Genomic DNA, 57671 nt, shown 5'->3' on the forward strand with positions numbered 1-57671 from the left:
CGCAAGAGAGGGAAAACAGAGTGTATCCGACAACAAACGCATAAGTCATTGAAAGTAAACACATTATTGTTCGCATGAAAAAAACAAGAAAAAAAAGATTTGTTTTTTCCGAATAAGATTCCCAATTTTGCAAACGTAGAAGTTTTGCTTAATTAATAAATGTATTAAAAGTTACTATGATTGAATCAAATCATGTCGTACTTTGGAACCGCTGTCTCGACGTAATTAAAGACAATGTTCCCGAGACGACATATAATACTTGGTTTGCCCCTATTGTTCCATTGAAATATGAGGACAAAACGTTGATCTTACAGATCCCGAGCCAGTTTTTCTATGAAATCCTGGAAGAGAGGTTCGTAGATCTTATACGTAAGACATTATATAAGGTCATTGGCGAAGGCACCAAGTTGATGTACAATGTCATGGTGGACAAAACTTCGATTCCGAATCAAACCGTGAATCTCGAAGCAAGCAATCGTTCTACGGCTGTTACTCCCAAAAGCATAATCGGAGGAAACAAAGCTCCCAGCTTCCTACAGGCTCCTGCCGTTCAGGATTTGGACCCGCATTTGAATCCCAATTATAATTTTGAGAACTTCATTGAAGGATACAGCAATAAACTTTCAAGAAGTGTGGCGGAAGCCGTAGCGCAAAAACCGGGAGGGACTGCTTTCAACCCGTTATTCCTTTATGGAGCATCCGGAGTAGGAAAGACGCACCTGGCAAACGCAATAGGTACGAAAATCAAAGAGATTTATCCTGAAAAAAGAGTATTGTACGTTTCGGCACATTTGTTCCAAGTGCAATATACGGATTCAGTACGTAATAACACGACCAACGACTTTATCAACTTTTACCAGACGATCGATGTATTAATCATTGATGATATTCAGGAATTTGCCGGAGTCACCAAGACGCAAAACAACTTCTTCCATATCTTCAATCATTTACACCAGAATGGCAAACAGCTCATATTAACTTCAGACCGCGCTCCTGTATTGTTGCAAGGTATCGAAGAACGTCTCTTGACCCGTTTCAAATGGGGAATGGTAGCCGAGCTTGAGAAGCCGACGGTAGAACTTCGCAAAAACATTCTACGCAACAAGATACACCGCGACGGGTTACAATTCCCACCGGAAGTGATCGATTATATTGCCGAAAATGTGAATGAAAGTGTACGCGATCTGGAAGGTATCGTCATTGCCATCATGGCTCGTTCCACTATTTTCAATAAGGAAATAGATATGGATTTGGCACAACACATTGTGCACGGCGTGGTTCATAACGAAACAAAAGCTGTTACCATCGATGATATTCTCAAAGTGGTATGCAAACATTTCGATCTGGAACCGTCTGCCATACATACAAAATCCAGAAAAAGGGAAGTCGTTCAAGCACGACAGATCGCCATGTATCTGGCTAAAAACCACACAGACTTTTCAACTTCTAAGATAGGTAAGTTTATCGGTAACAAAGACCATGCAACGGTACTTCACGCCTGCAAAACCGTAAAAGGACAATTGGAAGTGGACAAAAGCTTTCATGCAGAAGTAAAGGAAATAGAATCGTTACTGAAGAAGAGAAACTAAATAAGTATTAAGTATTACCGTAGCTATGCGAAACCGCATAATAAAGCTTATCTGCATGGATAATACTTAACACTTATTTAACACTTATTTCAAGAATCCTTGCTGGCTAAGTACTTTCAACAGATTTTCGGACATAAATTCGTTATCTTTTTTTGTATAACGCACGTCCGTAAAGACCTGAGCCAATGTTTCTTTTTTATTTTCTTCGATAAACTGCTTGTTTTCCGGCAATGATTCTTTGTAGGCATAGAGTTTATCTATTTCTTCCGGTGTATAGTCGTGATATTTTTCATCGTGCACGACAGCTTCCAAAGGCAAACGATCTACTTGTGCGGGAATACCATCCGGATAGCCTACCGTTATTGTGGTGAGAGGGAATACCAGTTCGGGGAGCTGGAGGGTGTCGATAATCATTTGTGGATTATAAGTGGTAGTTCCCAAATAACAAATGCCGAGTCCTACTTCTTCCGCCAGCGTACAAAAAGTCTGCGCAACAAGCAAAGTATCCATAGACGCATTCATAAAAGACATTAAATTATCGTAGCCCGGCACAGCTTTCCGCTGTTCACACCATTTGCTGAATCGACGGAAATCAGCACAAAAAGTCAATACGACCGGTGCATTTTTTACCATCGGCTGATTGAAATGAGCAGGCGAAAGTTTCTCCTTCATTTCCGCATCACGGGTCACAATCACACTATAAAGTTGCATCCCACCCATCGTAGAAGCACGGAAAGAGGTTTCAAGCAAATCATTTAACAAACTCGGATTTATATCTTTAGGTAGATATTTCCGGATAGTTCTTCTGTTCTTTACGGTTTCAAACATATCTTTTTTTTGCAAAGATATAAAAAGAAAAAAATATTCCACCACACTAGTTGATTAGAATAGTTTTCTTTTTGGAGAACTTTAACCTTTGAACAAAATCCAAATTTAACTGTTTATCAAATACTTAGCATAAACAAATGGTAAACTTGCAACCTGTTAATAAATTATTTCATTTTTATTTTGATAGATGAAAAAACATTCTTAGCTTTGCGCCTACATTTGTTAACGATAAGTAAACTTCTACACATTACTTATTAAAAACGAGATTTAACACAAATTGAGTCGTGGAAAAACAGATTTATTCTTACGAGGAAGCCTATGAAGAATCTTTACGATATTTTCAAGGCGACGAGCTTGCTGCAAGGGTTTGGGTAAACAAATACGCAGTAAAGGATTCTTTCGGTAATATCTATGAAAAATCCCCGGAAGACATGCATTGGAGAATTGCAAATGAAGTGGCACGCGTAGAATCGAAGTATCCGAATGCGTTGACAGCAAAAGAACTGTATGATTTACTAGATCACTTCAAGTACATCGTCCCCCAAGGTAGCCCGATGACAGGAATCGGTAACGACTACCAAGTCGCTTCACTATCCAACTGCTTCGTTATCGGAGTGGACGGCGCAGCCGACTCTTATGGCGCTATCATCAAAATCGACGAAGAACAGGTACAACTAATGAAAAGACGCGGTGGAGTAGGCCATGACTTATCACACATCCGCCCAAAAGGTTCTCCCGTTAAAAACTCGGCGTTGACTTCAACCGGTCTTGTTCCATTCATGGAACGCTATTCGAATTCCACTCGTGAAGTAGCTCAGGACGGCCGTCGCGGTGCATTGATGTTGAGCGTGTCTATCAAGCATCCGGATTCGGAAGCATTCATTGATGCCAAGATGACCGAAGGTAAAGTGACCGGAGCAAACGTTTCTGTCAAGTTGGACGACGCTTTCATGCAGGCTGCCGTAGACGAAAAGCCGTATGTACAACAATACCCTATCGACTCTGCCAAACCTACATTCACCAAGGAAGTCGATGCTTCTACATTGTGGAAGAAAATCGTTCACAATGCATGGAAATCGGCAGAACCGGGTGTTTTGTTCTGGGATACGATTATCCGTGAATCTGTGCCTGATTGCTACGCAGACCTGGGTTACAGAACGGTATCTACCAACCCATGCGGAGAAATTCCTCTATGTCCTTACGATTCCTGCCGCTTATTGGCTATCAATCTATATTCTTATGTGGTAAATCCGTTCAAACCGGATGCTTATTTTGATTTCGACCTGTTCCAAAAACACGTGGCTCTCGCTCAACGGATCATGGACGATATTATCGACCTCGAACTAGAGAAGATCGAACGTATCATGACCAAGATTGACGAAGATCCGGAAAACGAAGAAGTAAAACATGCGGAACGTGCACTTTGGGAGAAAATCTACAAGAAAAGCGGACAAGGTCGTCGCACCGGCGTAGGTATCACCGCAGAAGGTGATATGCTTGCTGCTTTAGGATTACGTTACGGAACGGAAGAAGCAACGGAATTCTCTGAAAAAGTACACAAGACAGTAGCTCTCGGCGCCTATCGTTCTTCAGTGGAAATGGCCAAAGAACGCGGAGCCTTCGAAATATATAATAGCGAACGTGAACAGAACAATCCGTTCATCCAACGCCTGGCAGCAGCCGACCCGAAACTGTATGAGGATATGAAAAAATACGGTCGCCGTAACATTGCCTGTCTGACGATTGCTCCAACCGGAACGACTAGTTTAATGACGCAGACCACTTCGGGTATCGAGCCTGTATTCCTGCCTGTTTACAAACGCAGAAGAAAGGTGAACCCGAACGATACGAATGTACATGTAGACTTTGTAGACGAAACAGGGGACGCATTTGAAGAATACATCGTATTCCATCATAAATTTGTTACTTGGATGGAAGCTAACGGATATGATCCGGCCAGACGTTACACCCAAGAAGAGATTGACGAACTGGTTGCCAAATCTCCTTATTACAAAGCGACTTCTAATGATGTCGACTGGTTGATGAAAGTAAAGATGCAGGGAAGAATCCAGAAATGGGTAGACCATTCTATCAGCGTAACCATCAATCTGCCGAACGATGTGGACGAGGATTTAGTAAACCGTCTGTATGTAGAAGCATGGAAATCCGGTTGTAAAGGTTGTACCGTATATCGTGACGGTTCACGCTCCGGAGTGCTGATTTCTACGAAATCGGATAAAGACAAGAAAGAAGGGCTTCCTCCTTGCAAACCACCTACGGTTGTAGAGGTACGTCCGAAAATACTGGAAGCAGACGTTGTCCGTTTTCAGAACAACAAGGAAAAATGGGTAGCTTTTGTCGGATTATTAGACGGACACCCTTATGAAATATTCACAGGTTTGCAAGATGATGACGAAGGTATCTTGCTGCCTAAGAGCGTAACTTGCGGACGTATCATCAAAAATGTAGATGAAGACGGCACCAAACGTTACGACTTCCAATTCGAGAACAAACGCGGATATAAGACGACCATTGAAGGATTGTCAGAGAAGTTCAACAAGGAATACTGGAACTATGCAAAATTGATTTCCGGCGTGCTTCGTTACCGGATGCCGATTGAACAGGTTATCAAACTGGTTGGCTCTCTACAATTGAACAGTGAAAGTATCAACACTTGGAAAAACGGTGTAGAACGTGCATTGAAGAAGTATATTCAGGATGGAACAGAAGCCAAAGGCAAGAAGTGCCCGAACTGTGGCAACGAGACATTGGTTTATCAGGAAGGCTGTCTGATTTGTACTACTTGCGGCGCTTCCAGATGTGGATAATAGTCCTACGTATGTTAATTAATATATAAACAAAAGATTAAAAGGAGTCCGGTGCGGCTCCTTTTATTTTTTATTCAAAAAAATGTCTTATACTTGCAGTGTCTTACATATACAATCAAAATCTAATATATATGATTCTATCATTTAATATTGAATACCGCACCAATTGGGGAGAAGAAGTAAGGATTTCCGGCTTATTCCCGGAATCAATCCCTTTACACACCACCGATGGTATCTATTGGACGGCAGAACTTGAACTTGAAGTCCCCCAAGAAGGGATGACCATCAATTATAGCTATCAGATAGAACAAAACGGAATAATTATCCGCAAGGAATGGGACAGTTTTCCGAGATCTATTTTCTTATCAGGCAGTTCCAGGAAGATATACAGAATCAATGATTGCTGGAAAAATATTCCGGAACAACTGTATCTTTATAGTTCTGCTTTTACAGAAGCCTTACTGGCACATCCTGAAAAAGAGAATATCCCGCAAAGTTATAAGAAGGGATTGGTTATCAAGGCCTACGCCCCACGTATCAACAAAGATTATTGCCTGGCAATTTGTGGCAACCAGAAATCATTAGGTCACTGGGACCCAGAGAAAGCGGTGCTGATGAGTGATACCAATTTTCCGGAATGGCAGATAGAGCTGGATGCCAGCAAACTAAAATATCCGCTGGAATATAAATTCATCCTCTACAACAAACAGGAAAAGAAAGCGGATTGCTGGGAGAAAAACCCTAACCGCTATTTGGCAGCCCCGGAACTGAAGACCAACGAAACACTCGTGATTTCCGACCGATATGTTTATTTCGATGTTCCCGCATGGAAAGGGGCAGGAATCGCTATACCCGTATTTTCTTTAAAATCAGAGAAAAGCTTCGGAGTAGGTGATTTTGGTGACTTGAAACGTATGGTCGACTGGGCAGTAAGCACTCGCCAGAAAATTATTCAGATTTTACCGGTCAACGACACCACCATGACACATGCATGGACGGACTCTTATCCTTATAACAGTATTTCTATTTATGCTTTCCATCCGATGTATGCGGATATCAGGCAAATGGGAACTCTGAAAGATAAAGAAGCGGCATCAAAATTCAGCAAGAAGCAAAAAGAGCTGAACAGCCTCCCTGCTATTGACTACGAAGCGGTCAACCAAACTAAATGGGAGTTTTTCAACTTACTGTTCCGTCAGGAAGGAGAAAAGGTATTGGCTTCCAAAGGTTTCAAAGATTTCTTTGAAACGAACAAGGAATGGCTGCAACCTTATGCAGTCTTTAGTTATCTGCGCGATGCCTACAAAACGCCCAATTTCCGCAAATGGCCACGACACTCTGTTTACCAAGCGGAAGATATAGAAAAAATGTGCCAACCGGGAACGGCAGACTATCCTCACATCTCGTTGTACTATTATATCCAGTATCATCTGCACCTGCAATTGCTGTCTGCGACTGAATATGCCCGCCAACACGGGGTCGTGTTAAAGGGGGATATTCCGATTGGCATCAGCCGCAACAGCGTGGAAGCCTGGACAGAACCTCATTACTTCAACCTCGACGGACAAGCGGGTGCTCCGCCCGACGATTTCTCGATCAACGGGCAAAATTGGGGATTCCCCACGTACAACTGGGATGTCATGGAAAAAGACGGATACCGCTGGTGGATGAAGCGTTTTCAGAAAATGGCGGAATACTTCGATGCTTACCGGATCGATCATATCCTCGGTTTCTTCCGTATTTGGGAAATACCAATGCACGCTGTACACGGATTGTTAGGTCAGTTTGATCCTTCTTTGCCGATGAGCCGGGAAGAAATCGAAAGTTATGGTCTAACGTTCCGCGATGAATATCTGCTACCATTCATTCATGAGTCTTTCCTCGGACAGTTATTCGGACCGCATACCAATTTAGTCAAACAGGATTTCCTTGAACCGGTTGATGCCTCCGGACTTTATCGAATGAAACCGGGATTCGAAACACAACGGGAGGTAGAACAGTTCTTTGCCGGTAGAAATGATGAAGATAGTGTGTGGATTCGGGAAGGGCTTTATTCATTAATCAGTAACGTCTTATTTGTTGCGGATAAGAAAGAGGAAGGTAAATACCATCCGCGCATCGGTGTACAACGGGATTTCGTATTTCGGTCGCTGAACGAAGAAGAGAAATATGCGTTTAACAAACTATACGATCAATATTATTATCATCGGCACAATGAATTCTGGTATCAACAGGCCATGAAAAAGTTACCTCAACTGACACAATCAACCCGCATGTTAGTTTGTGGAGAAGATTTGGGGATGATTCCCGCTTGTGTGTCGTCAGTGATGAATGATCTCCGTATTCTTAGTCTGGAAATTCAGCGAATGCCTAAAAATCCGATGTATGAATTCGGGCATTTAAATGAGTATCCGTATCGGTCTGTCTGCACAATCTCCACTCACGATATGTCTACGTTGCGTGGCTGGTGGGAAGAAGATTATCAACAGACACAACGTTACTATAATGCAACGTTAGGACATTATGGAGTCGCACCGACAACTGCCACCCCGGAGTTGTGCGAGGAAATCGTACGCAATCATCTCAACAGTAATTCCATTCTCTGTATCTTGTCTTTCCAAGACTGGTTATCGATAGACGAGAAATGGAGAAACCCGAATGTGGCGGAAGAACGAATTAACGTTCCGTCCAATCCGCGAAACTACTGGAGATACCGGATGCATCTCACTCTGGAACAGTTGATGAAAGCAAAAACACTTAATGATAAGATTGGTGAACTGATTAAATACACAGGAAGAGATCCGAATAAATAGAATAAAAGATACAAGTAACTTTCAAAAAGGATATTTTCCGGACACTACCGACGCGGATAACACTAGATTAAAAACTCAAGAAATCTACGTGATCCGCGTCATTCGTTTTTCAAGGATATATTGCTAACAGAGATAAAATAAGGAGTTTCAAAACATAGTCAACTGTTTTTTCGCAATAATATCATTACTATATATCATACTTTTTCGCTTTTCGCATCATTCGTTTATTTTTTCAATGTTCCTCTTTTTATTCCGATTTATAAAGTATCTTTGCGCCGAAAAAGAGAAATTAAAAGAGATAATGGAAGGCAACCAAAGCAGACGTATTGATTTCGTGGACTTAACCAAAGGAGTCTGCATCATCCTTGTGGTAATAGCACACGTTGGAGGAGCCTTCGAACAACTGGATACGAATTCTATGTTATCCTGTTTCCGCATGCCTCTTTACTTCTTTATCTCAGGAGTGTTTTTCAAATCATATGAAGGCCTGTTCGGATTCATCCTGCGAAAAATAAACAAATTGATTATTCCTTTCCTTTTCTTCTATCTAAGTGCGTTTCTAATGAAATACATTGTTTGGAAGATTGCTCCGGGAGTGTTTCAACTGCCTGTGTCATGGAATGAGCTTCTGGTAGTGTTTCATGGACATGACCTTATCAAGTTCAATCCGCCAATCTGGTTTCTACTTGCATTATTCAATTGCAACATCCTGTTTTATCTAATTCACTTTCTACGCGAAAAGCATCTGCTTGTCATGTTCGCTGTGACAATCCTGATTGGTTGCGTAGGATTTTATCTCGGAAAGTTACAGATAGAGTTGCCTCTGTATATAGACGTTTCCATGACTGCACTACCCTTCTATGTGGCCGGTTTCTGGATCCGACGGTATAATTTCTTTCTATATCCCAGCCATCGTTTCGACAAACTGATACCGTTTTTTGTTGCATTGGCACTGGTGGTAATGTACTTCACCGCTACTACATTGGGTATGCGTACTAACAATTATGCGGGAAATATTTTTCAAGTATATATCGCAGCATTTGCAGGAATATTTATGATTATGTTACTTTGCAAAAAAGTGAAGAAAATAAAGGTTGTTTCTTACTTGGGACGATATTCAATCATCACCTTGAGTATGCATGGACCGATACTTCATTTTTTAGGTCCATTAGTCAGCCGTTATATTCACAATAGTTGGGCACAGGCAAGCACACTTCTGCTTATAACATTAAGCATCTGCCTTTTGCTCACCCCTATCTTTCTTAAAGTGATTCCACAAATGGTTGCACAGAAAGACCTGTTAAAAGTCAAATAAGATCATACTAAAAAGACAGTATATGAAGATAAACAGTAGCTATATTCTTTTGAAGGAAATTCGTTGTTACGCCTATCATGGAGTCGCACCGCAAGAAAATCTGATCGGGAATGAATATATCATTGACCTGAAACTGAAAGTAGATATCAGCAAAGCTGCCCGGACAGATGAGGTTACCGACACTGTTAACTATGCCGAAGTACATCAGGTGATAAAAAATGAAATGGCTATTCCGTCAAAGTTACTGGAGCATGTCAGCAGACGGATTATAGAAAAGCTCTTCGACCAATTCCCTTGCATTGAGAAAATAGAACTCCGGCTTTCCAAACGGAATCCGCCAATGGGAGCAGATATAGAGTCAGCAGGAATTGAACTGCAATGCAGCAGAGATGAATGATATATTGCTCTATTAATGAAATGACGTAAACTAGTGGAATACAGATTAAAATCACTTGCAAGAACTCCCCTTGCCATTATTTTGGATCAAGTGGGACTGGTGTTGGCATACACAATATACAAACGCAAACTTCCTAATTGAAGTAGAAAAGATAGTGACGCTATCCAGTAAGGATAGTGACGCTATCGTTGTCATATACCGTCACTATCCTTACTGGATAGCGTCACTATTTTATAAAGGGAATTCACCAACAACTTTTCTCAATTGATCCATTATTTCCAGTTGAGTATAAATAGGGTATAATGCCTTATAAACAACACAGATAATACAATTTTAATCTGTATTATCTGAGTTATCTTATTAAATAGTAGGTAATCCGCTTCTATTATTTACACTCCGAACCGACTTATTTTCTCTTCTTTTTTCTTCTATTTACCGATTCTACTGCTTCCGTCACCACAGGTTTATTCTGGAAACGTTTCGTATAGCCGGAATAGTCCGGATGAATACGTTCGTAATCAGGATCCATAAATAACGGACTGGAAATAATATGATCCGCCGTAGAACGGTTACAACAGAAAACTATATTTTCTACACCGGCCAAACGGGTTAATGCTTTCACATCCGTATCGTGCGGTTGCAGTGTCATGGGGTCCGTGAAGAAAAAGAGATAATCAATCTGCCCATCCACAATACGTGATCCCATCTGTTGGTCACCACCTAACGGACCTGATTTTAAAATCGTAAAATCCCACTCTTCATCAGGATGTTTCTCCTTCAATGCTTCCAATATCAAAGTACCCGTAGTACCTGTACAGTAGAATTTATTACCCATCAACAGTTCCGAGTTCCACAGTACCCATTCGATGAGGTCTTTTTTCATTGCATCATGCGCTACCAGCCCGATGCCTCTTCTAACCTTTGATTTCATTTGCTATCCTTTTAAATCCGACAATTGAGAGAATCGTTTGCATCCTCTCGCATAAAACTGCCACAAGATACTACTTTTTGTCCGTTCAGGTATCGGATTCAAAGTTTTTTTTCTCATATTCTCTTCACGGGATAAAGAAAACGACGGACATAATCGTTTATACTCTTTTCGCGCACATATCACAGCACGAGCATTATCCCAGTGTCCTTGCAACAAGAAATTAAACGCCGCCACATAATCGAGACAGGTCCGGATACGCATCACTTTATTTAACTCCTCCTGTGGAAGATTCTTATAGAGCATGACAAGATTATTACGGAAATTAAGAAAAGTCTTATGAGAATTCTCTTTTTTAAGAGTAGCTCCCCCCACATGATAGACAATACTTTGAGGTACACAGACAATCTCACGATTCCGCGAACGGAGTCGCCAGCACAAATCTATTTCTTCCATGTGAGCAAAGAAACGTCCATCCAATCCTCCGACATTCACATAATCAGCGCGCCGGATAAACAGCGCTGCCCCCGTTGCCCAGAAAACAGGAATCACCGTATCATATTGGCCTTCGTCTTTCTCCACAACTCCCATTATACGCCCCCTACAAAAAGGATAACCGTATTTATCAATAAAGCCACCAGCCGCCCCGGCATATTCGAAATATTCTTTTTGCCGCTGGCTTCGTATCTTCGGCTGACAAGCAGCCACTTCCGGATGCTTATCAAGATAAGCAATCATTGGTTCCAGCCAATGCTCCGTCACCTCGACATCCGAATTCAAAAGAACTACATATTCTGCGTCAACCTGCTGCAATGCCAAATTATATCCATCGGCAAAGCCATAATTTTGGTCAAGCACAATCGTTCTGACAGAAGGAAATTCCTGTTGAAGCAAGGTAACGGAAGCGTCTGTAGAACCATTGTCAGCCACGCAGACCTCGATCCCCTCCCCTTCCGAATACCGGACGACGGACGGAAGAAAAGTACGGAGCATATCACATCCGTTCCAATTTAAAATTACAACTGAAACTTTCATTGTTATTCCTTCTTCTTGTTCAATTCTTTCTCTTCTAATCGGTCAGCTTCCTCACGAGTCATTTTCCAGCGTTTATGAGACCACAACCAATATGCCGGTTCTTTACGAATCGTCTGTTCTAATCTATGAGCAAACATTTCCGTGATTTCTCCTTCTCTTGTTTCTTTTGGTGTTTCCGTCATTAACTTGAACTCCGCCTCACAATATCCTCTACGCTCTTTACTAAGCTCACAATAAAAAACAGGAAAATTCATCATTTTGGCAATACGTTCCGCACCATTCAGAAAACCGGTTTCCTGTCCTAAAAAGGTAGTCCAATATTTATCATATCCACTAGGCCACTGATCAGTAATCAAACCGACTACCATCTTTTTTCCATCATGTTTGAGCTTTATAATTTCACGTGCTGTAGAATGTTTCGGAATATTATACCCCCCAAAACGAGAACGAATACGTTTAAACAACTCATCCAGATATTTATCTCTCAACGGTTTATAAACCTGCACAGGAACATCCCCCGGTTTCATGATTGCTCCCATCCCTATCAGCCACTCGTAATTGGCATAATGAGGAATCATTACTATAATACCTCCATACTTTTCAGTCAGTTCAAGATATTGTTCCGTATTCCTATAAGTCATTCTCTCACAAAGTTCTTCGGCAGACATATGCAACAATTTCAAATCCTCAAGCATATAATCCGACAAATAGCGATAAAACTTGCGTTCTATCTGTAATCTCTCCGCATCAGTTTTTTCCGGAAATGATCTTAATAGATTTCCCCGAACTACTTTCCGACGATATTTTCCAACATGATACATCAACAGATAATTAAAATCCGAAAGCATATATAAAATCCGGAACGGAAGAGCCGAAAACAGCCACATTCCACTGTATACCAACCAATAGATAAGTTTTGATCTCATATTTATATCAAAATTGTACCTTTAAGTGCTGTCATCTCCTCATTAAAATCTCCCAAACATACATTAACCACCTGGTTATCCAGCGAGTCATCACTTTCCACCTCTACACGAATATAATTCTCCGTAAATCCATGCATCGGAGCACCAGCTTTCGATTTTTCCATCAGCACCGGCATTGTCTGCCCAATATGACGTGCATAAAAAGCCTGTGTCTTTTGATCCGACAGTGTCAACAGACGTTGACTACGCTGATGCTTCTCTTCCGGGGAAACTACATATTCTATTTTTAAGGCTTGCGTTCCAGGACGTTCGGAATAGCTAAACACATGCAACTGGGTCACATCCAGACCATCTATAAACTGATAAGCCTGTTCAAAATATTCGGGCGTTTCTCCACGGGTTCCCACAATCACGTCCACTCCGATAAAAGCATCCGGCATCACCTCTTTTATCTTCTTTACTTTCGAAGCAAAAAGAGCAGTGTCATAACGACGGCGCATTAACTGCAATACCTCATCGCAACCGGATTGCAAAGGGATATGAAAATGAGGCATAAAACTGCGGGAGTGAGACACAAATTCGATAATCTCATCAGTCAACAGATTGGGTTCTATGGAAGAGATACGATAACGTTCGATTCCCTCTACCTGATCCAATGCTTTTACCAGATCAAAGAAACTCTCTCCTGTTGTTTTACCAAAATCTCCGATATTCACTCCGGTCAGAACGATTTCTTTTCCACCTTCAGCAGCTGCCTGCCGGGCCTGCTCAACCATGGAAGCAATAGTTCCGTTACGACTTCGCCCGCGGGCAAAAGGAATCGTGCAATATGAACAGAAGTAATCACATCCATCCTGCACCTTCAAGAAGAAACGGGTACGATCTCCCCGTGAACACGAGGGAGAAAACGAACGGATATCTTTGGTTGTAGTAGTGATAGCCTCTCCTTTTTCATGCTTTTGGAGGTCACCCAGATATTGAAGTAACTCTCCCTTCTGTTCCGCTCCCAGCACTACATCTACTCCATCTATCTTTGCCACGTCACCGGGCTTCAATTGCGCATAACATCCGGTCACTACCACAAAAGCACCGGGATGCTGCTTTACCAGGCGATGAATGGCTTGCCGGCATTTCTTATCTGCCATCTCCGTCACCGAACAAGTATTTACCACACAGATATCTGCTTTCTCTCCTTTGCGCACAGTCCGGACTCCTGCCTCACGCAGGATTTTACCGATAGTTGAAGTCTCTGAAAAATTTAATTTGCAGCCTAAAGTATAATAAACGGCTGTCTTATTTTGAAATACAGTGGTATCTATCATAAGCTGTTATAAACACATTAACTTTGCAAAGTTACATATTATTATTAGTAAAACACTTTAGGATACGAAAGTTTATTCCTATTTTTGCACAATTCACTAAAAAACGTGCAATGATTAAAGAGAATTTCATTAAACTATACGAAAATAGTTTTCGTGAGAATTGGGATCTGCCTTGTTACACTGATTATGGAGAAGATACCCAATACACATATGGTGAGGTAGCTGAAAAAATCGCCCGTTTACATCTGTTATTCAAACATTGTAGCCTTCGCAGAGGAGATAAGATTTCAGTTATCGGCAAAAATAACGCTCACTGGTGCATCGCCTATATGGCAACTATCACATATGGAGCGATCATTGTCCCTATCCTTCAAGATTTTACGCCTAATGACGTTCATCATATCGTCAATCATTCCGAATCTGTATTTCTGTTCACCAGCGACAGCATTTGGGAAAATCTGGAAGAGGAGAAATTAACAGGATTACGGGGAGTATTCTCATTGACTGATTTTCGGTGCCTTTATCAACGTGACGGAGAAACCATACAGAAGTTTCTGAAAAATACCGATAAAGAGATGCATACTTTGTATCCGAAAGGATTTACCCGTGAAGATGTTCAGTATACCACTTTATCCAATGACAAAGTGATGCTGTTAAATTACACTTCCGGAACCACCGGTTTCAGTAAGGGTGTGATGCTGACAGGAAACAATCTTGCCGGCAATGTCACTTTCGGTATTCGTACCGAACTCCTTAAAAAAGGGGATAAAGTGCTGTCTTTCCTTCCCCTCGCCCACGCATACGGTTGCGCATTTGACTTTCTGACAGCAACCGCTGTTGGCACCCATGTCACTTTGCTTGGAAAAACGCCTTCTCCTAAAATCATAATGAAGGCTTTTGAAGAAGTGAAACCTAACCTTATTATTACCGTCCCGCTAGTGATTGAAAAGATATATAAGAATATTATCCAGCCACTCATTAATAAAAAAGGTATGAAGTGGGCACTCAATATTCCTCTGCTCGACACCCAAATCTACAACCAGATACGTAAAAGACTGATTGATGCATTAGGAGGACGGTTTAAAGAGATCATTATCGGTGGCGCCGCTATGGACAAGGAAGTAGAAGAATTCTTCTACAAAATCAAATTTCCTTTTACTATCGGTTATGGAATGACGGAATGTGGTCCGCTTATCAGCTATGCTCCTTGGGATGAATTTGTACCAGGCTCCTCCGGAAAGATTCTGGATATAATGGAAGCGCGTATCTATAAGGAAACCCCGGAAGCAGAAACTGGAGAAATCCAAGTTCGGGGAGAGAATGTGATGGTAGGCTACTACAAGAACCAAAAAGCAACGCAGGAAGTATTCACACAGGATGGCTGGCTACGCACCGGAGACCTCGGTTCCATGGACAGCAACGGAAATATTTTCATCCGGGGACGACTCAAGACTATGATCTTAAGTTCTAGCGGACAGAACATCTTCCCCGAAGAGTTGGAAACCAAACTGAATAACCTGCCTTTCATTCTCGAAAGTCTTGTTATCGAACGCAATAAAAAATTAGTGGCACTTGTTTATGCCGATTACGAAGCGTTGGATTCTCTCGGATTAAATAATCCGGATAACCTGAAAACAATCATGGATGAAAATCTTAAGAATCTGAACAGCAATGTAGCCGCTTATGAGAAAATCAGCAGGATCCAACTCTATCCTACGGAATTTGAAAAAACTCCCAAAAGAAGCATAAAAAGGTACTTATATAACAGTATTGCTGTCGATTAGCATGTTCTAAAACATATAAAAAAGGGAGAAAAGTGGCCAGTTACAAAAAAAATTATAAAAAAAGTTGGCATTTCGAGAACAACATATTGAAAAAGTACATACCTTTGCAACGTTTTAATAAAGCAATTGATTGTATTACGTTTTTAAAAAGCAAAGAAAATGAAAAAATTAGTTTTGATGGCCGTAGCTATCGTAGCAGTATCATTCGCATCATGTGGTAACAAAGCAGCTGACGCAGCAAAAGCAACTGCAGATTCTATCCGTATCGCTGACTCAATCGCAGCAGTAGAAGCAGCAGCTCTTGAAGCTGAACAAGCAGCAGCCGCAGCAACAGATTCTTTGAATGCTGATAGCACTGCAACTGAAACTGTAGCTGAATAATAATTCAGAAACAGCCTAGAGAGAATTGAAAGTCTGCCATGCGAAAGCATGCACAGACTTTTTTTTATGCCTTTATTTTAGCAGGCCACACGTTATTTAGCGTATGAACTTTTCACAAAAGGAGCGTTCAACAAATAATCCAGACTTACTTCTACACTTTCCTCCACCGGAATACTATACTTTTCGATTTCAGCAACGAGATAATTAACGCCTGCAGTTTTTGCATTCTTAAAGATAGCATCAAAACCTACCATTCCACTTTGTCCAATCTCTCTGTGATCTTTCACATGGAATATCTTGAAGCGACCGGGATATTTATTAAAATAATCGACAGGACTGTTTTGTCCGCGAACTACCCAATAAAGGTCCATCTGGAAGAAAACATATTCAGGATTTGTATGTTCCAACATATAATCATACATCACTTTATCTTCTACCTTCTGAAATTCATGAGCATGATTATGATATCCAAACAATAAACCCTGTTGTTTGCAACGCTTGCCTATCTCATTATAATATGCACAATACGTTTCTAAATCCTTGAGCGTCTTAGGTACATCCATCCACGGAGCTACAATATATTTCATACCGGCAGCTTTGTGATCGGCAATGCATTGATCCCACCATTCAAGCGACTTTGAATAGTCACCGGAAGCCAATTCTTCTTTAGATAACTGCCTTGTACAATGTGAAGACAAGACTTTTAATCCTGCCGATTCGACATCTTTCTTAAACTGTTGGGGAGCACGGTCATAAAACTTACCGTTGTTATAATTGGCTGCTTCAACACCGGTATATCCCATGTTTGCCAATTTTTTCAGAAGAGCAGTATAAGCGGGATCACACTTACCATTTTTGTTGTCTACCTTGTTTAATATATCTCTAACAGAATAGAGCTGAATAGCTACTTCTTTCTTAGCTTTTTTCTTAGTTTGTGCCGTTACTGCCAATGGAATCATGAAAAGAGCAGCCAATGCACAGATATAAATTCTAGTTTTCATATAATAGATATTAGTGGGTTACAATTATTCAGGTTTATATAGAAAAAAAATAGGCACGGATTACACAGACTTCACGGTTGCTCCATGGCAATCGCCATTCAAAAAAACGTGAAATATGCGTAACCCGTGCCTTTTTATTGCTATTCGATTAGTCCAAAACCTTCACGCGAATGTTGCGGAACCAAACATCATCACCGTGATCTTGCAAACCAATGAAACCTTCGTGATTTTCGCCACCGCAGTTATTCAGCAATTCAAATGCCAAAGGCCATTTTTCTTCGCTGAACTTACTTGCTTGCAACATATCAGTCCATTGTTTTGTCCACAAATGATATTCAAGTACGTTTTCATCGTTTTGTCCGTGAACAACTGTACCTTTATAAACCATAATCTTAGCCTTGTTCCATTCGCCAAACGGTTTAGAGTTTTGAGGAACTGCAGGAATCATATCATACAAAGAAGCTGACTGACGATTGTTGTCCTTACCCAATTTAGCATCCGGATGATTGGCATTGTCCAACACCTGATATTCGGGCGCAGAAATATAAATAGGCTCAAGCACATCATTACCGTCTTTATCTTTCGATGTAACTTCCTGAGCTAAATAGAAGATACCGGAGTTACCACCTTTAGAAACCTTCCACTCCATTTCCAGTTCGAAGTTTTTAAACTTGTGGGCAAAAATCAAATCACCACCATCACCGTCTTGAGCTTCACCGCCACCAGAACCGTTGAATTTGATGCAGCCGTCTTCAATTGTCCATTTAGAAGGAATACGGTCTTTTCCATAACCACGCCATCCGTTAAATGTTTCGCCATCAAAGATAGTGATATAACCATCTTTATCAACTGTCAGATTCAAGCTATCTGTTTCTGGAGCTTTCAATGATTTAGAGTAAGACAGCGCTACTTTATTTTGCTCTTCCGGAGCATTTGCCTTCTTCTGACCACCGCAAGAAGCGAAAACGCCTGCAGCAAGACAACAACAAGCTAATGGATAAAATACTTTTTTCATGATATCAACTATTTAATTTTTAATCTTTAATTTTTAATTTACTTTTATCTTGGCATATCAGGCAGTCTCCAGCCTTCACGATAAGTATGTTTCACCAATTCAGCTGCAAACTGTTTTGCATTGATCGGATCAGTCCATGTCTTATCAAATGTAGGATGACCGTCATGAATCTTGAATCCGTCTTTGATAACGGTACGGATGGTTTCGTTGTCACCGATATTTGTAAAGCACATGTTAGCTCCATCCCATTCAAGAGTTTTATTCAGTGCTTGCAAACGAATAGCCAATACACCCATTGCCACCATTTCATTCATTGGTCCGGCTTCTGAAAAATCAGATTTAGTCATGATACGATTGGATTTATCTTCTTTACATGCACGTACCCAATCCATCTCGTGACCACCATTCATTGCATTAGGAACACGACGACAAACCTTCGGCGCATTTGGCTTACGACCAGAAAGCAACCAAGGATTCTGTCCATAACATCCGCAAATCAATGTATCTTTCGTTCCGTGGAAAATAGTCAAACCACCACCACTCTGCATCAGTTGTTTTCCTTCTGGGAATCCTTTCGGACGTTCGGGCATCATACCGCCATCGTACCAATGTACTTCCACTTCAGGCATCGCCACTTTAGGCATATTATTACGAGCCGGGAAAATCATCTTCACATGCTGTGCCTGTGGTGCACAAGCGTTCAACAATAAAGTTGACGATCCTTCCACTTTAATAGGATATTGCAAATTCAATGCTCTAAACGGCTGATGCAAAATATGACAAGCCATATCACCTAATGCACCTGTTCCGTAATCCCACCATCCACGCCAGTTCCAAGGATGATAAATAGCATTGTAAGGATTCATTTTAGCAGGACCTGTAAACAAATCCCAATTCAATGTGCTAGGAATTTTATCAACCTTTTCAGGAACGTTTAATCCTTGAGGCCAAATAGGACGGTCTGTTGCACATTCAACTTTCGTTACGTCACCGATTTCACCATTCCAAATCCATTCACATACTAAATCTGTACCTTCATCAGAAGAACCTTGATTACCCATTTGGGTAACCACGCCCGTTGATGCAGCCAGTTTTGTCAACAAACGAGATTCATAAACAGAATGTGTCAATGGTTTCTGACAATATACGTGTTTTCCCATTGTCATTGCGTCAGCAGTGATAATAGCATGAGTATGGTCGGCAGTTGCGATAATCACACCATCGATAGATTTACCCATTTCATCATACATCTTACGATAGTCCCAGTACTTTTTAGCCTTGGGGAATTCGTCGAACACGCCTTTTGCGTACTTCCAGTCCACATCACAAAGAGCCACAATATTTTCAGTGCCCTTTACGTGATTAATGTTGGCATGTCCCATGCCACCAATACCCACAGCTGCAAGATTTAATTTGTCAGTAGGCGAAATATGCCCGTGACTCATACCTAAAATTGTACTGGGAGCAATGGTTATACCTGCTAAAGCAGCGGCTCCCGTTTTGAGAAATTTTCTCCTCGAAATGTTTGACATGATTTTATTTGTTTAAGGGTTAATAATCTTTGGAAGGTTGCCGTGCAACAATCCATATCCATTTTTCATGTTTTTTCTTCGCTCGCGTATTTGCTCCAAAGTGCTTAAATTACCAATAGCAGGCAAATCGTGTTTGCGGGTATCTTTCAAGAATGTCCACGCATATTCGGATGCAATAGCCGAATCACGCATTAATGGTAAGCGTGAACTGCGTTTTCCGGTTTCTACCGAATCAGCAAACAGGTCACACAACACGTCTATATTCTTGCCGCCGAAAGGTTTCTCTACACGAATGGTCTGATTGACACCGTGCAGGTCGACAACAGCAGTATTGAAGTCATGCGTCATACGCACAACCCCTTTTGTCCCTATAATATCTACATACGAATTATGTGTCTGGTCTTTAGATAATTGCCCATAAACAAATCCCTGGGTAATATCAAAAACGACCCCATTTTGAAAAGTTCCGTGACATTGCACCCACCAAGGATCTTTGTAGTTCCACATATTCACTCCCTGGGCATTCCACGTTCTATAATCACATCCTGCATACCAACGGGTAATATCTACATAGTGCATTCCACAATCATGGAAAGCAGGTCCCTCATACTCATGACCTTCACCCGGTGCCAAGCCGGGAGTCATATGACAAATACGGATAATAGCCAGCTCTCCAATCTCCCCTTGCTGGATATATTCCTTCATTAAATTATGATACCAGGAATTTCGCAGATACAAGTTTACCGTAGAAATGAGGTTTGTGTTTTCTGTCATTTCTACGACTTTCCACTCATTTTCCATTGTATCTGCAACAGGTTTTTCTGAAATAATGTGTTTGCCGTAACGAATAGCTTTTTCTATTTGTTCCATCCGCGAGTCAGCCAAAGTGAAAAGTCCGACTACCTGCACACTTTCGTCCTCAAAAATCTTTTGATTATCTTCTAATATAATAGAGTTAGGAGAAAGCTTCTTGGCTAACTGACGTGATGCCGGATTGGTATCACAAATATAAGCAATATTCCACCGATCACTTTTAGTCATCGCTTCCCAGTAGAATCTTCCCATCCTACCAAAACCGATAATGCCAACTTTAATTCTCGTGTCTACTGAAGATTGCGTGTTCATAATTAAACATAGTGAATTTAAGTACAAATAATAGATAAAACATCAACTCCTAACTATCAAACTGATGAGCTAAAAACTGATATTGCAAATCTAGCCAAATAAATAACGGCTTATTTGACTTACACTACTTTATGTAGATATAAAATCAGCACTTTATACTATTAATCAAGCACTTAGATAGTTTACCATATCAAAAAAATGTAGATGATTTGGAAAGTATTATAATGTTAAAATGATAATTATGTATCTTGAGTTGAACTAATTTTCATAATTTCATTCTCAAATTCATCCCTGTCGACAGCTGCCTTATTTCTCATCTTCGTGCGATAATTATAAACCGTACTTGTAGAACAACGGAGGAAGTTCGCTATCTTTCCACTATCCGTAATACCCAAACGTAATAAAGCATAAATACGGAGTTCTCTGTTCAATAAAGCATCCGGTTTTAAAATTATTTTCTCTTCATCTTTCAACAGAGCGTTAAAATCAGAAACAAAAGTGGGATACAAACCCAAGAAAACCTTATCAAAACGAGTGTATAAAGCGCTAAGTTCCTCGTCGATAAGCGCAGATGATTTTAGCTTCTTAATCAGTTCATCATAGTATTTATTAATAGCTATTTTATACAGCATATTCTGATATTTCTCCATTTTATGGATATAACTAAAGCATACATCAAAAAATTCGGCTATATAATACTCCTTTATACTATTAATTTCGCACAACTGGTTATTTGTATCATTCAGCTGGCTGTTCATGCTATTCAGTTTATTGTTCAATCGCAAAAGCTCCTCATTACTCTGCGCCAATGCCTGTTTTATTTTCAATATCTTTTTCATCTGAATATAGATGAAAAGCACCAACAGGACTAAAAGAAAAAGGATAATACTTGTAGAAATAAGGAAAGTAGTCAGATGCGACCGTGATCTGGCCTGCTCCGCCTGATAAGCTGTATTAATAATAGAATTGAATTTATAAATTTCGATGGCCCGGAAATGAATACCGGAAGAAATAACGTCATCAATAGCGGACTGTGTAAATTTAAAGGCATCAGCTAAATTCTGTTCATCATAGGCTATCAATGCAAGAGATTGCAGGGATGCATTTTCCCGCGTAGCATTCCGGGTATCGGCTATTGCTGACAACATCAGGTATTTTTTTTCCTCATCATACTTTTTCTGATGGTGACATAACCTAGAATACGAATGAGTTATCATGGCATAATTAGGCGTCCCCACCTCTTCAATCTCCAGCAGTTCTTTAAAAATCTCTTTCGATTTCAGTGTATCACGCCAAATATAATAAGAAGCCTGGGACATTCGATAATCCCAAGAAGTGTGGTCAATGAGGGCAAATAGCGAATCCTGATAAGCAGCCTGCTGCTTGCCATACAGGTTGTTGGCGACAGAAATCGAATAGTGTCCCCAAAAGCTGGAATAAGTTTGATAATAGTTTATTAATAAATCTCTGGGAAGTTCTGAAGTCTTTATACTTTTCAAAATAATCTCCGCTTCGCGGAACCTGCCACACATCGAATATAAAAGACCGAGATTTAAAAACGACTGATTGGTGAAATAAGGTCTATTCAACTGGCGGGAAATCTCAATATTGCGATCAACATAATGGATGGCTGAATCAATATGAAACTTTTTATATTCGTTATATAACCGTAGATTGATTCTATATTCTCCTTCAAGAGTCAAACCGGGACTTTTCAACATACATTTTATCCGGTTTATCCGATCCTCTTTCTCTTTAACAAAGACGTGTTTTTCATCTATCACTCTACGCAAAGAATCAGTCAATAGCTTCAACTCATTATTTGCATAAAGAACACTGCCAATTCCCAAAGCAATCAGCAGAAGCAAAAACCTCTTCTTCAGAAAACAACAGTTGAATTTCATAATAGTAATAGCAAAGATAACAAAAAAAGCGATTTATTCATTCAGAACAAATCGCTTTTCATATATGAAGTAAATTTGCTCTTATTCAGCAACTACCTCGAAAGGAATTTCTACCGAAACTTCCTTGTGAAGCTTAACGATAGCCTTGTAGCTACCAACTTCTTTCACAGCGTCTTTTACAACGATGATCTTTCTGTCAACTTCATGACCCAGTTTAGACAATGCTTCAGCAATCTGGATGTTACCGACAGAACCGAAGATAGTACCGGTTGAGCTAACTTTAGTTGCGATAGTCAAAGAAACGCCTTCCAACTTAGCAGCCATAGCTTCAGCGTCTTTCTTGATTTTCTCAAGTTTGTGAGCGCGCTGTTTCAGTTCTTCAGCCAACATTTTCTTTGCAGAAGGAGAAGCGATGACAGCTTTTCCAGTCGGGATCAGATAATTACGACCGTATCCGGATTTCACGTTTACGATATCGTTCTTATAACCCAAGTTTACTACGTCTTCTTTCAATATAATTTCCATACTTTTCCTCCTTCTTATTTCATCATGTCAGTTACATAAGGCAGCAATGCCAAGTGACGAGCTCTCTTCACAGCCTGCGCGATACGACGTTGGAACTTCAAAGAAGTACCTGTAATACGACGCGGAAGGATCTTTCCTTGTTCATTCAAGAATTTTTTCAAGAATTCAGGATCTTTGTAGTCGATATACTTAATACCACTCTTTTTGAAACGGCAGTATTTTTTCTTCTTAACGTCTACTGACGGCGGAGTTAAATATCTAATTTCTGATTGAACTTGTTGTGCCATGATTAATCCTCCTTTTTGTTTGATTTAACACTTCTTCTTTTTGCAGCGTATTCAGCAGCATACTTATCCATCTTGAAAGTCAAGAAACGGATTACGCGTTCATCACGACGGAAATTAATTTCCAGCTTGTCAATAACAGTAGGATCTGCATTGAACTCAATCAGTTGATAAAAACCTGTAGACTTTTTCTGAATTGGGTAAGCCAATTTCTTCAGTCCCCAGTTTTCTTCATTAATAATCTCAGCACCTTCAGCTTGAAGAACGCCTTTGAATTTTTCTACCGCTTCCTTCATCTGAACATCAGATAAAACGGGAGTTAAAATGAAAACGGTTTCGTATTGATTCATACTTCGTTTAATTAAATAAATAAATTATTTGATTTTAAATGCGGGTGCAAAGTTAGACATTTTATTTTGAACTACAAATATTTAATCTTTTTTTGTATCCGAAGATAGGATTTATCCGGGAAGAGACTTACCTTTGCAAAGTTGTTTAAACAATAATTTCATGATAGAGCAATTTAATTTCGACATTCGGCTTATATTCGCCATATTAAATGGCAAAGTTTCTGCGGCAATCAACAGGAAATTGTACCGAAACTTCCGTCAGAACGGATTGGAAATCAGCCCAGAACAATGGACGGTACTCATTTTTCTGTGGGAAAAAGACGGGGTGACGCAACAAGAGTTGTGTAATGCAACTTTTAAAGACAAGCCCAGCATGACCCGATTGATAGATAATATGGAACGGCAACATCTTGTTGTGCGCATTTCCGACAAAAAAGACCGCCGCACCAACCTGATCCATCTGACCAAAGACGGGAAAGAATTGGAAGAAAAAGCGCGTGTCATTGCCGGACAGACTCTAAAAGAGGCTCTACACGGTATCACTCTCGACGAATTGAGCATTGGGCAAGAGGTGCTGAAAAAGGTATTCTACAATACGAAAGATTAGGTAGAAGAACCTCTCTTTAAATCATAAAATCCACTAAATCGTGCATTTATAATGGAATTTTTATCCAAATAATTTCGCTCGTTAAAGAATTATGCTTTAATTTGTGACTGGAATATTATAATCTATTAAAATACACACACATGAAAGGCTTATTAAAGAACTTAGGATTGATATTAATCTTGGTCGGAGTAGTCATCCTGCTGGCTTGTTCCTTTACAGGAAATGTAAACAACAACGCCATCCTGGGTACTTCAGTAGTACTTGTAGTACTGGGACTCATTTCTTATATTGTTATTAATAAGAAGATCGCTGATTAATTTCACAAAATCAATAAAAAATCCCGGAGACGAATGTTCCCGGGATTTTTTATTTGGAGTTATCTCAAACACAATCATTAAGATTCAACTTCCGGAGTAATCAGTTTATAGCCTTTTCCGTGAATATTGATAATTTCGATTGAGTCGTCTTCTTTCAGGTGCTTACGCAATTTCGTGATATACACGTCCATACTACGGGCATTGAAATAGTTATCGTCAATCCAGATTGTTTTCAGAGCGAAGTCACGTTGCAAAATCTCATTGGCATGTGCACAAAGCAATCCGAGTAGTTCAGATTCTTTAGTAGTCAGTTTAGTCTGTTTGCCTTCTGACGACAGAATTTGCTTCTGCGTGTCGAAAGTAAACTTACCAATCTTATAGATATTGCTTTCTTTGTTCTTCTTTCCACGAACACGTCTCAAGATTGCTTCAATTCTGAATGTCAATTCTTCCATACTAAACGGTTTGGTGATATAATCATCCGCACCGATTTTAAAGCCTTCCAGGATATCTTCTTTCAGCGTTTTAGCCGTCAGGAAGATAATAGGAATTTCAGCATTTGCTGCACGGACATCCTGTGCCAGTGTGAAGCCGTCTTTTTTAGGCATCATCACGTCAAACACGCACAAGTCATATTTATTCTTCAAGAAAGCCTTATAACCGGCTTCTCCATCAGGATATAACTCAGCAGAATAACCTTTTGCCTGTAGATATTCTCTTAAAAGCATGCCAAGATTTTCGTCATCCTCGCACAATAAAATACGCAGTTTCTCGTCCATATCAATTATTTTTTAATAAAGGTAATGCAATAATAAATTTAGTTCCCACGTTCAGGTCGCTTTCCGCCCGGATGGTTCCCTTATGATCCAATATTATTTTTCTCACATAAGCCAATCCAAGTCCAAAGCCCTTCACATCGTGCAGATTACCCGTATGTACACGATAGAACTTTTCAAATATCTTTTTCAGGTTCTCTTTTTTGATACCGATACCATTATCCTGTATCGAAATCATCAGTTTACCCGACTCATTCCACGTTCTCACTTTCAGTTCCAGATCCTCTTCCGGTTTCTTATATTTCACCGCGTTATCCATCAGATTAAAGATTACATTCGTGATATGCATCTCATCTGCAAATATAACAGGATCGGTGGCCTCAAGGTTCGATGTTATCTTACCATTATACCGTTCCACTTTCAGCGCAAAGGTATTGACAACTCCTGCTATTAATTCATTCGCATCAATCTCCTTCATCTTCAAAGTAGCCTTCTGACGCTCAAACATCGACATCTGGAGTACCTTTTCCACCTGGAAGCGCAAGCGCTTGGTTTCATCATTAATCACTCCCGATATATGCTGGAACATCTGCGGAGATTTTCCCACCGCCGGATCTTTCAACATCTGGGCTGCTAATGAAATGGTAGATATCGGTGTTTTAAATTCGTGCGTCATATTATTGATAAAGTCATTCTTCATCTCCGTCAGTTTCTTTTGCCGGAATACGATATAAATCGTAAAGATGAATGTCACTAACAATACCAGTGTAAATATCAGCGACGGAATCATGAAACTGATGGAGTCAAAGATATAATCTTTCTTCCCCGGAAAGTGTACTTTCAATATACTCATTTTTGCAGGCGGGTCATTTTTGAACAATGCCTGTTGATAAGCGTCTTCACTTCCCTTTGCCTCATAATCCGCACAACGGTAGACTTCCCTGCCGTCTTTGTCAATCACCGTAAAGTGATAAGGCAAATCTATACTATTATTATATAAGCTCGATTTCAGATAGTCATCCAGTTCTTTGAACCGTACTCTGTCTCCAATCGACTTGTCACTTCCCCGATAAATCATCTGCCAGGCCACTTCATCGAGTAATGCCCGTTGATACATATACCGATTCTTGATGGCTTCCACCAATGAACGCGAAGTTTCCGGAATAGTCTTTGTCCCCCTATAAGGAGAAATCATAGCCTTCGGAAGCTCGGAGGGCTTAGTGGTCATCACTTTCAACTCGAAATCCGAATATACCTTTCCATCCTTTGACTTCACCGTAAACCGTTGCGTTTGCTGAATCAAGTTGTCTTGTTGCATGGAAGCATTATTCGCAATTAGTGCTTTTCTCTCTGCTTCTGAAATATCCTCGATCAACCAACGTCTGGTCTCTGCATATTCCACATCCTTGGAAACCTGATCCAGGCTATTGCGTACAGCCGAATCAAACTGTTCCTTACGGGTTTTCATCATTTCCTCTATATAACTTACCTGCAAGTACAGCAGACTAAGGAAGGAAAGCCCCATTACAATACCTAATATCCAAATTGTTGACTTCTTCATAGCAACAAAATTAACACTCCCTAATTAACACTCCTAATGCATTAACTTGATTTAACCGGAACTTCCCGGAAATTAACCGTAAAGAGTTATTTAGGTTGTATTCTGATTACTACAACAACAAAACCTCTCCTTTGGTTTGCAAATTTAATAAAAAATTAAATCTTTTCCTTGTGTTTTTCTATCTTTATTAATCATAGTTAAACAAAAACCGCCCCCTTTTACTTAAAAAAGGTGGCGGTTTTAACGTTTTAGTTGATTCTTTATGTCTAATAGATGATAAATACCGAATATTATAGTGAATTTTCAATCAACTATCACATACTATTTATCAACTATCATTTATACTTATTCTTCGGTTTGTTTAGCTTCAAAATCCTTCATTAACTTATCCTGAACGTCTGTCGGAACAAGCTCATAACTAGAGAATTTCATAATGAACGAAGCACGTCCGCCCGTGAGAGAGCTAAGTGCCGTAGAATAAGATGACATTTCTTTCAAAGGTACTTTAGCAACCAGTTTCTCAAAACCTTTTTCACTACTCATACCCATAATCATGGCGCGACGTCCCTGAAGATCTCCCATCACATCACCCATCCTATCAGACGGAACGAACACTTCTACATCATAAATCGGTTCCAGAATCTTCGGACCGGCATTCTTGAAGGCTTCACTAAAGGCATTACGTCCGGCAAGCATAAAGGAGATTTCATTCGAATCTACCGGGTGCATCTTACCATCGTAAACAATGACACGCACGTCACGAGCATACGAACCCGTCAACGGTCCTTGCTCCATACGAGACATAATCCCCTTCATAATAGCAGGCAGGAAACGGGCATCGATAGAACCACCGACGATACTGTTGACAAACACCAGTTTACCGCCCCATTCCAATGGTATCTCTTCCGTGCCTCTCACGGTAATCTTAAACTCCTGTCCGTTGAACTTATAAGTTTCAGGTATAGGCATACCTTCTTTATAAGGTTCTACAATCAGGTGAACTTCACCAAACTGACCGGCACCACCGGACTGTTTCTTATGCCGGTAGTCAGCACGGGCAGCTTTGGTAATCGTTTCACGATATGGAATCTTCGGCTCTTCATATTTCACCTGAAGTTTTTCGTTGTTTTCCAAACGCCATTTCAATGTACGAAGATGGAATTCTCCCTGACCGTGTACCAAAGTCTGTTTCAGTTCTTTTGATTGCTCAATCACCCATGTAGGATCTTCCTCGCGCATACGGTTTAAGATACTCATCATCTTTTCCACATCCGCTTCATTGACCGGCTTAATGGCACGGGTATATTTAGAGTTCGGGTATTTGATAAAGTTAAATTTATAATCGCAATCCTTACCGTTCAGTGTATTACCGGTTTTCACGTCTTTCAGTTTCACGGCAGCACCGATATCACCAGCTTGCAGTTCTTCCACCTTGACACGGTTACCACCGGCTACCACATAGATTTGTGCGATACGTTCCTTCGAGCCACGGTCGGCATTCAGCAAATCGTCTCCCTCATGAACTTTACCGCTCATTACTTTAAAATAGGAAACTTCACCAATATGCGGTTCCACACTTGTCTTGAAGAAATAAAGAGATTCCGGTCCATTGACATCCGGAGCCACTTCTTTACCTCCCGTATTTTGTACCTTCGGCATTTCAGATACAAAAGGAACAACGTTGCCCAAGAATTCCATCAAGCGGCGAACGCCCATATCTTTCCCTCCGCAGACGCAGAATACAGGGAACATACCCCTGGCGATCAATCCCTTACGGATACCTTCACGCATTTCGTCTTCTGACAGGGAATCTTGCTCGAAGAATTTCTCCATCAGATTTTCATCATTCTCGGCTGCAGCTTCTACCAATGCTTTGTGCATTTCCATGGCCTTATCCATTTCTTCTGCCGGAATATCTTCGATTGTCGGAGCCCCTCCTTCAGGTTTCCACGAGTATTTTTTCATCAACAATACGTCAATCAGTGCATTAAAGCCCGGACCGGTAGCTATCGGATATTGAATAGGAACAACCTTAGAACCGTATGCTTCTTTCAGCTGTTCGAGGATATTATCATAATCGCATTTTTCATTATCAAGCTGGTTGACTAGAAAAATAACAGGTTTATTCAGCTTTTCTGTATAACGGAAGTGATTTTGTGTACCGACTTCGACGCCGTATTGGCCATTGAGAAGGATGATTGCTGTGTCGGTCACATTTAGTGCAGTCACTGTGCTGCCTACGAAGTCGTCCGATCCCGGACAGTCAATAATATTAAGTTTTTTGTTATTCCATTCTACATGGAGAACGGTGGAGAAAACGGAGTAACCATACTCTTGTTCAACAGGAAAATAATCGCTAACTGTATTTTTTGCGGCAACAGATCCGCGACGTTTTATAACACCACTCTCGAAAAGCATCGCTTCCACGAGAGTGGTTTTCCCAGAGCCAGAACTTCCCAACAAGGCAATGTTCTTGATTTCATTAGTCTGATATACTTTCATAATATATAAGATTTTAGTAATTACTCAGTATGTTTCTCACATACCATTAATTTTGTGATGCGCAAATTAGGGATTAATTGGGGGAAAAGCAACACTTATGGCAGTGTTACTAAACAATGTTATGTAACACATCTTTAACATGAACATTTTTGAACCGGGTTAAAAATTATTTTCGCATGTCTATAAACTAATTTCATAGTTGCAACAAGTAATCCGGCACGATGTTATTTTTAGTTGTTTTCCTTTCATACAATAGTTCCCCCGTTACCTAATCAGTTTTCGTTTGACAGTTGTCAAGCGATAGTTCAACAATTGTCATTCTATCGCTTGACAACTGTCAAACGAAAACCCGGCTACAAGTTCGAATCTTATTTATAAAAAAAAAGATCTTAAATTCAGCATTGCAGGAAATTATCTTCTACTAATCGATGGGAGAATTATCTATTTAGCGTATTCCTACCCCACTATAAATAATTTCCGTCAACAGCTTTTTTTTGATATATCTAATAATAGTCTTACTTTTACACCCACAAACCCAAACAGCATAGCTATGGCAGGTATCTATCTTCACATTCCTTTTTGCAAAACGCGCTGCATCTACTGCGACTTCTACTCAACCACTCGCAGCGAACTCAAAACCCGTTATGTACAGGCTCTCTGCCGGGAGTTGGCGATGCGTAAAGAATACCTGAAAGGAGAAGATATAGCAACTATTTATTTCGGTGGCGGAACCCCGTCTCAACTGGAAAAAGAAGATTTCGAACTGATATTTGATACTATCCGGGAGCACTACGGATTGAATCATTGCCAGGAAATCACTCTGGAAGCTAATCCGGATGATTTATCGCAGGAATATCTGGAAATGCTTTCCTCACTTCCTTTCAACCGTCTCAGCATGGGAATACAGACTTTTGATGACGCTACGCTCAAACTATTGAGACGACGCCATAATGCCCGTACAGCCATCGAAGCAATTGACAGATGCCGGAAAGCCGGTTTCCAGAACATCAGTATCGACCTAATTTACGGATTGCCCGGAGAAACAAAAGAACGATGGGAAAACGATCTCCGCCAGGCTATCAGTCTAAATGTAGAACATATCTCCGCCTATCACTTGATTTATGAGGAAGATACACCTATATATAATATGTTAAAACAACATCAGATATCCGAGGTAGATGAAGACTCCAGTTTAGAATTTTTCACATTACTGATAGAGCATTTGCAGAAAGCAGGATTTGAACACTATGAGATTTCCAATTTCTGCCGCCCCGGAAAATATTCCCGCCACAACACTTCCTATTGGAAAGGAATACCTTATCTGGGATGCGGGCCATCAGCACATTCTTTTGACGGAGCGACACGGGAATGGAATGTGTCTTCAATCGACACCTATATAAAAGGTATAGAAGAAGGCTGCCGTGCTTTCGAGACAGAGCATCTGGACCCAACCACCCGCTACAACGAATTTATTATCACTACCATACGCACAGTATGGGGAGCACCTATAGAGAAACTGAAACAGATGTTCGGCAATGAAATGTGGGAGTATTGTCAACAAATGGCTGCACCTTATCTGAAAAATGGTAAACTGGAGGAATACAACGGAGCTCTGCGCTTGACGCGTGAAGGTATTTTCATTTCCGACAGTATAATGAGTGATTTACTTTGGGTAGACTAACCAAACAAAAAGCCGATGACCGAATCAGAAGTAAGAAAGTTATTGCGGCAAATGAAAGAACTGGATTCGCAAACTGCTTTCCGAGACTTTTACAACATGACTTACGACCGTCTCTTTCGTATTGCCTATTACTATGTGAAACAGGAAGAATGGTCGCAGGAAATCGTTCTCGACGTATTCCTGAAACTATGGAAGCAACGCAGCAATTTGCTTGATGTGAGAAACATTGAAGATTATTGTTTTATTCTCGTCAAAAATGCTTCGCTCAATTATCTGGAAAAAGAATCAAGACATACGCTCATTCATCCCGATTCTCTGCCGGAGCCTCAAGAACAGAGTTATTCGCCGGAAGAATCGCTCATCAGTGAAGAGCTGTTTGCTCTTTACGTAAAAGCACTCGACCGGCTTCCGGAACGTTGCAGGGAAGTATTCATCCGCATCCGTGAAGAAAAACAGAGTTACGCACAAGTAGCAGAAGAATTAGGCATCAGCATGAATACAGTGGACGCACAACTTCAAAAAGCAATCACACGTTTAAAAGAGATGATTAGCCGGGCTGAAATAGATTAACATTCTTTTAGACAAAGAGCGTAGGGAGTTTCTGTCACCCTCCGGTCTTTATCAACAAATAAGTCAATCAATCACTAAAAAAGACAGAAAATGAAAAAGCTAAATGACGCAAACATGAGAATCTTTGTCCTTCTATCAGTTTGTCTGTGCCTGTTTTCATGCAACAATGACAACGACAATTTACCGAAGGATTATGCAGGATTCGAACACTCGAAGGAAACAGTAGAATGTGAAAGCAACAAATCCGAATGTGAGTTGAAAATTAAAATTGTTGCAACAGAAAAAACAAAAGAAGACCGGACGGTAGTACTTGCCACACCTCCTCCGGTAGTAGGACAAGCCGCAGTCGTACAGCTGACAGAAAAAAAAGTAATCATCAAAGCGGGTAAGAAGTCAGCAACAACTGTCATAAAAATCTATCCTAAACAGATGATATTGAAGAAGCAGAATGTCACTTTATCCTGTACTCCCCAGTGGAAAGAAGGTGGAGTCAGCAAGTTGACCATTCTGTTGAAACGAAAATAACAGATCAAGAACAATACAGAAAAAAGATGAAATACACCGATACGGAATTAGAAGAAATACTGAACAAGCTCGTCGCTTCCACACGTTCACCGCGAGGACGGTTTTCAGCAACAGCCAGCTACCCGGAACTAGAGAAAAGACTGAAGTCACATACCCGGTGTCTGACACTGATACATACTTTCTCGGCAGCGGCGGCAGTAGCTCTACTTTGTCTATCGGTATGGACAGCCTATTTATATATGCAACCAGTCACGATACAAACGGTTTCCACCTTGGCAGAGACACGCACAGTCTGTCTTCCTGATGGCAGCACCGTCACTCTCAATCATTATTCTTCGCTTTCTTATCCTGAAAAGTTCAAATCGGACAAGCGGGAAGTGGAGCTAAATGGAGAGGCTTATTTTGAAGTAAGCAAGGACAAGAAACATGCGTTTATCGTGCAGACTGAAACGATTGACGTTCAGGTGTTTGGAACTCACTTCAACGTAGATGCCTATCATAACAATCCGGATGTAAAGACAACGTTATTGACAGGTTCGGTAGCAGTCAGCAATAAAAGCAAATCAGTTCGTGTGATTTTGGAGCCAAACGAGATTGCTATATATAATAAGGTGGAAGAAAAACTCACCCGCAAAGTTCTAGCAAATGCAAAAGATGAAATTTCCTGGCGACAGGGAGAGTTTATATTCGATGATCTGCCTTTGCAGGAGATTGCCCGCGAACTATCCAACTCATTCGGAGCAACGATCCACATAGCCGACACGGCTTTGCAAAATTATCGGATCACAGCACGCTTCCGCAATGGAGAAGATCTGGCAACTATTTTATCTGTATTACATAATGCCGGTTATTTCGACTACTCACAAAACAATAAACAGATTATTATCACTGCTAAACCAGACTAAAAATGAAAACTATTCACCAAGGCCACCTGCCTGTCAGAACCCTTGTTCTGATAGGTATGGTGTTCTTTATCACCGCCCACGTACACGCACAAAACGCAAACGCCCGGCTTACATTGACACTACGAAACGCGACATTGAAGGAATTCACCAAAATAATTGAAAATTCAACCGGTTATTCCTTTATATACAGCGAAGAAATCAGTATCAAACATAAGATCAACCTGAAAGTTAAAGAAAAACCTCTGCACGAAATACTTGATATAGTATTCAAGGATGAAACGATCAGTTACCAGTTTTCCAATCGCTATATCCTGCTGCAAAAAAAGAAAAAAACTAAAAACGTAAGCCGCAAGTTTACTATCAGCGGATACGTCACTGACGGAACGTCTTCCGAGACGTTGATTGGAACAAATATCTTTGAGAGTCATCAAAATCAGGGAACGACTACCAATCCTTACGGTTTTTACAGCATCACCCTGCCCGAAGGAGAAACCGAACTGCGTTTCTCCTATCTGGGCTATGCCACAGAAGCGCATCATTTTACGCTCTCACAAGATACATTACTAAATATCCGCCTGCAGGGTAACACGCAATTGCAGGAAGTAGTCATCGTTTCCGACAAAACCGAGACAGGAACTATAGCCACCCAGATGGGATCTATCGAGATTCCAATGACGCAAATAAAAAATACTCCGAGCATACTGGGAGAGGCAGATGTAATGAAAGCCATCCAACTGATGCCCGGCGTACAGGCAGGAGTAGATGGATCTGCCGGACTGTATATACGTGGTGGAAGCCCGGATCAAAATCTAATCTTACTTGACGGGATTCCTGTATATAACGTAGACCATATGTTCGGATTCTTTTCGGTTTTTACTCCGGAAGCCGTCAAAAAAGTAACACTATTCAAAGGTTCTTTTCCGGCACGTTTCGGCGGACGGCTTTCTTCTGTCATCGATGTCCGTACCAATGACGGAGATATGCAGAAATACCATGGCACACTTAGTATCGGACTACTAACTAGCAAAATCAACCTGGAGGGTCCGATTGTGAAAGGAAAAACGTCTTTCAATATTTCCGCCAGACGTTCGTATGTCGACCTCATCGCTAAACCATTCATGCCGGATGACGAGGAATACAGTTATTATTTTTATGACATCAATGCCAAAATCAATCATAAATTCTCCGACCGGAGCCGTATCTATCTATCTGCCTACAATGGAAAGGATCATTTTGCTGCCAATTATGATGGAAATACAGATTTCAAAGACGGAAGCAAAATGAATTGGGGAAACACGATTCTTTCTGCCAGATGGAACTATGTATTCAACAACCGTTTATTCTGCAATACGACAATCTCCTACAGCAACTATTTATTCGACATCAACTCATATACCAACAATCAATATCTCGGCAGTAGCGGTACATCATTTACCAACCGGTATTCAGCCGATTACCGTTCGGGAATCAATGATTGGAATTACCAGATCGACTTCGATTATAATCCATCTCCCAAACACCACCTCAAATTTGGAACAGGATATATCTATCATCGTTTCCGCCCGGAAGTTATGACCTCTAAAATCTCCAATAAGACAGGAGATAAAATAGACCTGGACACAACCTACCACAGCATAGCCAACAACCGGATTTACGGACATGAGTTATCCGCTTACCTGGAAGACAACATCAAGATGAATGATCGTCTGCGCCTGAATATCGGACTGCATTTCTCATTGTTTCATGTGCAAAAACAAAGTTACTTTTCTTTGCAACCACGTGTTTCCGCACGCTATCAGTTGGGAAAAGATGTAACCCTGAAAACATCTTATACCCAAATGAGCCAATATGTGCATTTACTATCCTCCATGCCTATTGCCATGCCTACGGATTTATGGGTTCCGGTCACTAAAAAGATCAAGCCGATGCGCTCCCACCAATATTCATTGGGCGGATACTATACGGGAATCAAAGGATGGGAATTCTCGGTAGAAGGGTATTATAAGGATATGTATAATGTGCTGGAATATAAGGAAGGCGTCAGTTTCTTCGGTTCTTCCTCCGGTTGGGAAAACAAAGTGGAAATGGGCAAAGGACGTTCGGCCGGCATTGAGTTCATGGCACAGAAAACACTTGGAAGAACAACGGGATGGTTGTCATACACTTTATCCAAAAGTGATCGTCAGTTTGCCAAAGGTGGTATCAACAACGGTGAACGGTTCCCATATAAATATGACCGAAGACACAATATCAACCTGACAATCAACCATAAGTTCAGCGACCGTATCGACATCGGTGCTTCCTGGGTGTTCTATACAGGTGGAACAAGTACAATCCCTGAAGAGAAAACCGCTGTCATCCGTCCTAGTGACGGCACAAACAACGGATTTGGAGGAGGATATGGATATGGAGATTATTTTGATTCAAGCATAAATTCACCCACCATCGGAGAAGCTTCGTATGTGGAGCATCGTAATAATTACCGGTTACCAGCCAGTCACCGGTTGAATGTGGGAGTCAATTTCAACAAAAAGACCAAACATGGTATGCGTACCTGGAATATCAGTCTGTATAATGCATATAATGCGATGAATCCCACCTTTGTATATCGCAGTACCAGCAAAAACGATCCCTACAAACCGATTATCAAGAAGTATACTATACTTCCATTAATTCCATCATTCACTTACACTTATAAATTCTAAACCCATTATGAGAACTCGTATATGTTATCCATTTATCCTGTTAATAGCATTGCTGACAACAGTATCTTGCGAAAACGAACTCCCGTTTAGTGTAAAGGACAATCCCCCCAAACTAGTGATGAACGCACTAATCAACGCAGACAGTCTGACCAACGTTCTCTATCTCAATTTCACGGGAAGAGGATACGCCACTCATGTAGAAAATGCCACGGTGGAAGTACGTGTTAACGGACAGTTATCAGAAAGTTTACGTCCGCTCCCACCCCAAACGGAAGGAGATATGCAATGCCGTTTCCATATTTCCAGCAAATTTACTCCCGGAGATGTAGTTCGTATCGACGCCCTCACAGACGACGGACAATATCACGCATGGGCTGAAGTGACCGTACCACAGCGTCCACATGAAATAGCTGATATCGATACGGTCACCATTCCAATGACTAAGTATTATTATACGCAGAATTTTCTCCGATACAAAATCAATATCAAAGATCGATCCAACGAAGATAATTACTACCGGCTTATCATGGATAAGCAAATGACAGTGAAAGACTATAATGAAGAAACAGGGGAATTTGTCAGCCGGACAATACATCGCTATCATTTTATATCCCGCGAGGATATTGTGCTGACAGACGGACAGCCTACCAACAGCGATGACGAAGACAACGGCATGTTCGACACCGTAAAGAATATATATGGTGTATTCGACGACTCACGATTCAAAAACACATCTTACACAATGACGGTTTACAACCAGACAGATATTGACGGATTTCCTGAATACGGCACCAATGTAAAGATGGATATTATTGTACGTCTTTTAAGCATCACGGAAACAGAATACTACTATCTGAAAGCACTTAACCTGGTAGATTCCGACGCTTACGATGAAACAATAAATGAACCAATCAAATACCCCAGCAATGTACATGGAGGAATTGGGATGATTGGAATCAGTACGGAGACAAGTAAGATCATTCATATTGAAAAGCCACAACGATGAAAACAAATCATATATTATGGATAGCAGACTACGAGAAACCGTAGTTTTGAAGATTCACCGTCTGTCAATGCCGCTTGCGTGGATGATATGGTCGAATGTTTGTCAATGGGCACGAAAGAAATCGTGGAAGAGATTAGCCAAGATTTACATTTAATACTATCTTTGCAGCCAAAAAGCAGGCACTAACTATGTTTATCATTATTGGAATTATGCTGACAGGCATGCTTCTTGGCTACTTGTTACGCAGTAAAAGACTATCATGGATACACAAGATAATCACTCTCCTTATATGGATTCTTCTCTTTCTTCTCGGAATAGATGTAGGGGGTAATGAATCTATCATCAAAGGATTACACACTCTTGGGCTGGAAGCAGTTATCATCACGGTAGCTGCTGTCATAGGAAGTACTCTATGCGCATGGGGCTTGTGGTACCTATTATATAGTAAAGGAAAGGAGACAAATGCATGAAAGGTAGTTTGATTATTGTCTCTTTCTTCATTATCGGCACTCTCTGTGGAGTTTACCATCTCATCCCATACGATTTCACCAACAGTAAACTTAGTTACTATGCCCTCTGCGGACTCATGTTCTGCGTAGGTATCAGCATCGGTAACGATCCGAACACCCTGAAGAGTTTTCGGTCCCTAAATCCCCGGCTTGTATTCCTTCCTATCATGACGATACTCGGCACATTAGCAGGCTGCGCCATAGCGGGAGCTTTTATGAGCCAACGAAGTCCATTAGACTGCATGGCAGTTGGAGCTGGATTTGGTTATTACTCGCTCTCCAGCATATTTATCACCGAATACAAAGGTCCCGAATTGGGAACTATCGCATTACTTTCCAATATCATGCGTGAAATTATCGCTTTGCTATGCGCACCATTGCTAGTGAAATATTTCGGAAAGTTAGCCCCTATCTCCGTTGGTGGAGCTACAACGATGGATACAACTCTTCCTATCATTACCCGATATTCGGGAAAGGAATTTGTTATCATTTCCATCTTCCATGGCTTTGTTGTCGATTTCAGTGTTCCGTTCCTTGTCACATTCCTTTGTTCAATATCATTTTAATAGCAACAAATCCTGAAACAGAGAAATATTCTACTACCGTTTCCGTACACGTATTACAAAAATGTTTCATAAAAAGGCATTTTTATATCAAAAAGCAGATCACCTCTTGACTTACATCAAGAAATCAGCCTAAAAAGAATCTTTTCCTTTTCTTTATTTTTATGCTATAAAACATATTCTTATATTTGCATAGGTAAAAAGAAAAAACTAAGCGCTTAGACAGTATTTTCAATAGGTATTAGATTTGTTTTTAGGTATAGTTTTTAGGTATAACAATTAAAAAAGTAGGTATTATGAAACGTTTAGGATTAACATTAGTGGCAGCGCTCTGCCTTGCTGCTACAACATTTGCAGCCGGAAATCAGCCTACAACTGCAAAATGGGAAGGTAACATCAATGTAAGCAAACTAGGCAAATATTTAAAACTAAACTCCGATCAGAGTGAAGAAGTAGCCAATATTTGCGATTACTTCTCCGAACAGATGTCAAGAGCTACAACAGCGAAGAAAGATAAAGAAGCCAAATTGCGCAATGCTGTTTATGGTAACTTGAAACTGATGAGAAAGACTCTTAGTGCTGAACAGTATGCCAAGTATGCAGCTTTGATGAACATCACTTTACAGAATAAAGGTATTGAACTGAATAAGTAAAATGATTAATATGTAAGAGAGAGAGGGTGGAAGCCGGTTGGCTTCCACTTTTTTTATACCATTATTTAATAGTTACCATCGTAGCCCCAAACCCATATTCCTGGAAAGAAGCATCCTGATAACGGCAATTACTATATTTCCGTTTCAATTCATCAATGACAGCCTTTCGAAGTACCCCATCTCCCTTGCCGTGAATAAAGACTATTTTCTGTTCACGCTTATTCTTATAGTTTTCCATCACTTCGCGAAACTTATCCAATTGATAATTCAGAATTTCAGCATTGCCCATCCCTTGGGTATCATCCAGCAAAGAATCGATATGAAGATCTATTTCAACAATTCCGCTCTTTCCGCCATGAGTAATATGGTTTGGTTTCACAATAGGTTGTGACTTCGGTTTATCTACAGACTTCTTTTGCAACAAAGCCTCTTGAATCTCCTCCGCTGAAACATATACTTGTTTGGCAGGCATATCATCTTTCACTATGTCATAAATCAAAGCCGGTTCTTCAAAGAAATCAGAGTCGCTAAATGTATGAAGTTTATAGAACTTCACGGTATCAATCCGTATCTCCACACTAACAGCCGGTTTGATAGCCGCAGGCTTACCGTCCTTGAAAGCGATCAACTGAACAGCCACCCGCTCCATATCATTCAGTACATCTTTCGTGAACTCTTCCAACAACAATTTTGTATTGGGCTCCACCAAACCGTGTGAACGGTTCTTCCATGCTTTTCCTTCTGCACTCAAATAAGTGTAATACAAATAATAATTGCTATCATTTACCAGATAAGTTTCAAAAGGAGTAGTCATCATCGCTTTTGCGTCTTCGGGCACATAAGCTAGAAATACATTCAAAGTATCTCCTCCACGCACCTCCGGCTGACGTTGAATGACAGGCATTTCCGGTTTTACCGGTTTAACAGGTTCTTCCGGTTTCGGAGCAGACGAACCGGGTTTACGCCTCATATTATAGTCATCTGTTTCAATCACTACACACTCACGTATCGGCATTGGAATATCAAATCCATCCGCATCTTCTACCAACACAAAATCCTTTCCCTGGAATCCAGTTACGATTCCACCGCCTACCTCACTAAGAAAGCGTACTTTATCTCCTATTTTCATTATTGTATATCCAATTAAAATTCAAACTCAAAAAAACGAGTAACAAAGATAGAGATTTCTATGAAATTAAATGGAGATTCAGTTCTAAAAACAAACCGTCTGCCTTTATTCCTCTTTTTATTGTAACTTTGCATACGAAAGACCAAACATATAATCTAAAATTCACCATTAACGACGAAACCGATGAAAGAACTTATTAAAGTCATTGCTTTTGATGCAGACGATACCTTGTGGAGCAATGAACCTTTTTTCCAGGAAATAGAGAAACAATATACAGACCTGTTAATGCCTTATGGCACTTCTGAAGATATTTCAGCCGCTTTATTTCAAACAGAAATGAATAATCTGAAATATCTCGGCTATGGAGCCAAAGCTTTCACCATTTCTATGGTAGAGACAGCTTTGCATATGAGTGGACAAAAGATTTCAGGTAGAGACATTCAACATATTATTGAATTAGGCAAATCATTACTGAAAATGCCTATTGAACTATTGCCGGGAGTAAAAGAAACGCTTAAAGTATTGAAAGAGAAAGGTAAATACAAATTAGTAGTTGCCACAAAAGGAGATTTGCTCGATCAGGAGAATAAGCTGGAGCGTTCCGGATTAGCCTCTTATTTCGATCACATTGAAGTGATGTCCGATAAAACAGAGAAAGAATATCAACGAATGTTGAATATCTTACAGATTGCTCCTTCCGAATTTGTCATGATTGGAAATTCTCTGAAATCAGATATTCAACCTGTTCTATCGCTGGGAGGATATGGCATACATATTCCTTTTGAAGTGATGTGGAAACATGAAGTAGTAGACACATTCACACATGACCATCTGAAACAGGTGAAAAGATTTGATGAATTACTGCTTTTGTTTTAAATAAGTTCCGTTCTTTCTTCAGATAAGTTTCAAATCTGAAGAAAGAAATCAGTAAACAATGCCATCTTATTGGAATACAATTACAACAGTTTCATCAATTCTGCAGCCCGACACGCTTCTATCGAATTACCGACAGAGAGTTTTTCCAAAATATTCTGCCGGTGTCGATTGACTGTATTCACACTAATATAAAGGATAGCTGCAATTTCTTTACTAGATAGTCCTTTACGTATACAACGAAGTATTTCCTTTTCGCGTTCGGATAGGATATTGCGATGTTCTTCCAGAAGAAAGAGCGTTTCGACCTCTCCACGTTCCATATGGGTAATAGTAGGATATATCCCCTGTTCTGTTCGTTGATCTGCAGACAAAGTATAAAGACAAAAAATCAGCCATACACTTCCGGAAGGAGTATTTTCCATTATCTGCACTAAGTTATCAATATACTGATAGACTCCTTTCTCATTCATCATACGTATTCTGCATCTTCCCCGATACTTCAACCGTTCTTCGGAAGAGATCGAAAAGGTCTTCTGAAAAAACTTATACTCCAATAACCGCTTTTCTACCAAATCCTCAGGATGAATACGCCGATAAATACAATCTTCATCCATAGAATCAATCACACTCAAAGCTGCTTCTTCGGGAGTTAAACCTAGAAAATGCGCCCAAGGATGAACAGCAATATAACTTTTTCTATTCGAAAGATCTGAAATAACAGCGCATCCACCATTAATCTCCGTCAATGAATGAATAAAGCGCTGATGTTGCTCTACAACTCCATTATCCAATATTTCATCGGTTATCAGTTGTGTCGCATAAACTTCATCTATTTCCTTTTGTAATACATCCATCTTATAAAATGGTTATTATTCAGTATTGTTACACACGGAGGTATGACCTATCTTTGCGCCACAAAGATAAAGATAATCAAATAAGAAATGATCATGAAACATTTAAAAATCAAAATCATGTCAATAGCCTTTATGGCAGTAGCTACTTCTTCTATGGCACAAAGTCTGAATAAGATGAATTGGCTGAATGAGCCTCAACAGTGGGAAATAAAAGATGGCAAAACTTTAGTGATGGATGTTCCTGCAAAAACAGACTTTTGGCGTATTTCCCATTATGGATTCACAGTGGACGACGGACCTTTCTATTATGCGACTTATGGTGGAGAATTTGAAGCCAAAGTAAAAATTACCGGCAACTATGTGACCACCTTTGACCAAATGGGATTAATGCTGCGCATCGACCATGAGAACTGGATAAAAGCAGGTGTGGAATACGTTGATGGCAAACAGAATGTAAGTGCGGTAGTTACGCACCGTACTAGCGACTGGAGTGTAGTACAATTGCCGGATGCTCCCCGCTCTATATGGATAAAAGCAGTCCGTCGCCTGGATGCAGTAGAAATATTTTTTTCACGTGACGACAAAGAATATATCATGATACGTACTTGCTGGTTGCAGGATAATTGTCCTGTTATGGTAGGATTGATGGGAGCTTGTCCGGACGGCAAAGGTTTCACTGCTACATTCGAAGAGTTTAAAGTGACTCCATTAGCCGATCAAAGAAGACTGGAATGGGCCAAGAAACAAATGAATAAATAAAAACATATTATACTTTATGTGCTCTATTTCCTTATATAAGAAAACAGGGCACATACAAAAATTTCCTATATATTCGGATTTATACAACAATAAAGGATACACTTTCCATATTATCTCCAAAACCGTATATACTTATCTTTCTCACGGTCTAACGCAACTTCATCGACACAATCATCCAACCGGAACCATGAATGTTCTATAAATGAGTCTCTCTTTTTAACTGATTTATCCCAGTTTCCTATCACTTGCCCCTCATGAAGAACAATCGGATAAAACAGCCCATTATTGGTAAATGCTTTCGAGTAATGCTCTTTGGGCAAAACGTCTGTCCGGTCTTTATAACCAAGCAAATATTCATCATAAGAAGGAAGAAGATGCAAACTGCCGGTAACTTTTCCACGAGTCCGGCAATCCTCATGAATATACCATGTTTGTCCATTCCATTCTTCTGCCGTTAATTCCGAATCAATCAAATAAACAGCTTGACGTGCATCTGTAATAGGCAATCCCGACCACCAGACAAAATCTTGCAAAACAGCAGGAGCATGACTACGAAAATAGCTTCTAGCCAAACGAACCAAAGATTCATCTTTGGTCAATTCCGGCATCGGTGGAACACGCTCTTCCAAAAGTGCATACGTACATTTACTTCCTTTATCTTCTCCACTACATACAATCCCCACCTGCTCCGCACGAGCCATAAAGCGGGTCATACGGTGATTATCCGCTACAATCCCCGAACGATTAAAATGCTCGGCAATCTCCTGCCTTGTCAGACTTTTCTTCCCACAAAGAATTTTTTCCAACAGATTATTACTTTTCGTATAGAGTTCTTCAGAAATTTCCAAGTCATAACCTTTCGCATAAGACTCATTAGCAGATATTATACGCCCGGCGGAAAGTTTCAACATCCATCGGATATCTTCTGCCGCTACGAGATGCCATGTCGGACGCATCACATGAGTTCGCAGGATTTCACCATCGCGAAGCGCTTTTTCCACAATCTGAATCGTTGCCGACTTCAAACGCATCCCCACTGCCCATTTCACCATGGAATAATTCTGTGCCTGCATAGCCCCCATCCAGGACACAAGTTCCTTTGGTTGAGAGAAAAGAGGACTTAATAACTGTTGATTAAGTAAACGTATATTCGGTATTTTCATTTTAATTTATTGCTATTTTTATCAATGCAAAACAATAAGGCATACAAGGATTTTATTTTCATGAGCTTATTATTAGTACATTGCAAATATAAAATTTCTTTCCATACAAATCATTGTTAATGATAAAAAGAATAAATAAGAAGATACAGATATTGCCTCAACTCCCTATCCAAGAGTCCAAACCAGTTGGAAGTCTCCAAATAAATCTCTACTTTTGTACTCCATAACAAAGAATATACCAAGAAATGATACTCTATAAACTCATCCCTCCTTCAGTAGTAACAGCAATGATCCAGTTGCCGGCTTCCAAAAGTATCAGTAATCGTGCATTAATTATCAATGCGCTGGGTAAAGGTATTTATCCTCCAGAAAACCTGTCCGATTGTGACGATACAGAGGTGATGATAAAAGCTCTCACTGAAGGAAAAGAGACGATTGACATTATGGCTGCGGGCACTGCTATGCGTTTCCTTACCGCCTATTTAAGTGTGACTCCGGGAGAACGGACGATCACAGGAACAGCACGTATGCAGCAACGTCCGATACAGATATTAGTCAATGCGCTTCGTGAGTTAGGAGCTGAAATAGAGTATACCCACAATGAAGGATATCCTCCCCTCTGCATCAAAGGTGCAGAGTTGAAAGGAAATGAAATAACCTTGAAAGGAAATGTCAGTTCCCAATATATATCTGCTCTGCTGATGATAGGTCCGGCACTCAAAGACGGATTGACTTTACATTTAAGCGGAGAGATTATTTCCCGCCCTTATATCAATCTTACATTGCAATTGATGCAAGACTTTGGAGCCAAAGCCGCATGGACTTCTCCCAGTAGCATTTCCGTTGCCCCACAGCCCTATCAGAGTATTCCTTTCAAAATAGAAAGTGATTGGAGCGCAGCTTCCTATTGGTATCAGATTGCCGCCTTATCTCCCAAAGCAGAAATTGAATTATTGGGATTGTTCCGTAACAGTTATCAGGGTGATAGCCGGGGAGCGGAAGTTTTCTCACGGTTGGGTATAACCACCGAATTTACTCCACAAGGCGTGAAACTAAAAAAAACAGGAAAAGTACCGGAAAGACTGGAAGAAGACTTTGTTGACATTCCGGATTTAGCACAGACATTTGTCGTAACTTGCGCCTTGCTGAATATTCCTTTCCGCTTCACCGGATTACAAAGCCTGAAAATAAAAGAAACCGACCGCATTGCCGCCCTGCGAATTGAGCTTAAAAAATTGGGATATGTGATCGAGGAAGAAAATGACAGTATATTAATGTGGAACGGCGAACGATGTGAACCGGAAGAAACTCCGGTGATTGAAACCTACGAGGATCATCGGATGGCAATGGCATTTGCACCGGCAATTATCCGCCATCCCAATTTACTCATTGCCGACCCACAAGTCGTTACCAAATCATATCCCGGATACTGGGAAGATTTGAAACAGGCCGGATTTCAGGTTATAAACGAAGGCTAATTTCCATACGCTGTGGAAGATTTCAACAAATATACTTCCCACATCAACTACTCCCCTATTGTCGATTTTGTATTGCAACAGGGGAAGCAGACCTATTATAAGAAAGGAGACTACTTTTCCCGCCAGGGAGAAGTATGCAAAACAATGGGGTTCGTCAGTTCCGGTTCTTTCCGATACTGTTGCACCAACAGTGTAGGCGAGAGCAGTATTGTAGGCTATACTTTCGACCATTCTTTTGTTGGCAACTATCCGGCTTTTCAGTTACAGGATAAATCAAATGTAGATATACAAGCCTTATGTGACTGTTCGGTATACGTAATCAATTATCAGCAAATGGCAGACTTCTACGATACCAACGACGCTCACCAAAAGTTAGGACGCCGCATCGCAGAAACGTTATTGTGGGAAGTCTACGACCGGATGATTTCAATGTACAGCCTGACACCGGAAGAACGCTATCTTGAAATTATCAATCGTTGTCCCGACTTACTGAAACTGATAACTTTAAAAGAACTGGCTTCCTATCTTCTGATTCGTCCCGAAACATTAAGCCGTATCCGAAGAAAAGTCGTACAAAAGTAAATTCTTGATTTCAATCAAGAGTTTATTTATTCTCTACCCTTACTTTTGCGGGCAAACAAAGTATATTGTATTTCATGAAAAAAATTATAATTATAGGTGCAACCTCCGGCATCGGTCGTGGATTGGCGGAAGTCTATTCTCAAGAAGATTATCTTATCGGCATTACCGGTCGCAGGGAAAATCTATTAGAAGAGGTATGCGCCCGGAACAAAGACAAACTATTCTACCAAGTGTGCGACATCACTGATACACAAGCTACTATTTCATCCCTTGAAACTCTCACTCAAAAGATGGGTGGAATGGATATATTGATTATCTGCGCCGGGACCGGAGAACTAAATCCCGAACTATCCTACCAATTGGAAGAACCTACCTTACTAACGAACGTGATAGGATTCACCAACATCGCAGACTGGGGGTTCCGATATTTCGAACAGCAAAAAAGCGGGCATCTGGTTACCATTTCCTCCGTTGGAGGTACGCGCGGCAGTGGCATCGCTCCTGCCTACAACGCGTCGAAAGCCTATCAAATCAACTATATGGAAGGACTACGACAGAAAGCAACTAAATCTCCTTATTCTATTTACACTACCGATATTCGTCCCGGGTTTGTAGACACCGCCATGGCAAAAGGAGAAGGATTGTTCTGGGTTACTCCCGTTGAGAAAGCTGTGAAACAAATTAAAAAAGCTATCTCTAAAAAGAAAAAAGTAGCTTTCATTTCCAAAAGATGGAGATATGTAACTATCCTGTTTCGTCTGTTGCCATCTGCTATTTATTGCCGGATGTAAAGTTCTACCTGTTCGCCACCTCATATTATAGTAAGAAAAGAGACTTTCGTGAATTCTACAACCTGGCAAGAGAGATTATCTGCACAAATTCACTACCTTTGCAAAGGTACTCTATCAACAGACCCATAAAGAATTACAATTACTACACTAACCGATTGACAATATCGAACTTGAAACAAAGGTATATATGAATACTGATTTCGTAAACTTAACAACAGAAAATCTTTCTAATGAGCATTTATGCTGCCTTATCCGCAGCAAAAAGTCTCATCCTGGTATTGAAGCAAAGCGACAATGGCTTTCCGACCGGCTGAATGAAGGACATGTCTTTAGAAAGTTAAATGCAAAAGCTACAGTCTTCATTGAATATGCCCCTCTTGAAACAGCTTGGGTTCCCATCATCGGTAACAACTATTATTATCTGTATTGTTTATGGGTCTTAGGCAGCCCCCGAGGAAACGGATATGGGAAAGCATTAATAGAGTACTGTATAGCCGATGCCAAAGAAAAAGGCAGATCCGGTATTTGTATGCTCGGGGCAAAAAAACAGAAGAGCTGGCTTTCTGATCAATCATTTGCAAAGAAATTTGGTTTTGAAGTTGTTGACACTACCGATAACGGATATGAATTGCTTGCTCTTTCTTTTGACGGAACAACACCGAAATTTGCGCCAAATGCCAAGAATCTGAAAATAGAAAGTGAGGAACTGACGATTTATTACGATATGCAATGCCCCTATATCTATAAATACATTGAAATGATCAAACAATATTGTGAAACAAATGATGTCCCTGTTTCTTTTATTCAAGTAGATACGCTACAGAAAGCAAAAGAGTTACCTTGTGTTTTTAATAATTTTGCTGTATTTTATAAAGGAAGTTTTGAGACTGTGAATTTGCCAACTATCGACTATTTAAAAAGAATACTCAAAAAATAAGAAATACAATCCTGACTTTTCCCGTTAATTATCAGGATTGTATTTTATCTGCTTCATTAGAAAGACTTCTCATTTGCCATCTTCCACATATTGAGAAAAGAGGCTTTAGTGATTTCTACAACCTTATCCCAATTCAGCCGGTCGGCATGATCAGAAGGCTGGTGATAATCAGGGTGCCCGTCCGTATGATACCAGATGATCGGAATGCCTACTTTGGCAAACGAACCGTTATCACTTCCTCCTATCGGATTTTCCCAGGCGCGGTAATCCGGTTCCAATTGCAAACTGTATTTTCTGATATCCTCTTTCAACCAATCCCCAAAGACCGGATGGGCGGCTGTATAGAAATAAACGACCTGTTTGGGCTGTTGAGGTTTGTTGTTACGGCCAATCATGTCAAAGTTCAGATAGCCTTTGATTTGAGACAGGAAAGGACAAGTTTGCACAAAATACTTTGAGCCAAGCAGTCCTTTTTCTTCTCCATCCCAAAAAGCAAAGACTACATTTCTTTCGGGTTGCTGTCCACTGGCTAGAAAGGCTCTTGCAATTTGCAGCACTGCCGATACACCGGAAGCATTATCGTCAGCACCATTGTATATTTGGTCGCCATCGAGTGCTGGATCAATACCTAAATGGTCGAAATGAGCCCCCACAATCACATATTCTTTGGTATTTTTACCGGGAATCATTCCCAATACATTCCTCATGGAAAGCTTCTGATGAACTGCCTGTTTCAGTTTAGCTATGGAATCAGGATGTACTTCCAGACGTCCTTTTTTCTGACGTTCTTTACGGTAAGCATCAAAAGGCTGGAAATAGCTGTCAGCCAAAGGTGATACTCCCATCCATTGCAACAAAGAAACAATATATTCCGAAGTCACACGCGAACCATGAAAACCGGCCTCACGCCCTTGCAATTCATCGCCTGCCAGAAAGTTGATAGTAGCTTCGGCAGAGGAACGGTTAATCGTATTCAGCCCTCTCTCAATAGGAGATTGGGCAAAAGTAATGTTTCCAACCAACAGTAACGCTAATAGTAAATAATCTCTCTTCATTGTACTTCAAATATCTTAAGTCATCTTCATTGATTGGTGAGATTTAATTCACCCGCCAATGTTTATTTTGTAGGTAACATACAAAAGTACGAAAGAAATGGATAGCATACATGATAGAATGCAAATTTATAAGTAACTTTGCACAAATTTGATTTGTAACTGTTATATTGTCATGTGGATACTTATTATAAGTCTGGTGTTGCTGGGTGTCATTGCGCTGATAGCCGGAATTATCCGCAACAAAAGACTGCAAAAGAAAATAGAAAAGGGCGAACTGGACCGTATGCCGGAAGTGAAGGAAGTAGATGTAGAATGCTGCGGACAACACGAAGTATGCGAACGGGATAGCCTGCTGGCAGCTGTCAGCAAAAAGATAGAATATTATGATGATGAAGAACTGGACCAGTTCATTGGCAAGACAGGAGATGCGTATACAGAAGAAGAGACAGAAATGTTTCGGGATGTATTGTATACGACACTGGATGTAGAAGTGGCCGGATGGGTACGTAGCCTTCAGCTCCGTGGCATTGAATTGCCGGATGATCTCAAAGACGAAGTTTTTCTGATTATCGGAGAAAGAAGAAACGTAGAAGTAAAAAAGGCAGATGACAGGTGATGGATTTACTACAATATACATTCTTTCAACACGCCCTGCTGGGAAGTCTGCTGGCAAGCATTGCCTGTGGGATTATCGGTACCTATATCGTAACCCGCCGCCTGGTATTTATCAGTGGAGGAATCACTCATGCTTCTTTCGGAGGAATCGGATTAGGATTGTTTGCCGGAATTTCCCCGATACTATCGGCAGCCGTTTTCTCGGTATTATCAGCTTTTGGTGTCGAGTGGCTCAGCAGACGGAAAGATATGCGCGAAGACTCTGCCATTGCAGTATTCTGGACGTTAGGGATGGCACTTGGAATTATGTTCAGCTTCCTGTCGCCGGGATTTGCGCCCGACTTATCAGCTTACCTCTTCGGGAATATCCTGACCATCAATCAAATTGACTTATGGATGCTCGGCATATTGGCACTGATACTGACCGGATTCTTTTATCTGTTTATCCGCCCTATCGTATATATTGCCTTTGACCGTGAGTTTGCACGTTCGCAAAAGATTCCGGTAGAGATATTCGAATATGTGTTGATGATGTTCATTGCGCTGACAATTGTAGCCTGCCTGCGTATGGTAGGTATCGTACTGGCCATTTCTCTTCTCACCATTCCACAGATGACAGCCAACTTGTTCACTTATAGTTTCAAGAAGATTATCTGGTTATCAATCGGCATCGGTTTCTTGGGCTGCCTGGGTGGATTATTTATTTCTTATCACTGGAAAGTCCCTTCGGGAGCTTCCATCATATTCTTCTCTATCCTGATTTACGCCGTTTGTAAAATCGGAAAGAGTTGTTGCAGAAAAAAGTCATAATAATAGATAGTATATGGAAATCAAAATTCAATCACTGGAAAGTATCCATGAAGCAGCCCGTGAATTTATCGCTGCTATGGGCGATAACACTGTATTTGCTTTATACGGAAAGATGGGTGCCGGCAAAACTACATTTGTCAAAGCACTTTGCGAAGAATTGGGTGTAACGGATGTTATCACTTCTCCTACTTTTGCTATTGTCAACGAATACCGTTCGGACGAAACCGGAGAGTTAATCTATCACTTCGATTTTTACCGTATCAAGAAACTAAGCGAAGTGTATGACATGGGTTACGAAGACTATTTCTACAGTGGAGCCCTCTGCTTTATCGAATGGCCGGAACTGGTAGAAGAATTACTTCCGGGAGATGCCGTAAAAGTAACGATTGAAGAACAGGAAGACGGAAATAGAGTAATCAAACTATGACCGGACAATATATCGTACAAGGAATCTTTGCGCTGGCAGGAATCGTCTCCCTGCTGGCGTCATTGCTGAACTGGGACTGGTTCTTTACAACGCGCAACGCACAAACCATTGTCCGGAATGTAGGACGCAACCGGGCAAGGCTCTTCTATGGGATACTGGGAATTATCATCATTGGAATGGCTGTATTCTTCTTTGTGGAAACACGGAAAGCCGTAGGATTGTAGATTCGTCTTACGGAAAAATGAAGAATCAAACACTCTATTGATATTACAGTAATTGTCGTGACTTCATCTCCAGATACTTATTAATCACATCAATCGAAAGATTCTCCGGTGTAGTTAATAAAGAATAGATTCCGTGTTGTTTCAAAGTAGATACAATCAGCCGCTTCTCGTAAGCGAACTTTTCTGCAATCACCTGTCGGTAATACCCTTCCGTATCTTTTGCCGGTTGGGCGATATATTCCTTCAAATCGACATCTTCAAAAAAGACTACGAGCAAACGGTGCTGGCGGTTTAGTTGTTTCAGGTAAGATAATTGACGGTTCATTCCTCCTATACTCGAGAAGTTAGTATATAGTACCAGCAGGCTACGCTTACTGACATGTTTGTTCAAATGAACGCAAAGAGCCGAGAAGTCTGTCTCCCCGAAAGTGGTCTGCTGGCTATAAAGACTTTCCAGCAATGTCTGCATATATCCCGGTTGCTTGGAAGCAGGAACAAAAGTATCAAAGTGCTCATCAAAAGTCACTAATCCGGCTTTATCTTCTTTCCTCATGGCAACATACGAAAGCACCAGCGAAGCATTAATCGCATAATCCAACAAGGTCATTCCACAGAAGGCTTGCTGCATTACTCTACCTTTATCAATCACATTATAAATCTGCTGTGAGCGTTCGTCCTGATACACATTCACCATAAGTTCATGTCGACGGGCACTTGCTTTCCAGTTAATCGTACGATAATCATCACCTTTTACATACTCTTTAATCTGTTCAAACTCCGTATGATGGCCAACCCGGCGAATACGTTTTATTCCCAGTTCAGTCAGATTATCACTTATTGCCAGCAATTCATATTGATGGAGCATCAAATATGACGGGTATACTTTGATATCCAAAGGTTCTGCACAGGTATAACGCCGGGACACCAAGCCAATCTTTCCGGTCACAAAGACTCTGATATGACCAAAAGAATAAACTCCACGACAAGTCGGGCGAAGACGATAGGTCACTGTTTTTCCCTCATTCGCCTCAAGCTTCACATAAAAGTCGATATCACGTTTCTGAAAGATAAAAGGTACCTCATCTATGATCTCTAAAGATACAGGATGCGAATAACTACTCTCTACCCGAATACTTACTTCATTTTCATCGCCATTAGAGAAACGGTCGGCACACTGACGAGAAGCACGGATTCCACGGATACGATAAAGAAAGTATACGTCTGCCAGTACCACCAGAAGCAAGACAAAGAGTGTCCACTGCCCGATAACAAAGAACGGAGCAAAAACATATCCGCTACCCAATAACAGGATAACTATGACAAGGGCAATATAGAAACGACGAGTTAGAAACAAATGATTTATGATTTATGAATTATGGTTTCTTCGGTTTATGATTTCTTCGGACTTATCTTTTCATTTCGGGACTTCCACTTTATCAATCAAGCGTTGTGTCACTTTTACTGGTGAATAGCCTTCCATTTCAGCTTCCGCAGTCAGGATCAGACGGTGCTGGAGTACATAAGGAGCTACAAACTTGATATCTTCCGGTGTCACAAAATCACGTCCCTGCAAAAGAGCATACGCTTTTGACGATTGCAGCATAGCAACAGATGCACGCGGAGAAGCTCCCAAATATACGGCCTTACTGGTGCGGGTCTGCTGCACAATCAATGCGATATATTGAAGCAACGTGCGGTCTACAAATACCTGATTCATAAAAGCACGAAGCGACAACAGTTCTTCTTTGGTAATAGCGGGAACGATGTCTTCCAACTTCACCAATGCGGCATTGGTATGATGACGCTCCAGGATATTCACTTCCTCTTCTAATGAAGGATAATCCATCGTTATCTTCATCAGAAAACGGTCGAGCTGTGCTTCGGGAAGTTTGTATGTTCCTTCCTGCTCTACCGGATTCTGGGTAGCCAAAATCGTATAAAGATCCCCCATCCGGTGAGTCGTTCCATCAATACTGATCTGGCGCTCTTCCATTACCTCAAACAAGGCAGCCTGCGTCTTGGCAGGAGCACGGTTGATTTCATCGACCAATACAATATCCGCAAAAATCGGTCCCTGATGAAAATCAAAACCATTGGTTTTCATATTAAACACAGTCGTACCTAATACGTCACTCGGCATTAAGTCCGGAGTGAACTGGATACGACTGAAGTCTGCATCAATCAGCCGAGCTGTCAAACGGGCCAACAGTGTCTTCGCAACTCCCGGAACACCTTCTATCAATACGTGTCCATTCGCCAAAATTGCCGTCAGTACCAAATCGACTGTCTGCTCCTGCCCTACTATGACGGAAGCAATCCGGTCTTTCAACTCTTGTATCTTCCCGGAAAAGAGAGTTAAATCTACTCGTTGTTCTGTATTCTCTTCCATAAATTTCTTCTTTAGATATGATTGATTATTTCATTCATTTTATCGATATACCCCTTCATCTGCTCCGCGTCAATAACACGTCCTCCGTAAATTACGGGTCTGACTTCGCGGATAAAATCCGCAATCTCTCCGGCATCCATTCCGGTTTTCCGGGCAATCCGGTGGAAAGAGCGTTCATCGTCTGCCACTTCTTCAATATCCACTTGAATCTCTCTCCGCAGTTCTTCGGCTAAATAGGAAAACTTCTTGCGAACTAAATCCGCATGGTCTTTCTTCTGAAAGTAAAGTGTACCTATCAGTTCGGTAAATTCAAGAGATTTATTGACCGGCTCGTGAATAACAGGGATCACCCGTTGCCGCCTCTTCGCTGTGAATATCATGAAGAGTATAATCGTAATCATCGTCAGATACAAAGCCCAACGAAGCGGCTGGTGTGCCAGCAAATAACGGAAAGGTGATTGCTGCACCTGTGCCGTTTCTTTCATATACCCTTCCGTGCGAACGATGGGAAGCTTCCCCATCTGCGACAACAAACGGAAAATATAGGTTGCATTTTTGCCGTCCAACATTCCGTAATTAGTAAAAATCAAAGGAGTGGAAACTAAAATAACTTCTCCTTTCCCCCACCGACGGGACATCGCTACAGGCATATAAACAAGACTATCCATTGCCAACGAGTCCGCCTCGGTTTCATACCGGAACTCATTCGACTCAAGAACTCTTTGTGCCAGCACCCTTTCAGGAAGCGAATCTCCCCAAAAATAAGAGGCACACAACTGGGGATAAAAATAGAAAGTCTGACGGGGGTAAACCGCCGAATCTCCCATCCAATACAAGCTATCTTTTTTCAAAAATGAAGTCGCATATTTCTTCAAAGCCATCGGACTGAAGTAAGAATAGTAAGACCTGAACTTCAAGGTATCTTCCAAATATCTGCCGAACAAGGTACTTACCAACATGATCTTATCTCCGCGTTCCGCCATTTTCAACAGAGCGTTTACATCGACGTCCGACAATCGCAAATTATCAGAGATAACCAATATACCTCTGCGTTGCGTCGTATCTTCCTGCTCCAGTTGATAAAGACTTTTCCTCGAAAAAGTGTACCCCTGTGGCAAAGAAGAAGACAACACGCTATCGAACACTGCACATCCGAAAGGTTGCTCGTCATTATGTCCGAATGTGGGCTTCCACACAAAATTCTTCGGCAAATGATATTCTATCGCAAACATGATGAACAGAAAAGCGACAATAAAGACAATGAACCAGCGACTTCCTTTCATGAGACGCCTCCTTTCTCTATTTCTTCCTGTAAGGTCTGCATTGCCCGGAAGAGTTCTTCCGTCGCCTCAAAGTTGCCATAACGTACCCTCAGGAAATGATTGGTCAGTTGCCTGAAAGCCGGTAGCCGGACTTCATTGATATACTGGGTAGGCGTTTTATAAAGTTGCCAGTCAATACGTTCTGCATCACTAAGTTGTTTCAAAGTTTGCAGATAAAGCAGACGTACTGCTTCCCGGTAATCCTGACGGGAAAGCGCTTCCGCTATCCCTCCCGGAAAATCTACACCGTAAATGGTATCTTCTTCAACTGTATAAGGCAACGCATTTTTATGCGAGGTCATAAACAACTCCGGGCGTTTCCGGTAGACGAACCAAACAATCAGCAACAAAAGAAGAATGGCAATACATACCAGGATAAGCCCTGAATACTCTTCAGCAAAACGACTGCCGAATATTTTGCGCAACAACTCCCCAAACTGTCGGCTGATCCACTCAAAGACATTCATCTCCGGAGTAATCAGTTCACGGTTATAGTTGTATGCCGGATCAGACCGCCAGAGGGCAATCTGCGCCGTGTCACAGACTAGTGTATCAGCCGGGGAAGTGAGATTCATCTAATGGAGGTTTGCTTTAGAGTTTATCAAAATTGTCAATATCACTTTCTACCGTTATGCTGTCCACCACTTCCGATGCATGACCATACTGATAAACCAGACCGACGATACTGAATATAGCCGACAAGTAAGAACCATACAACATCAGGATAGAGAACAAATATTGCGCAAAGTTCAGTCCGACTGATGAAGAAGTCGCACCTCCGTCACTCATCGTAAAGACCATTTTTACAATATAGATCACATACCAGGGTATAGAAACGATTCCTTGTAAGACACTGGCAATAAGTCCCATCACCATTAAAACCAGAAAGACACCACCCCAGGTAGCAAATCCCAACCGGAATGTTTTTGCAAATGCCTCGCTCAACGAGATGTCTTCAAATAAATAGATGGGAGCCATTAATGCCAAAGGAACCATAAACGCGAATAAAAGCGGGATGGTCAAAATGAGTGTGAAAGGTGTTAACACAGCCAACAAGACAACAAGGACCACAGCAAAGATGAATAAGAAGCTGCAGGCAATCCCCATTAAAAATAGTCTTTTAATATTACGGAGCAACAGCGATTTAATATCACCGAACGCAATCCCGTTCAGGCGTTCTTCCCGTTCGTTATACAATCGTACCATCGCATAAACCAAGGAAGTCATCAGCAAAGCTCCCAAACATGAAAAAAAGATAACTCCTGCATAATTCAGCGCGAATGAAGGTCCCAGAGCTGCTAAAGGATTATCACTTATTCCTCCGGATGCCTGCATGGCAGTAAGATCTGTCATGCTTCCCATCAGACCGCTAAAGTTTGCGGCTTGAATTAAGCATACGGGAAGTATCAGATAAGTTGAATACTTAAACAATTGTTTCCAATTCTCTTTTATAAAATCAAAAGAAGCGTTCAACTTCTCACCGAAAGGACGTTTCACGTACATCGCAATCTTAGGTTTCTGTGATTCCATGTTGTTTTTTATTTGGTAAATAAATATAGTAGAATATAATAAATGCCAGAGAAGTGAATATCACGCCAAGCCTCAACAGATCGGGAAGCTCTGTGTGACGGGTAAGAAAACCTTCTATAAAACCTGCCATAATGAATACAGGAACAGTGCCGATCACTATCTTCAAGCCTCGCTTCGCTCCTCTTCTGAAAGATTCCAGTCGGGAGTAGGTGCCGGGAAACAGCCAGCCGTTGCCTAGAGCTAATCCGGCGGCACCGGCCACGATAATTGCCCAAATCTCGAGCGTTCCGTGCAACCAGATGGCAAGACTGGATTCCCACAACAAATCGTGTTGATAAAAGAATGTTTGAAAAGCTCCTACCATGATACCATTGGAGAGAAGCATATACCCTGTTCCAAAACTGGTCAGCAATCCCATTGCAAAGCAGTTGAAAGAGACCATCACGTTATTAAGTGTAATGCCCAAGAACATCGGAACTTCAGAAGAGCCGTTATATACGGCCATCGGCTCACCATTGGCAATATTGTCGAGCGTCATATCCACATAACCGTTTCCCAATATCAACCGGACAAAATCCAGGTCATTCGCTGCTGATAATACGCCGATTAATGCGCTGGCAACAAAAATCAGAAAGGAGGTCAGTAATTCGCGACGTGCATCGTGCATGGTTCGTGGCACTTCCTGTGTCCAGAAGGTGATAATCCGTGTCCACTTCTCGCGTTTATTGCGGTAGATTTCGTTGTGCAACGCTGAAGCCAGATTATTCAGATAAATAGTAATGCGGGAAGTTGGGAAATGTGTTTGGGCAAATGCCAGGTCAGCCGTCAAGTCCGTATATACATCGGCGAGTTGGTCGGGGGACAGACTTGCCGCCCGCTCCACAACTTTCTCTGTCTCCTTCCATTTTTCAATGTTCCGACGAATAAACGTTACTTCTTTCATGCTTTTCAATAGATCTCGGATAAGTTTTGTCCGAAACCGGAAGCAAAAATAAGAGAATTATGATATATTTGCAACGGAATCCTAAAAATGTTTAACCTGAGATGGCAGAATCTACGATAATAACCGGACAATTCGTTCGTATCAGTCAAACGCCCGCCAGTATCGGCGAACGATTGATGGCTTTAATCATCGATTATTTTCTGATCGGGCTTTACATTTTATCCACTGCTACACTCTTGTCTAAATTAAGTTTACCATCAGGATTCAGTTTGTTCTTTTTTCTGTGCGTCGTTTATTTACCGATTCTGGGTTATTCTTTTCTTTGTGAAATGTTCAATCACGGACAGAGCTTCGGCAAAAAACTCATCAATATCCGGGTCGTAAAAGTAGATGGTTCTACTCCAAGCATCGGCTCTTATCTGTTACGATGGCTTCTTTTCCCAATTGATGGTCCCATCACGAGTGGCCTTGGACTTCTGGTCGCTTTATTGAATAAGAACAATCAACGATTAGGGGATCTAGCTGCCGGCACTATGGTAATTAAAGAGAAAAACTATCGTAAGATACATGTCAGCCTTGATGAATTCGATTATCTGACCCAAAATTATCATCCGGTATATCCGCAATCCGCCGATTTATCTCTCGAACAAGTGAATGTAATTACCCGAACTTTGGAATCCGGTGAGAAAGACCGGACAAGACGTGTCATGGCACTTGCTAAGAAAGTACAGGAATTGCTTTCCGTTACTCCTCGTGACGGTAATCAGGAAAAATTTCTTCAGACTGTACTTCGCGATTATCAGTATTATGCATTGGAAGAAATATAACTTGAATACGCTGTTTCAGACTATTCTGGCAAGGGATTATTCTCACTGCAGTGAGAATTAATACTCATAGTAATGAGTATTTTTTCTCATCGCAATGAGAACTTTTTCTCATAGGCATAAGAATGCTTGAGAAAAAGCACCACACAAAAAGGGGTATACTCACAGAGCACACCCCTTATCTTAATTTTATCTACAATG

55 protein-coding genes are annotated in these 57671 nt (G+C 40.9%); 29 read left to right on the forward strand and 26 right to left on the reverse strand.

Features of this window, described 5'->3' with window-relative positions:
• The first annotated feature begins 176 nt into the window (after positions 1-176).
• Entirely contained in the window at positions 177-1589 is a 1413-nt protein-coding gene (gene dnaA / locus GD631_RS00005; protein ID WP_143257769.1) for a chromosomal replication initiator protein DnaA, read from the forward strand.
• A gap of 84 nt (positions 1590-1673) precedes the next feature.
• Here the strand turns inward: dnaA and GD631_RS00010 are convergent, their stop codons facing one another.
• Positions 1674-2417 carry an NADPH-dependent oxidoreductase gene (locus GD631_RS00010; protein WP_143257768.1) on the reverse strand — a complete coding sequence of 248 codons (744 nt, stop codon included), beginning with the start codon at positions 2415-2417 and terminating at the stop codon, positions 1674-1676.
• Positions 2418-2701: 284 nt separating this feature from the next.
• Between GD631_RS00010 and GD631_RS00015 the strand changes: the two genes are divergently transcribed.
• From GD631_RS00015 to folB, 4 genes are all read left to right on the forward strand, one after another.
• The gene (locus GD631_RS00015) at positions 2702-5245 is read left to right on the forward strand and encodes an adenosylcobalamin-dependent ribonucleoside-diphosphate reductase (protein WP_143257767.1); all 2544 of its coding nucleotides are present in this window, start codon (positions 2702-2704) and stop codon (positions 5243-5245) included.
• A gap of 131 nt (positions 5246-5376) precedes the next feature.
• Positions 5377-8058, forward strand: a complete 2682-nt coding sequence (locus tag GD631_RS00020; protein ID WP_143257766.1) for a 4-alpha-glucanotransferase — start codon at positions 5377-5379, stop codon at positions 8056-8058.
• 301 nt (positions 8059-8359) lie between these two features.
• Positions 8360-9373: an acyltransferase family protein gene (locus GD631_RS00025; protein WP_143257765.1), complete on the forward strand. Its 1014-nt coding sequence runs from the start codon at positions 8360-8362 to the stop codon at positions 9371-9373.
• 22 nt (positions 9374-9395) lie between these two features.
• Entirely contained in the window at positions 9396-9770 is a 375-nt protein-coding gene (gene folB / locus GD631_RS00030) for a dihydroneopterin aldolase (protein ID WP_143257764.1), read from the forward strand.
• Positions 9771-10176: 406 nt separating this feature from the next.
• On the opposite strand, the gene GD631_RS00035 is transcribed toward folB, so the two are convergent.
• From GD631_RS00035 to mtaB, 4 genes are read right to left on the reverse strand one after another with little or no spacing between them, the layout of a single operon-like run.
• A complete protein-coding gene (locus tag GD631_RS00035; RefSeq protein ID WP_143257763.1) occupies positions 10177-10701 on the reverse strand; it encodes a methylglyoxal synthase in 525 nt (174 codons plus the stop codon).
• A gap of 3 nt (positions 10702-10704) precedes the next feature.
• Positions 10705-11733: a glycosyltransferase family 2 protein gene (locus GD631_RS00040; RefSeq protein WP_143257762.1), complete on the reverse strand. Its 1029-nt coding sequence runs from the start codon at positions 11731-11733 to the stop codon at positions 10705-10707.
• 2 nt (positions 11734-11735) lie between these two features.
• Positions 11736-12659, reverse strand: a complete 924-nt coding sequence (locus GD631_RS00045) for a lysophospholipid acyltransferase family protein (RefSeq protein ID WP_143257761.1) — start codon at positions 12657-12659, stop codon at positions 11736-11738.
• Between the two features lie 2 nt (positions 12660-12661).
• Positions 12662-13981, reverse strand: coding sequence for a tRNA (N(6)-L-threonylcarbamoyladenosine(37)-C(2))-methylthiotransferase MtaB (gene mtaB, locus GD631_RS00050; protein ID WP_143257760.1), 1320 nt, complete (start codon positions 13979-13981; stop codon positions 12662-12664).
• 110 nt (positions 13982-14091) lie between these two features.
• Between mtaB and GD631_RS00055 the strand changes: the two genes are divergently transcribed.
• Both GD631_RS00055 and GD631_RS00060 read left to right on the forward strand, forming a co-directional pair.
• Complete coding sequence (locus tag GD631_RS00055; RefSeq protein WP_143257759.1) at positions 14092-15765, forward strand: long-chain fatty acid--CoA ligase; 1674 nt, start codon at positions 14092-14094, stop codon at positions 15763-15765.
• A 159-nt stretch (positions 15766-15924) separates the two neighbouring features.
• Entirely contained in the window at positions 15925-16146 is a 222-nt protein-coding gene (locus GD631_RS00060) for a hypothetical protein (RefSeq protein WP_143257757.1), read from the forward strand.
• Positions 16147-16238: 92 nt separating this feature from the next.
• Here the strand turns inward: GD631_RS00060 and GD631_RS00065 are convergent, their stop codons facing one another.
• From GD631_RS00065 to rpsF, 8 genes are all read right to left on the reverse strand, one after another.
• On the reverse strand, positions 16239-17147 hold the full coding sequence (locus GD631_RS00065; protein WP_143257756.1) for a sugar phosphate isomerase/epimerase family protein: 909 nt from the start codon (positions 17145-17147) through the stop codon (positions 16239-16241).
• A gap of 148 nt (positions 17148-17295) precedes the next feature.
• Positions 17296-18162, reverse strand: a complete 867-nt coding sequence (locus GD631_RS00070) for a 3-keto-disaccharide hydrolase (protein WP_143257755.1) — start codon at positions 18160-18162, stop codon at positions 17296-17298.
• Positions 18163-18206: 44 nt separating this feature from the next.
• Entirely contained in the window at positions 18207-19694 is a 1488-nt protein-coding gene (locus GD631_RS00075; RefSeq protein ID WP_143257754.1) for a glycoside 3-dehydrogenase, read from the reverse strand.
• 12 nt (positions 19695-19706) lie between these two features.
• Positions 19707-20819: a disaccharide 3-dehydrogenase gene (locus tag GD631_RS00080; protein WP_143257753.1), complete on the reverse strand. Its 1113-nt coding sequence runs from the start codon at positions 20817-20819 to the stop codon at positions 19707-19709.
• A gap of 239 nt (positions 20820-21058) precedes the next feature.
• Positions 21059-22723, reverse strand: a complete 1665-nt coding sequence (locus GD631_RS00085; RefSeq protein ID WP_143257752.1) for a SusR family glycan utilization regulator — start codon at positions 22721-22723, stop codon at positions 21059-21061.
• A gap of 81 nt (positions 22724-22804) precedes the next feature.
• Complete coding sequence (rplI, locus tag GD631_RS00090) at positions 22805-23248, reverse strand: 50S ribosomal protein L9 (RefSeq protein ID WP_004299330.1); 444 nt, start codon at positions 23246-23248, stop codon at positions 22805-22807.
• Between the two features lie 14 nt (positions 23249-23262).
• Entirely contained in the window at positions 23263-23535 is a 273-nt protein-coding gene (gene rpsR / locus GD631_RS00095) for a 30S ribosomal protein S18 (RefSeq protein ID WP_004307964.1), read from the reverse strand.
• A 2-nt stretch (positions 23536-23537) separates the two neighbouring features.
• A complete protein-coding gene (gene rpsF, locus GD631_RS00100; RefSeq protein WP_004299329.1) occupies positions 23538-23882 on the reverse strand; it encodes a 30S ribosomal protein S6 in 345 nt (114 codons plus the stop codon).
• Between the two features lie 160 nt (positions 23883-24042).
• On the opposite strand from rpsF, the gene GD631_RS00105 reads away from it, so the two are divergent.
• Entirely contained in the window at positions 24043-24489 is a 447-nt protein-coding gene (locus tag GD631_RS00105) for a MarR family winged helix-turn-helix transcriptional regulator (RefSeq protein WP_004299328.1), read from the forward strand.
• Between the two features lie 140 nt (positions 24490-24629).
• Positions 24630-24806: a hypothetical protein gene (locus GD631_RS00110; RefSeq protein ID WP_004299327.1), complete on the forward strand. Its 177-nt coding sequence runs from the start codon at positions 24630-24632 to the stop codon at positions 24804-24806.
• Positions 24807-24883: 77 nt separating this feature from the next.
• Here the strand turns inward: GD631_RS00110 and rprY are convergent, their stop codons facing one another.
• The 3 genes from rprY to GD631_RS00125 all read right to left on the reverse strand — a co-directional run bounded on the left by rprY (position 24884) and on the right by GD631_RS00125 (position 29645).
• Entirely contained in the window at positions 24884-25585 is a 702-nt protein-coding gene (gene rprY / locus GD631_RS00115; RefSeq protein ID WP_004299326.1) for a response regulator transcription factor RprY, read from the reverse strand.
• A 1-nt stretch (position 25586) separates the two neighbouring features.
• Entirely contained in the window at positions 25587-27143 is a 1557-nt protein-coding gene (locus tag GD631_RS00120; RefSeq protein ID WP_143257751.1) for a sensor histidine kinase, read from the reverse strand.
• Between the two features lie 345 nt (positions 27144-27488).
• Complete coding sequence (locus GD631_RS00125; RefSeq protein ID WP_143257750.1) at positions 27489-29645, reverse strand: elongation factor G2; 2157 nt, start codon at positions 29643-29645, stop codon at positions 27489-27491.
• 550 nt (positions 29646-30195) lie between these two features.
• Between GD631_RS00125 and hemW the strand changes: the two genes are divergently transcribed.
• From hemW to GD631_RS00170, 9 genes are all read left to right on the forward strand, one after another.
• Positions 30196-31326 carry a radical SAM family heme chaperone HemW gene (gene hemW, locus GD631_RS00130; RefSeq protein WP_143257749.1) on the forward strand — a complete coding sequence of 377 codons (1131 nt, stop codon included), beginning with the start codon at positions 30196-30198 and terminating at the stop codon, positions 31324-31326.
• A 15-nt stretch (positions 31327-31341) separates the two neighbouring features.
• Complete coding sequence (locus tag GD631_RS00135) at positions 31342-31896, forward strand: RNA polymerase sigma-70 factor (RefSeq protein ID WP_044918835.1); 555 nt, start codon at positions 31342-31344, stop codon at positions 31894-31896.
• A gap of 90 nt (positions 31897-31986) precedes the next feature.
• The gene (locus tag GD631_RS00140; RefSeq protein ID WP_143257748.1) at positions 31987-32421 is read left to right on the forward strand and encodes a hypothetical protein; all 435 of its coding nucleotides are present in this window, start codon (positions 31987-31989) and stop codon (positions 32419-32421) included.
• A 26-nt stretch (positions 32422-32447) separates the two neighbouring features.
• Positions 32448-33326 (forward strand): FecR family protein, encoded by an 879-nt coding sequence (locus GD631_RS00145; RefSeq protein ID WP_143257747.1) that lies wholly within the window; start codon positions 32448-32450, stop codon positions 33324-33326.
• A gap of 2 nt (positions 33327-33328) precedes the next feature.
• Positions 33329-36031, forward strand: a complete 2703-nt coding sequence (locus GD631_RS00150; protein ID WP_143257746.1) for a TonB-dependent receptor — start codon at positions 33329-33331, stop codon at positions 36029-36031.
• A 7-nt stretch (positions 36032-36038) separates the two neighbouring features.
• Positions 36039-37037: a DUF4249 domain-containing protein gene (locus GD631_RS00155; RefSeq protein WP_004307958.1), complete on the forward strand. Its 999-nt coding sequence runs from the start codon at positions 36039-36041 to the stop codon at positions 37035-37037.
• Between the two features lie 188 nt (positions 37038-37225).
• On the forward strand, positions 37226-37507 hold the full coding sequence (locus GD631_RS00160; RefSeq protein WP_143257745.1) for a LysO family transporter: 282 nt from the start codon (positions 37226-37228) through the stop codon (positions 37505-37507).
• On the forward strand, positions 37504-38112 hold the full coding sequence (locus tag GD631_RS00165; protein WP_143257744.1) for a LysO family transporter: 609 nt from the start codon (positions 37504-37506) through the stop codon (positions 38110-38112). Before GD631_RS00160 ends, GD631_RS00165 begins: the two co-directional genes overlap by 4 nt.
• Positions 38113-38405: 293 nt before the next feature.
• Positions 38406-38762 carry a hypothetical protein gene (locus GD631_RS00170; protein ID WP_143257743.1) on the forward strand — a complete coding sequence of 119 codons (357 nt, stop codon included), beginning with the start codon at positions 38406-38408 and terminating at the stop codon, positions 38760-38762.
• Positions 38763-38823: 61 nt separating this feature from the next.
• On the opposite strand, the gene GD631_RS00175 is transcribed toward GD631_RS00170, so the two are convergent.
• Positions 38824-39891: a DUF2027 domain-containing protein gene (locus GD631_RS00175; protein ID WP_143257742.1), complete on the reverse strand. Its 1068-nt coding sequence runs from the start codon at positions 39889-39891 to the stop codon at positions 38824-38826.
• Positions 39892-40074: 183 nt separating this feature from the next.
• On the opposite strand from GD631_RS00175, the gene GD631_RS00180 reads away from it, so the two are divergent.
• Complete coding sequence (locus GD631_RS00180; RefSeq protein WP_143257740.1) at positions 40075-40767, forward strand: HAD family hydrolase; 693 nt, start codon at positions 40075-40077, stop codon at positions 40765-40767.
• An 80-nt stretch (positions 40768-40847) separates the two neighbouring features.
• Here the strand turns inward: GD631_RS00180 and GD631_RS00185 are convergent, their stop codons facing one another.
• Positions 40848-41621, reverse strand: a complete 774-nt coding sequence (locus GD631_RS00185; RefSeq protein ID WP_143257739.1) for a response regulator transcription factor — start codon at positions 41619-41621, stop codon at positions 40848-40850.
• An 87-nt stretch (positions 41622-41708) separates the two neighbouring features.
• On the opposite strand from GD631_RS00185, the gene GD631_RS00190 reads away from it, so the two are divergent.
• A complete protein-coding gene (locus GD631_RS00190) occupies positions 41709-42380 on the forward strand; it encodes a DUF1349 domain-containing protein (RefSeq protein WP_229067731.1) in 672 nt (223 codons plus the stop codon).
• Between the two features lie 110 nt (positions 42381-42490).
• Here GD631_RS00190 and GD631_RS00195 read toward each other — a convergent pair whose 3' ends face one another.
• Positions 42491-43543 (reverse strand): winged helix DNA-binding domain-containing protein, encoded by a 1053-nt coding sequence (locus tag GD631_RS00195; protein ID WP_143257738.1) that lies wholly within the window; start codon positions 43541-43543, stop codon positions 42491-42493.
• A gap of 245 nt (positions 43544-43788) precedes the next feature.
• Between GD631_RS00195 and GD631_RS00200 the strand changes: the two genes are divergently transcribed.
• The 4 genes from GD631_RS00200 (at position 43789) to GD631_RS00215 (ending at position 47331) form a co-directional block, all read left to right on the forward strand.
• Positions 43789-45021 carry a 3-phosphoshikimate 1-carboxyvinyltransferase gene (locus GD631_RS00200; protein ID WP_143257737.1) on the forward strand — a complete coding sequence of 411 codons (1233 nt, stop codon included), beginning with the start codon at positions 43789-43791 and terminating at the stop codon, positions 45019-45021.
• Positions 45022-45033: 12 nt separating this feature from the next.
• Positions 45034-45603 carry a Crp/Fnr family transcriptional regulator gene (locus GD631_RS00205; RefSeq protein ID WP_004299287.1) on the forward strand — a complete coding sequence of 190 codons (570 nt, stop codon included), beginning with the start codon at positions 45034-45036 and terminating at the stop codon, positions 45601-45603.
• A gap of 74 nt (positions 45604-45677) precedes the next feature.
• Complete coding sequence (locus GD631_RS00210; RefSeq protein WP_143257736.1) at positions 45678-46394, forward strand: SDR family NAD(P)-dependent oxidoreductase; 717 nt, start codon at positions 45678-45680, stop codon at positions 46392-46394.
• A gap of 187 nt (positions 46395-46581) precedes the next feature.
• The gene (locus GD631_RS00215; protein ID WP_143257735.1) at positions 46582-47331 is read left to right on the forward strand and encodes a GNAT family N-acetyltransferase; all 750 of its coding nucleotides are present in this window, start codon (positions 46582-46584) and stop codon (positions 47329-47331) included.
• Positions 47332-47387: 56 nt separating this feature from the next.
• Here the strand turns inward: GD631_RS00215 and GD631_RS00220 are convergent, their stop codons facing one another.
• Positions 47388-48386 (reverse strand): M28 family metallopeptidase, encoded by a 999-nt coding sequence (locus tag GD631_RS00220; protein ID WP_143257734.1) that lies wholly within the window; start codon positions 48384-48386, stop codon positions 47388-47390.
• A gap of 172 nt (positions 48387-48558) precedes the next feature.
• Here GD631_RS00220 and GD631_RS00225 point away from each other — a divergent pair, with 172 nt between their 5' ends.
• The 4 genes from GD631_RS00225 to GD631_RS00240 are packed head-to-tail and all read left to right on the forward strand — an operon-like array spanning position 48559 to position 50462.
• Positions 48559-49002 carry a phospholipase gene (locus GD631_RS00225; protein WP_143257733.1) on the forward strand — a complete coding sequence of 148 codons (444 nt, stop codon included), beginning with the start codon at positions 48559-48561 and terminating at the stop codon, positions 49000-49002.
• Positions 49002-49811: a metal ABC transporter permease gene (locus tag GD631_RS00230; RefSeq protein WP_004307944.1), complete on the forward strand. Its 810-nt coding sequence runs from the start codon at positions 49002-49004 to the stop codon at positions 49809-49811. Before GD631_RS00225 ends, GD631_RS00230 begins: the two co-directional genes overlap by 1 nt.
• A 13-nt stretch (positions 49812-49824) precedes the next feature.
• Positions 49825-50238, forward strand: a complete 414-nt coding sequence (tsaE, locus tag GD631_RS00235) for a tRNA (adenosine(37)-N6)-threonylcarbamoyltransferase complex ATPase subunit type 1 TsaE (protein WP_143257732.1) — start codon at positions 49825-49827, stop codon at positions 50236-50238.
• Positions 50235-50462 (forward strand): immunity 17 family protein, encoded by a 228-nt coding sequence (locus tag GD631_RS00240; RefSeq protein WP_143257731.1) that lies wholly within the window; start codon positions 50235-50237, stop codon positions 50460-50462. Before tsaE ends, GD631_RS00240 begins: the two co-directional genes overlap by 4 nt.
• Before the next feature lie 43 nt (positions 50463-50505).
• Here GD631_RS00240 and GD631_RS00245 read toward each other — a convergent pair whose 3' ends face one another.
• The 6 genes from GD631_RS00245 to GD631_RS00270 are packed head-to-tail and all read right to left on the reverse strand — an operon-like array spanning position 50506 to position 56646.
• Positions 50506-51816, reverse strand: coding sequence for a DUF58 domain-containing protein (locus GD631_RS00245; RefSeq protein ID WP_143257730.1), 1311 nt, complete (start codon positions 51814-51816; stop codon positions 50506-50508).
• A gap of 60 nt (positions 51817-51876) precedes the next feature.
• Positions 51877-52851, reverse strand: a complete 975-nt coding sequence (locus GD631_RS00250) for an AAA family ATPase (protein WP_143257729.1) — start codon at positions 52849-52851, stop codon at positions 51877-51879.
• 11 nt (positions 52852-52862) lie between these two features.
• The gene (locus tag GD631_RS00255) at positions 52863-54134 is read right to left on the reverse strand and encodes a DUF4350 domain-containing protein (RefSeq protein WP_143257728.1); all 1272 of its coding nucleotides are present in this window, start codon (positions 54132-54134) and stop codon (positions 52863-52865) included.
• Positions 54131-54748, reverse strand: a complete 618-nt coding sequence (locus tag GD631_RS00260) for a DUF4129 domain-containing protein (RefSeq protein ID WP_143257727.1) — start codon at positions 54746-54748, stop codon at positions 54131-54133. Before GD631_RS00260 ends, GD631_RS00255 begins: the two co-directional genes overlap by 4 nt.
• A 16-nt stretch (positions 54749-54764) precedes the next feature.
• On the reverse strand, positions 54765-55703 hold the full coding sequence (locus tag GD631_RS00265) for a hypothetical protein (protein WP_143257726.1): 939 nt from the start codon (positions 55701-55703) through the stop codon (positions 54765-54767).
• The gene (locus GD631_RS00270) at positions 55684-56646 is read right to left on the reverse strand and encodes a stage II sporulation protein M (RefSeq protein ID WP_143257725.1); all 963 of its coding nucleotides are present in this window, start codon (positions 56644-56646) and stop codon (positions 55684-55686) included. The genes GD631_RS00265 and GD631_RS00270 overlap by 20 nt, the downstream gene beginning before the upstream one ends.
• A gap of 101 nt (positions 56647-56747) precedes the next feature.
• Between GD631_RS00270 and GD631_RS00275 the strand changes: the two genes are divergently transcribed.
• Positions 56748-57473, forward strand: a complete 726-nt coding sequence (locus GD631_RS00275; protein WP_143257724.1) for an RDD family protein — start codon at positions 56748-56750, stop codon at positions 57471-57473.
• Positions 57474-57671: the final 198 nt, after the last annotated feature.

The sequence above is a fragment of the Bacteroides luhongzhouii genome, assembly GCF_009193295.2.
Classification (GTDB): domain Bacteria; phylum Bacteroidota; class Bacteroidia; order Bacteroidales; family Bacteroidaceae; genus Bacteroides; species Bacteroides luhongzhouii.

Excerpts from the sequence above, each read along its gene's own strand:
- dnaA (WP_143257769.1), top strand. The coding sequence starts at position 177 with ATGATTGAATCAAATCATGTCGTACTTTGGAACCGCTGTCTCGACGTA.
- GD631_RS00010 (WP_143257768.1), bottom strand. The coding sequence starts at position 2,417 with ATGTTTGAAACCGTAAAGAACAGAAGAACTATCCGGAAATATCTACCT.
- GD631_RS00020 (WP_143257766.1), top strand. The coding sequence starts at position 5,377 with ATGATTCTATCATTTAATATTGAATACCGCACCAATTGGGGAGAAGAA.
- GD631_RS00025 (WP_143257765.1), top strand. The coding sequence starts at position 8,360 with ATGGAAGGCAACCAAAGCAGACGTATTGATTTCGTGGACTTAACCAAA.
- folB (WP_143257764.1), top strand. The coding sequence starts at position 9,396 with ATGAAGATAAACAGTAGCTATATTCTTTTGAAGGAAATTCGTTGTTAC.
- GD631_RS00035 (WP_143257763.1), bottom strand. The coding sequence starts at position 10,701 with ATGAAATCAAAGGTTAGAAGAGGCATCGGGCTGGTAGCGCATGATGCA.
- GD631_RS00040 (WP_143257762.1), bottom strand. The coding sequence starts at position 11,733 with ATGAAAGTTTCAGTTGTAATTTTAAATTGGAACGGATGTGATATGCTC.
- GD631_RS00045 (WP_143257761.1), bottom strand. The coding sequence starts at position 12,659 with ATGAGATCAAAACTTATCTATTGGTTGGTATACAGTGGAATGTGGCTG.
- mtaB (WP_143257760.1), bottom strand. The coding sequence starts at position 13,981 with ATGATAGATACCACTGTATTTCAAAATAAGACAGCCGTTTATTATACT.
- GD631_RS00055 (WP_143257759.1), top strand. The coding sequence starts at position 14,092 with ATGATTAAAGAGAATTTCATTAAACTATACGAAAATAGTTTTCGTGAG.
- GD631_RS00060 (WP_143257757.1), top strand. The coding sequence starts at position 15,925 with ATGAAAAAATTAGTTTTGATGGCCGTAGCTATCGTAGCAGTATCATTC.
- GD631_RS00065 (WP_143257756.1), bottom strand. The coding sequence starts at position 17,147 with ATGAAAACTAGAATTTATATCTGTGCATTGGCTGCTCTTTTCATGATT.
- GD631_RS00070 (WP_143257755.1), bottom strand. The coding sequence starts at position 18,162 with ATGAAAAAAGTATTTTATCCATTAGCTTGTTGTTGTCTTGCTGCAGGC.
- GD631_RS00075 (WP_143257754.1), bottom strand. The coding sequence starts at position 19,694 with ATGTCAAACATTTCGAGGAGAAAATTTCTCAAAACGGGAGCCGCTGCT.
- GD631_RS00080 (WP_143257753.1), bottom strand. The coding sequence starts at position 20,819 with ATGAACACGCAATCTTCAGTAGACACGAGAATTAAAGTTGGCATTATC.
- GD631_RS00085 (WP_143257752.1), bottom strand. The coding sequence starts at position 22,723 with ATGAAATTCAACTGTTGTTTTCTGAAGAAGAGGTTTTTGCTTCTGCTG.
- rplI (WP_004299330.1), bottom strand. The coding sequence starts at position 23,248 with ATGGAAATTATATTGAAAGAAGACGTAGTAAACTTGGGTTATAAGAAC.
- rpsR (WP_004307964.1), bottom strand. The coding sequence starts at position 23,535 with ATGGCACAACAAGTTCAATCAGAAATTAGATATTTAACTCCGCCGTCA.
- rpsF (WP_004299329.1), bottom strand. The coding sequence starts at position 23,882 with ATGAATCAATACGAAACCGTTTTCATTTTAACTCCCGTTTTATCTGAT.
- GD631_RS00105 (WP_004299328.1), top strand. The coding sequence starts at position 24,043 with ATGATAGAGCAATTTAATTTCGACATTCGGCTTATATTCGCCATATTA.
- GD631_RS00110 (WP_004299327.1), top strand. The coding sequence starts at position 24,630 with ATGAAAGGCTTATTAAAGAACTTAGGATTGATATTAATCTTGGTCGGA.
- rprY (WP_004299326.1), bottom strand. The coding sequence starts at position 25,585 with ATGGACGAGAAACTGCGTATTTTATTGTGCGAGGATGACGAAAATCTT.
- GD631_RS00120 (WP_143257751.1), bottom strand. The coding sequence starts at position 27,143 with ATGAAGAAGTCAACAATTTGGATATTAGGTATTGTAATGGGGCTTTCC.
- GD631_RS00125 (WP_143257750.1), bottom strand. The coding sequence starts at position 29,645 with ATGAAAGTATATCAGACTAATGAAATCAAGAACATTGCCTTGTTGGGA.
- hemW (WP_143257749.1), top strand. The coding sequence starts at position 30,196 with ATGGCAGGTATCTATCTTCACATTCCTTTTTGCAAAACGCGCTGCATC.
- GD631_RS00135 (WP_044918835.1), top strand. The coding sequence starts at position 31,342 with ATGACCGAATCAGAAGTAAGAAAGTTATTGCGGCAAATGAAAGAACTG.
- GD631_RS00140 (WP_143257748.1), top strand. The coding sequence starts at position 31,987 with ATGAAAAAGCTAAATGACGCAAACATGAGAATCTTTGTCCTTCTATCA.
- GD631_RS00145 (WP_143257747.1), top strand. The coding sequence starts at position 32,448 with ATGAAATACACCGATACGGAATTAGAAGAAATACTGAACAAGCTCGTC.
- GD631_RS00150 (WP_143257746.1), top strand. The coding sequence starts at position 33,329 with ATGAAAACTATTCACCAAGGCCACCTGCCTGTCAGAACCCTTGTTCTG.
- GD631_RS00155 (WP_004307958.1), top strand. The coding sequence starts at position 36,039 with ATGAGAACTCGTATATGTTATCCATTTATCCTGTTAATAGCATTGCTG.
- GD631_RS00160 (WP_143257745.1), top strand. The coding sequence starts at position 37,226 with ATGTTTATCATTATTGGAATTATGCTGACAGGCATGCTTCTTGGCTAC.
- GD631_RS00165 (WP_143257744.1), top strand. The coding sequence starts at position 37,504 with ATGAAAGGTAGTTTGATTATTGTCTCTTTCTTCATTATCGGCACTCTC.
- GD631_RS00170 (WP_143257743.1), top strand. The coding sequence starts at position 38,406 with ATGAAACGTTTAGGATTAACATTAGTGGCAGCGCTCTGCCTTGCTGCT.
- GD631_RS00175 (WP_143257742.1), bottom strand. The coding sequence starts at position 39,891 with ATGAAAATAGGAGATAAAGTACGCTTTCTTAGTGAGGTAGGCGGTGGA.
- GD631_RS00180 (WP_143257740.1), top strand. The coding sequence starts at position 40,075 with ATGAAAGAACTTATTAAAGTCATTGCTTTTGATGCAGACGATACCTTG.
- GD631_RS00185 (WP_143257739.1), bottom strand. The coding sequence starts at position 41,621 with ATGGATGTATTACAAAAGGAAATAGATGAAGTTTATGCGACACAACTG.
- GD631_RS00190 (WP_229067731.1), top strand. The coding sequence starts at position 41,709 with ATGATCATGAAACATTTAAAAATCAAAATCATGTCAATAGCCTTTATG.
- GD631_RS00195 (WP_143257738.1), bottom strand. The coding sequence starts at position 43,543 with ATGAAAATACCGAATATACGTTTACTTAATCAACAGTTATTAAGTCCT.
- GD631_RS00200 (WP_143257737.1), top strand. The coding sequence starts at position 43,789 with ATGATACTCTATAAACTCATCCCTCCTTCAGTAGTAACAGCAATGATC.
- GD631_RS00210 (WP_143257736.1), top strand. The coding sequence starts at position 45,678 with ATGAAAAAAATTATAATTATAGGTGCAACCTCCGGCATCGGTCGTGGA.
- GD631_RS00215 (WP_143257735.1), top strand. The coding sequence starts at position 46,582 with ATGAATACTGATTTCGTAAACTTAACAACAGAAAATCTTTCTAATGAG.
- GD631_RS00220 (WP_143257734.1), bottom strand. The coding sequence starts at position 48,386 with ATGAAGAGAGATTATTTACTATTAGCGTTACTGTTGGTTGGAAACATT.
- GD631_RS00225 (WP_143257733.1), top strand. The coding sequence starts at position 48,559 with ATGTGGATACTTATTATAAGTCTGGTGTTGCTGGGTGTCATTGCGCTG.
- GD631_RS00230 (WP_004307944.1), top strand. The coding sequence starts at position 49,002 with ATGGATTTACTACAATATACATTCTTTCAACACGCCCTGCTGGGAAGT.
- tsaE (WP_143257732.1), top strand. The coding sequence starts at position 49,825 with ATGGAAATCAAAATTCAATCACTGGAAAGTATCCATGAAGCAGCCCGT.
- GD631_RS00240 (WP_143257731.1), top strand. The coding sequence starts at position 50,235 with ATGACCGGACAATATATCGTACAAGGAATCTTTGCGCTGGCAGGAATC.
- GD631_RS00250 (WP_143257729.1), bottom strand. The coding sequence starts at position 52,851 with ATGGAAGAGAATACAGAACAACGAGTAGATTTAACTCTCTTTTCCGGG.
- GD631_RS00255 (WP_143257728.1), bottom strand. The coding sequence starts at position 54,134 with ATGAAAGGAAGTCGCTGGTTCATTGTCTTTATTGTCGCTTTTCTGTTC.
- GD631_RS00260 (WP_143257727.1), bottom strand. The coding sequence starts at position 54,748 with ATGAATCTCACTTCCCCGGCTGATACACTAGTCTGTGACACGGCGCAG.
- GD631_RS00265 (WP_143257726.1), bottom strand. The coding sequence starts at position 55,703 with ATGGAATCACAGAAACCTAAGATTGCGATGTACGTGAAACGTCCTTTC.
- GD631_RS00270 (WP_143257725.1), bottom strand. The coding sequence starts at position 56,646 with ATGAAAGAAGTAACGTTTATTCGTCGGAACATTGAAAAATGGAAGGAG.
- GD631_RS00275 (WP_143257724.1), top strand. The coding sequence starts at position 56,748 with ATGGCAGAATCTACGATAATAACCGGACAATTCGTTCGTATCAGTCAA.